At 39.6% G+C, this 57,671-nt stretch carries 31 protein-coding genes and 1 tRNA gene (2 of these 32 only partly in view); 11 read left to right on the top strand and 21 right to left on the bottom strand.

The window, feature by feature from the left end; genetic code table 11:
• Positions 1-1,305, bottom strand: the 5' portion of a protein-coding gene (locus tag L2B55_RS07535; RefSeq protein WP_237849940.1) for a hypothetical protein. The gene continues 84 nt to the left of window position 1, outside the view; 1,305 of the gene's 1,389 nt are visible here — the first part of the coding sequence; its start codon is at positions 1,303-1,305; the stop codon falls past the left edge of the window.
• Between the two features lie 486 nt (positions 1,306-1,791).
• Here L2B55_RS07535 and L2B55_RS07525 point away from each other — a divergent pair, with 486 nt between their 5' ends.
• On the top strand, positions 1,792-2,502 hold the full coding sequence (locus L2B55_RS07525; protein ID WP_237849939.1) for an SOS response-associated peptidase: 711 nt from the start codon (positions 1,792-1,794) through the stop codon (positions 2,500-2,502).
• Between the two features lie 247 nt (positions 2,503-2,749).
• On the opposite strand, the gene L2B55_RS07520 is transcribed toward L2B55_RS07525, so the two are convergent.
• The 5 genes from L2B55_RS07520 to L2B55_RS07500 form a co-directional block, all read right to left on the bottom strand.
• Complete coding sequence (locus L2B55_RS07520; protein WP_237849938.1) at positions 2,750-3,238, bottom strand: hypothetical protein; 489 nt, start codon at positions 3,236-3,238, stop codon at positions 2,750-2,752.
• A 661-nt stretch (positions 3,239-3,899) separates the two neighbouring features.
• A complete protein-coding gene (locus L2B55_RS07515) occupies positions 3,900-4,616 on the bottom strand; it encodes a hypothetical protein (protein WP_237849937.1) in 717 nt (238 codons plus the stop codon).
• Positions 4,617-4,889: 273 nt separating this feature from the next.
• Positions 4,890-5,603, bottom strand: coding sequence for a DUF1266 domain-containing protein (locus tag L2B55_RS07510; RefSeq protein ID WP_237849936.1), 714 nt, complete (start codon positions 5,601-5,603; stop codon positions 4,890-4,892).
• Positions 5,604-5,609: 6 nt separating this feature from the next.
• Positions 5,610-6,473 (bottom strand): Z-ring associated ZapG family protein, encoded by an 864-nt coding sequence (locus L2B55_RS07505; RefSeq protein ID WP_237849935.1) that lies wholly within the window; start codon positions 6,471-6,473, stop codon positions 5,610-5,612.
• 691 nt (positions 6,474-7,164) lie between these two features.
• Positions 7,165-7,238: transfer RNA gene (locus L2B55_RS07500), tRNA-Ile, on the bottom strand.
• Between the two features lie 73 nt (positions 7,239-7,311).
• Here L2B55_RS07500 and L2B55_RS07495 point away from each other — a divergent pair.
• A complete protein-coding gene (locus L2B55_RS07495; RefSeq protein ID WP_237849934.1) occupies positions 7,312-7,932 on the top strand; it encodes an HAD family hydrolase in 621 nt (206 codons plus the stop codon).
• A 114-nt stretch (positions 7,933-8,046) separates the two neighbouring features.
• Here the strand turns inward: L2B55_RS07495 and L2B55_RS07490 are convergent, their stop codons facing one another.
• The 6 genes from L2B55_RS07490 to L2B55_RS07465 form a co-directional block, all read right to left on the bottom strand.
• Positions 8,047-29,241, bottom strand: coding sequence for an Ig-like domain-containing protein (locus L2B55_RS07490; protein WP_237849933.1), 21,195 nt, complete (start codon positions 29,239-29,241; stop codon positions 8,047-8,049).
• A 528-nt stretch (positions 29,242-29,769) separates the two neighbouring features.
• The gene (locus L2B55_RS07485; protein WP_237849932.1) at positions 29,770-30,171 is read right to left on the bottom strand and encodes a response regulator; all 402 of its coding nucleotides are present in this window, start codon (positions 30,169-30,171) and stop codon (positions 29,770-29,772) included.
• Positions 30,162-31,280, bottom strand: coding sequence for a hybrid sensor histidine kinase/response regulator (locus L2B55_RS07480; protein ID WP_237849931.1), 1,119 nt, complete (start codon positions 31,278-31,280; stop codon positions 30,162-30,164). The genes L2B55_RS07485 and L2B55_RS07480 overlap by 10 nt, the downstream gene beginning before the upstream one ends.
• Positions 31,261-33,441, bottom strand: coding sequence for a sensor histidine kinase (locus L2B55_RS07475; RefSeq protein WP_237849930.1), 2,181 nt, complete (start codon positions 33,439-33,441; stop codon positions 31,261-31,263). Before L2B55_RS07475 ends, L2B55_RS07480 begins: the two co-directional genes overlap by 20 nt.
• Positions 33,441-34,157 carry a hypothetical protein gene (locus tag L2B55_RS07470; RefSeq protein WP_237849929.1) on the bottom strand — a complete coding sequence of 239 codons (717 nt, stop codon included), beginning with the start codon at positions 34,155-34,157 and terminating at the stop codon, positions 33,441-33,443. The genes L2B55_RS07475 and L2B55_RS07470 overlap by 1 nt, the downstream gene beginning before the upstream one ends.
• Positions 34,158-34,179: 22 nt before the next feature.
• Positions 34,180-35,319: a ThiF family adenylyltransferase gene (locus L2B55_RS07465; RefSeq protein WP_237849928.1), complete on the bottom strand. Its 1,140-nt coding sequence runs from the start codon at positions 35,317-35,319 to the stop codon at positions 34,180-34,182.
• A 125-nt stretch (positions 35,320-35,444) separates the two neighbouring features.
• On the opposite strand from L2B55_RS07465, the gene L2B55_RS07460 reads away from it, so the two are divergent.
• From L2B55_RS07460 to L2B55_RS07450, 3 genes are all read left to right on the top strand, one after another.
• On the top strand, positions 35,445-35,909 hold the full coding sequence (locus L2B55_RS07460; RefSeq protein WP_237849927.1) for a response regulator: 465 nt from the start codon (positions 35,445-35,447) through the stop codon (positions 35,907-35,909).
• Positions 35,910-36,395: 486 nt separating this feature from the next.
• Positions 36,396-37,367: a ribonucleoside-diphosphate reductase small subunit gene (locus L2B55_RS07455; RefSeq protein WP_237849926.1), complete on the top strand. Its 972-nt coding sequence runs from the start codon at positions 36,396-36,398 to the stop codon at positions 37,365-37,367.
• A gap of 89 nt (positions 37,368-37,456) precedes the next feature.
• Positions 37,457-39,823 (top strand): ribonucleoside-diphosphate reductase subunit alpha, encoded by a 2,367-nt coding sequence (locus L2B55_RS07450; protein ID WP_237849925.1) that lies wholly within the window; start codon positions 37,457-37,459, stop codon positions 39,821-39,823.
• A gap of 159 nt (positions 39,824-39,982) precedes the next feature.
• Here the strand turns inward: L2B55_RS07450 and L2B55_RS07445 are convergent, their stop codons facing one another.
• The 3 genes from L2B55_RS07445 to L2B55_RS07435 form a co-directional block, all read right to left on the bottom strand.
• Entirely contained in the window at positions 39,983-40,207 is a 225-nt protein-coding gene (locus tag L2B55_RS07445) for a hypothetical protein (protein WP_237849924.1), read from the bottom strand.
• 473 nt (positions 40,208-40,680) lie between these two features.
• On the bottom strand, positions 40,681-40,911 hold the full coding sequence (locus tag L2B55_RS07440; protein WP_237849923.1) for an MmcQ/YjbR family DNA-binding protein: 231 nt from the start codon (positions 40,909-40,911) through the stop codon (positions 40,681-40,683).
• A gap of 322 nt (positions 40,912-41,233) precedes the next feature.
• A complete protein-coding gene (locus L2B55_RS07435) occupies positions 41,234-41,503 on the bottom strand; it encodes a hypothetical protein (protein ID WP_237849922.1) in 270 nt (89 codons plus the stop codon).
• A 95-nt stretch (positions 41,504-41,598) separates the two neighbouring features.
• On the opposite strand from L2B55_RS07435, the gene L2B55_RS07430 reads away from it, so the two are divergent.
• From L2B55_RS07430 to L2B55_RS07415, 4 genes are all read left to right on the top strand, one after another.
• A complete protein-coding gene (locus L2B55_RS07430; RefSeq protein WP_237849921.1) occupies positions 41,599-43,164 on the top strand; it encodes a glycerol-3-phosphate dehydrogenase/oxidase in 1,566 nt (521 codons plus the stop codon).
• A 50-nt stretch (positions 43,165-43,214) separates the two neighbouring features.
• Entirely contained in the window at positions 43,215-43,796 is a 582-nt protein-coding gene (locus L2B55_RS07425) for a HupE/UreJ family protein (protein ID WP_237849920.1), read from the top strand.
• Between the two features lie 136 nt (positions 43,797-43,932).
• Positions 43,933-46,272, top strand: a complete 2,340-nt coding sequence (locus L2B55_RS07420; RefSeq protein WP_237849919.1) for a M1 family metallopeptidase — start codon at positions 43,933-43,935, stop codon at positions 46,270-46,272.
• A gap of 152 nt (positions 46,273-46,424) precedes the next feature.
• Complete coding sequence (locus L2B55_RS07415) at positions 46,425-46,910, top strand: DUF6702 family protein (RefSeq protein ID WP_237849918.1); 486 nt, start codon at positions 46,425-46,427, stop codon at positions 46,908-46,910.
• A 94-nt stretch (positions 46,911-47,004) separates the two neighbouring features.
• Here L2B55_RS07415 and L2B55_RS07410 read toward each other — a convergent pair whose 3' ends face one another.
• The 4 genes from L2B55_RS07410 to L2B55_RS07395 are packed head-to-tail and all read right to left on the bottom strand — an operon-like array spanning position 47,005 to position 51,775.
• Positions 47,005-48,261 (bottom strand): NAD(P)/FAD-dependent oxidoreductase, encoded by a 1,257-nt coding sequence (locus tag L2B55_RS07410; RefSeq protein ID WP_237849917.1) that lies wholly within the window; start codon positions 48,259-48,261, stop codon positions 47,005-47,007.
• 15 nt (positions 48,262-48,276) lie between these two features.
• Positions 48,277-49,278, bottom strand: coding sequence for a 4-hydroxyproline epimerase (locus tag L2B55_RS07405; RefSeq protein ID WP_237849916.1), 1,002 nt, complete (start codon positions 49,276-49,278; stop codon positions 48,277-48,279).
• Between the two features lie 28 nt (positions 49,279-49,306).
• The gene (locus L2B55_RS07400) at positions 49,307-50,842 is read right to left on the bottom strand and encodes an aldehyde dehydrogenase (NADP(+)) (RefSeq protein ID WP_237849915.1); all 1,536 of its coding nucleotides are present in this window, start codon (positions 50,840-50,842) and stop codon (positions 49,307-49,309) included.
• Positions 50,843-50,857: 15 nt separating this feature from the next.
• Positions 50,858-51,775: a dihydrodipicolinate synthase family protein gene (locus L2B55_RS07395; protein ID WP_237849914.1), complete on the bottom strand. Its 918-nt coding sequence runs from the start codon at positions 51,773-51,775 to the stop codon at positions 50,858-50,860.
• Between the two features lie 176 nt (positions 51,776-51,951).
• Here L2B55_RS07395 and L2B55_RS07390 point away from each other — a divergent pair, with 176 nt between their 5' ends.
• Together L2B55_RS07390 and lon are read left to right on the top strand one after the other, a co-directional pair.
• Positions 51,952-52,833 (top strand): AraC family transcriptional regulator, encoded by an 882-nt coding sequence (locus L2B55_RS07390; RefSeq protein ID WP_237849913.1) that lies wholly within the window; start codon positions 51,952-51,954, stop codon positions 52,831-52,833.
• 182 nt (positions 52,834-53,015) lie between these two features.
• Positions 53,016-55,499 carry an endopeptidase La gene (gene lon / locus L2B55_RS07385; protein WP_237849912.1) on the top strand — a complete coding sequence of 828 codons (2,484 nt, stop codon included), beginning with the start codon at positions 53,016-53,018 and terminating at the stop codon, positions 55,497-55,499.
• Between the two features lie 508 nt (positions 55,500-56,007).
• On the opposite strand, the gene L2B55_RS07380 is transcribed toward lon, so the two are convergent.
• On the bottom strand, positions 56,008-57,090 hold the full coding sequence (locus L2B55_RS07380; protein ID WP_237849911.1) for a DUF2891 domain-containing protein: 1,083 nt from the start codon (positions 57,088-57,090) through the stop codon (positions 56,008-56,010).
• Between the two features lie 103 nt (positions 57,091-57,193).
• A protein-coding gene (locus L2B55_RS07375; RefSeq protein ID WP_237849910.1) for a YitT family protein crosses the window boundary here: on the bottom strand, positions 57,194-57,671 show its 3' portion. Its footprint extends 365 nt past the window's final position; 478 of the gene's 843 nt are visible here — the last part of the coding sequence; its start codon lies beyond the right edge, outside the window; it ends in the stop codon at positions 57,194-57,196.

Raw genomic sequence — 57,671 nt, 5'->3', positions numbered from 1 at the left:
GGCAAAATTAGGACCATCAAAATTAGCTCCTGTTAAAGCCGCTGAGTTGGCCAATGGTGTAAGATTAGGGCCACTTGCACTGTACATATTGGCTAATTTCAAATCAGCTGATGCTTGGATTAACGTATTTTGATTCGTGCTATTTAAGGCAAAATCTCTCGTCATAGGATCAGAAACAATACCATTAAATCCCGCAGGATCTGATCCTGTGTCGTAGCTAAAAGTCCTGTCTACATTGTCACTATGTACTAGGTTATACTTGAATTCAGAGCCTGTATTTTGCAATAAAACAGGTCGTGTTCTTGGGCAAGTCATTAAACCACCCTGCGGATACTCAGCTATTATAGAATTTTGAAGAACAAATCTGGTTCCTTTACGTATATAAACCCCCTGGTTAAGATTTGTTTTAGTGATTTCCGTCCCCTGCGGCCCAATAATGGTCATATTAGAAATAACCGGGCGTGTCAGCGGGGCATTTAGTGTAGGTACTGCATCATTATAACTCTCCAAGGCATTTGATCTCAAGGCATGATTGGAAGTGAGTTCTGTTTGGTAAGAAATCAGAAATTGCATCTTGCCTGTATATCCATAATCAAAATCAAAATCATCATCGCCGTTATTATAGGCAATCAGGTGAGAAACATTTACCGTACCACCAACAAATTGAAATCCATCATCCTTTGAGTGAGCTACCATTACATTATCGATCGTGGTTCCAGAGCCAACGCTGTGCAAACTAAAGCCACTTACTTTATCTATAGTCCATTCTTCTTCAGCATCTGGATTTATGCCGCCGCAATATTCAAGTCTTAAATATTTTATGGAACCGGAGTTATCATCCGTAATATTGCCTCCGTACCTTGTATCATCTGAAACCACCAATCCTTCAACATTCCCAGTACCAATATTCAAAGGTGCTTTCCCCAATATAATTACAGCACCCCAATCGCCAGGAGCTTTATTCACTTCTGCAGATGTAAATACTACCGGCTTATCTTCTGTGCCATTTACTACTAATTTAGAACCTTGTGTGATCACCAATACACCTTTACTAGCTGCATCATCTTTTTTAACAAAGGATGCAGTGACACCGGCAGGAATAGTTAAAACAGCATTGTTCTTCACATACAACTGACCATCTATCAGGTATTGGGTTCCTTCCTCCAAAGTTCTGTCAGCAGTAATTGAATTGGGAAGAGTTTCTGTTTTAATTACAGTTGGAATCGTATCTGAATTTTTATTACAGGACTCTAAACCTATGGCAATAGTTAGCCAGGTCAAACCGATCAGTGTTGAAGTTTTCATAAAAGTGATTTTAATTTGGAAAAGGAATACTGTAAAATAAATATAACATTAAACATCCTGAAATTCAATGACTTTTAACAAAAATTAAATCACTAAAATCACATTAAAAAGACATTAAAAGTTCGAAGGTGTATTGCAATATTTACAACTTAACGATCAACCCAAGCCCAACGGTTTTATCGTAATAACTTGGTACAATTAATATTTTTGTTGGTTGCCATTTCCGTAGCTAAAATGCAGATACCTGCGCCGACTACAACATCACTGAACCAATGTTTATTATTGTACATGCGTAATGCCCCCCTGTTGCTGTTGCAACCCCATAACCCGCAATGCCATATACCATATAGATTGATCCTTATATTCTTGTCGCAAAAACTCGACGGCGGCAAAAGCCGTAGCAGTTTGTCCGGCATTTTAATAAATCTGGAGAAATTTGGAAGTAGAATTCAGGAATTGTTATGTTTGGGAATTAACCAGTTATGTATGTGTTATAGATATTCTCAAACTAAAGGAAAAGACGAATTAAAAAATAGGTACAAGGCAAAATTCAACGATGAAGGTGAAATGTTTCAACCCGCTCATCATGTCAATGGGTTTGCTCACCCTTTAATGCCTGTAATAACGCAGGAAGTACCGGATGAAATTCAATTGTACCAATGGGGACCTTTCAATGCCTTTGCTGCTGAGAATGAGGCAAAGTACAATACTTTAAATGCTAAATGTGAAGAAATATTCGACAAAAAGTCCTATAAGTACAACATACTAAATAAGCGCTGCATTATCCCTGCCACAGGATTCTTCGAATGGATGCATGTTCAGAAAGAGAAATACCCCTTTTACATCTTCCCTCAGAAGAGTGAGGTGTTTTCAATGGCAGGAATTTATAATAGTTGGAAGAACAGTGAAGGCAAAGTGATCAATAGCTATTCCATCTTAACGATTGCAGCTAACCCAATGATGGAACGCATTCATAATTCCAAGAAGCGGATGCCTTTGATTGTTCCTAAAGAATTGGAACGAGAGTGGTTAAATGAACATCTAACTCCTGATGAGATTAAACACTACTTTTTACCATATGATCAGGAGGAAATGAATGCTCATTCCATTGATAAGAAGATTTTGTTTACTTCAGATAGTAACTCCCATTATGCGACTACTAAAGTAGAATATCCCGAACTGGCACTTTTAATGTAAGTTAAAGATTGCCCATAAAAAAGATATCCATATCCTTAAACAGTTGCTAGGTCATTCCGATCGTAACCTTAAAATATCTTCGTGGACGTGAATATGCATCAATTGAAATATGCTTTGCCTAAATTGTAGCTAAAGAATTAGGGACAAAGAAATTTCATTTTCACCTTTTATAAGATATGAATCTGTTCTTTGTCCCTAATTTACAATAGGTTGTTTTATAAGGAAAATTAAGTCATCTCTTGGAAATTTAATTTATCAGCGAGATTCTATTACATTCAAAACTATAATTATCAACATTTGCACTAAACTCCCCATTGGCATTAACACTAATATGGATTAGGCTTTTTAACATAAAATTCTCCTCTTTTCCCTGACTTATTAAATGATCATGGACCACCATAGTTGTATTCCACTGTCCATTTATGAAGGTACCATTGTTCTCTTCGTTTCCGATTTGTATTACCCGATATATGGTACCCGAGGTTAATCCTACGGCACTTAATCCCTGTGTATTTGCATTTCGTGTAACTTTAATATTATTATTATTTACAGTAACATGAAACAGTACTTTTAACCGTCCAGTTACGTGAATTTCTTCGCCGTTACACTGATTGAAATCTATATAATCTAAATCATATGTTTGATTTTCATAATGATAAACAGAAGCCGCTTCCGTACTCTTTGATACCGGCTTAACAACACTTTGTATTTCCTCAGATGACTTCTCACAGCTCATTATAGGAAATGCAAGAAATGCTAATAATAAAAGCGATAGGAATTTATTTTTCATTGTTCTTTAGAAATTAGGTAAATAGATTTCAAGGATATTAAAATCGCACTATCCTCACTAATGGTTTTATTCCATTGAATCGCAGGGGCGCGAATAAAAAGAGTAGAAAAAAAACGGATTAAATAATGTTTCATGACGAGTAAATGTTAATTATTAAACTAACCTTTTTAGGATCGTAGATTTTCGAACAAAAACTGTAAAGGATTGCTCTTATGGTGTTCTATTAAATTATGCTTAAAGCAAAAAGCGGATTAAGTCGAGATGTATTCTGATTTTTAATTTAAATATTTAATCCAACTTCTCCAAAGAAAAAAATATACAACTATTTTATATTCAATTTTTTATCATGATTTTCTGTGATTAAAAAAACGGTTTAGGTCATTCAGACATGCTCGTAACCTTAAAATATCTTCATGCTGTATTTGTAGGAAACATTGATTTCCATTTAATCATCAATAAGTATTGGAGCATAGAGTTAACTGAGGTAAATAAAGAGCAGATCAAACTTAAACACTGTTCTTACTTCATTGATACACCAAGTAGAAAAGAATTGTACGTAACGGAAAACGATGCGATGTTGTGCGATGTGCTTTTTATATTGTGTTGGTTAGAATTCCGTTCCTTTTTTCCATTGGTAACTTTCTATTGGAGTCCATTCGTTTTGTTTTATAGGTTTTTGTTCAAACCAAACTGTTATCAATGTGCTGTCGCTTGTTTCCCAAGTTGCTTCTTTTATTGGTATAGGTTGTTTAAGTTGCTGTTCAGAATAATAATATGGAAGGAACGCTCGTAATCCTGCATGATGTGATTCATTGAGTAGAAAGGTTTCTTCCTCTAAAGCGGTGTACTTTTCTTTGATTTCATCAAATGTAACTTCTTTGATTTCTTCAGGATTTACAAATATTCTTTCATTTAGAACGATAACAAAGCTGTACACAACCTCATCTATTTCAGAAATATATTTTCCTTCAATGTCGAAGTATATTTGTTTTCTTGTAGCGTAATCTTTTATACCTATTTTGCCGAAAGGCAATAATTCTTTTGATTCACAATTTACGTCGCAAGGAATTAGATTGTAAGTTAATCCTGTGAGTTGGTCTGTGAAAATGTTTTTTCCGTTTGACAGAATTTCAACAGTTCCTATTAATCTCTGCTGTTTTTGGTTTTTCAACGCTTCGCATTCTGCACAACGTTTTTTAGTTTGCCATTCTTCACGGGTAAACCAAGCGCAAGAAACCCAAGCAATTGTTAAGAAAAGAAAAATGGAAAGATTGGTTATCGCCAATTTCATTTCTACTATACTATAGTTTTTTGGCAATTTCATTTTGTGCGTTTGTGCTTTTAGAGTTCGCTAAATCATTTTCATTGGTGATGTCAGAAATCAACTGCTTTTTGTCAATGCCAACTTCCATAAATTTTAGTTGTCAATTTAAGCGATGTTGGTTTAGCATATCGCACAACGTGCGGGTATTTATGAAGGGCGGAAAATCGAAGCACAAAAAGTTCAGTTTTGCACTACCGTTCGATAGAATTCCTGTCGCTGAATTTATGACGTTCAGCCCGTCTTCATAAATACCAGGTTGTGGGATCGGCATTTTTAGATGTATGTTTTATTTCTAAGTGGACTATTATTGTTATTTAATAAGTCGTTTGCAATTTGTATCATACCATTATTATTGCTTCCACCCCAAATAGCTCTTCCAAAAATATAGCTGGTTGTATATTCTTTCCAAGTACTACAATACTTTTTTAGTTCAGTGTGGGATTTTGCTAAATATTCTATTAATTCATTTTGGGAAAGATAGCCCAATTCATAACAACAACGTGCTAAAAACGCGCCTCTACCATAATTCCAGCCGGTATCTTTAATTTTTTTTAATTGAAAAAAATCTGTAATTACATTCAGTTCTTTCAACTCGGGAACAACATTTTTAAGTTTTCTGAATAGGTTTAAATAATATACAAACGCATCTTCTTCATCGGGTAAATTTGATTTTAAAATTTCAACATAATTCTCTTGGTTTTCAAAAGCTCTATATACGATATTTAGATTTTCATCTTGATTTCTATCGTGTAATCTTTGAAGAATTTCAATTGCTTCATCTTGGTTGGATATTTCCCAATATGTTTTAACCAATTTTGAAATATTTGCCTTACTTAAACCTGTTTCATAAGAATTCAAGTATGCCGATTGTTGTTCGGCATACATTGTACCTACAAGTATATGGTCTAATAAATAGCCTGTTAAGGCATTTTTTTCGTTTAATCTTATGCTTTTGAAAGGACTTATAAATTTTGAAAAAAATTCCATTTATGATTATGCTGTTTTTAAATTGGGGAATTTATTCTGCAGAATACTTACAAATTTTTCGCCTACTATTTGATATTTTGCTCTGGTTTCCAACTGCTTTTTCATATTAAGCATGTCCGTTGGGTCAACTGTATAATTTAATCTATCGTGAATTTCGAGAGACAAAGGACTTCCATCTATATTGAACGTAATAATATGTGTTATCGGCAAATATTCTTCGGATGATTTTGAATAAACACCCAATTGCGATTTCAAAATACCGCCATATTGAAGTTTGGCTTCTTCAATTCTAAAATTATCAAACACAATATGTTCATCTAAATTACCAACTGTATCGGTGCTAAAAAAGTGTAAATCGTTTCTACTCAAAACCCAAAAACAATCGGTCTCTATTCTTTTAAGCTTTACACCAATTGTAGATAATGCAACATTTTTTAATCCGTCAGTGACCAATTCTTGAATTTTATTGCTCGTGGTTTGCGGAACAGAAGCAGATGTAATTGCATCAATATTCCCTCCCTTCATCCATTGTTTTACTTTTGAAAAATCTTGGGTTAAGAGTTCTTGCTTGTATTGTTCATACTTGGTTCTTTCTGAGTCTAAATTGATTTCAGCTTTTGCAGTTTTAAGTTTTTTATTCATAATGATCATGAAAACTACACCTGCGATTACTACAACAATTGGAATTAAAAAAAATGGATTCATACGTTTTTGTTTAAGTTTTTTTGTGTTTAAATATTTTTTGGATTTACCTTTTTTGGTTTGTCTTTTGAAAAAATTCCATAAAGAATGAGCCCGATTAGCAACAATAAAATAATCTTCCCACCATATTGGGAGTAAAAACCAAGTTGCAGAAGGCTTTCCTTGCATGTCACAAATACTATAAAAACTGATAAAAAGAGTATTTTCTTGTCATTATTTGTTTTTCAATTAAGATTGAGACTTTTTTGAGGTTCAATCATTACAGCGATCGTTCCCTCATTTGCAACTCTGGCGTCCTTATACATTAGCGGAATTACTATTTCGCCTTTCAGGTTAATCATATAGTGCTCACTCGCAAAAGTTCCTCTTCGGCATCATCAATGTATTCATAGGTAGCTGATACAATTTCTTTTCCTTCAAAATTTACCAGTCCCAATTTATCGGCTTTGATCACCTGTCATCACATTTAGTGGGAAAGAGACTTTTTGCTCCCCGAGTTGATGTGACTGATTTTGACATGGACCTCTTTTTAAAAGTTAGTTTTGTTTATTTTTACAAGCATAGCCTTAGAGTATTAATGCATTCAGAAAAGTACAAATTATGAGGTTGATAGAGGGTGTTCCATAATAAAGTTTGTTTTGTTGGATACAAACCTCAAAAAAAATCCCTTGAGAATTTAAATTGATACAAATTCGCAGGGGATGCACGGGTATTTGCTGAAAACTATTTTAGATTCGCATCTATTAATCAACCGTTATTAAGGATATTATTTTTTTTTTACCATTTGAGAACCATTTTATTCCCACATCTCAGGCCATAAAAAAAGCCTAATCTCTAAAGATTAAGCTTTTTAAGGAAGTGGACCCTCGGGGGCTCGAACCCCGGACCAAAAGATTATGAGTCTCCTACTCTAACCAACTGAGCTAAGGGTCCTGATTTGTTTCTCAAATCGTCCGCAAATATGTAAAATTGCACCCGAAATCACAACATTTTAACTCTTATTTAAGTGAAAAAAATTAAAAATATAATCTTTGATTACGGCAACGTAATCTTTTCCATTGATTTTGAACGCACTAGCCAATCCTTTAAAAAACTAGGATTAAACAATATTGATGAACTTTTTGGCCATACAACCCAATCAACTCTTTTCGACAAGCTGGATAAAGGAGAAATTAACGTCAACGATTTCGTTAAAGAAGTACAAAAATTCGTCCCTGAAGCAACCTATCAAGAAATTATTGATGCATGGAACTCGTTATTAATAGGTATTGATGATGGAAATTTAGAACTTTTGTTAAAGGCCAAAACCAAATACCGCACATTTCTATTAAGTAACAATAATGAAATTCACTACAACTGGATAATAGATTATTTAAAACGAGAATGGAATATTAATGATATGTCGGGCTATTTTGAAAAGGACTACTATTCGCATTTAATGGGCTCTAGAAAACCGCACGCAACTATTTTTGAACAGGTACTATCCAATCATCAACTCACGCCTGAGGAAACTTTATTCATTGATGATAGCCCTCAGCATATTGAAACGGCCCAAAAATTAGGCTTACAGACTCGATTAGTTGCATCGGGAGAATCGCTAGCTGAAGTACTTGAACCCTATTTATAGCAAATTGCTGGCTAATTAGCATTTGCTCCTTAAACATTCCAAACTCATTCAATATTTATAAGAATTAAAAAAGGCGATCCTTTCAGATCGCCTTTGTATTTGATTTTATCCTGGTTAGTAGATTACTGTTACAGCCCCTGCTCTTGGTTTAAGCTGATCTTTATTAGGCTTAATTACGTAGTAGTAAGTTGCCGGAGGAACCGGTTTACCATCACGCATACCATCCCATCTGTCAACATAACCTCTCGAGAAGTAAATTCTATCACCGTAACGGTTATAAACATAAACTTCAATATCAGGGTACTTCTCAATACCTGGTATATCCCAAGTATCGTTCTGACCATCACCATTTGGTGTAATTACATCAGGTATTTTAAGATCTGGCAATACATTTACATGTACATTACAGATACTTTCACATCCTTCAGCATTTGTTACCGTTAATGTATAGGTCATATCGCTAGTCGCAGAAAGCACCGTTGGCGTTAAGATATTCGGATTATCTAGTCCAACTGCTGGCGACCATCTGTAAGTGTAATTAGCACTTTCTTTCGATAGTAACTTAATATCCAGTTTCACACTATTTCCAACAAGTACATCAAAGTCCATACAATCAATTACAGGAGATTCATTCACCACAATTCGTTGTTGTGCTGTATCTGTACAGAAGTTTGCTGCCGTAAAGGTATAGGTTATAATATGCGTACCTGGACCTACTTTTTGCGGATAGAAACTACCGTTTTTCACCCCTAAACCACTATACACTCCAGTTCCTCCTACTCCATCTTGTGGAGTTCCACCATTAAGAACTACGGATGGAACCGTCAAACAAACAGAGTCAATCGGCGCAAAGGCAACTACAGGACTTGGTTTTACGGTAAAGCCATAAGTGATCGAATCAACACATGACGCTCCTGTACTTACAATCAATCGCACCTGATAAGTAACATTCGATTGTATAATTGGCGGATTGAACACCATTGTTGGGCCGTTCATTGGCTTATTATTCACAATTTGATTACCTGATGGACCGAAAATCTTCCATTGCCAGTTCTGAACACTTCCAATTGGAACGGTCGACTTATCTTGGAAGATCAATTCATCTTTCTCACAATATGGCTGAGGAGAAGTAATTACAAACTCAGCTTTAGGCTCACCGCTAATCATTACATCCATTGAGTAAGTTGAATCGCAACCATGAACAGAGAACACTTTCAATGTAATATGTTTCAATCCAGGGGTCTTAAACCTGTAAAGTGGATTCTGAACGGTTGTAATTGATCCTGCTCCATCACCAAAGTTCCACAAATATCCCAAAGTAGTACCATCACTAATCGAACTGGTATTTGTAAATTGAATTGCATCAATCATACAGCTCGAAGGTACATCAAACAGTGCTACCGGACGTGCCCAGATATTCACCTGAACTGAATCAGAAAGATCATCACATCCAGCGTTATTGATAATACGCACCTGATAGTAACCTGCTGTAGTAGCATCATACGTTACTGCAGTAGCTCCAGGAATTACTACATTATTTCTTCTCCATTCGTATTTACTTCCAATGCCTTCCGCTTTTAATCTCACTTTAGTGCCTTCACAAACATTATTCGTACCAACCAGTTTCACAACTGCAAGTGGATTTACAAACACACTAATTGTATCATTAATTGCAGTAAAACATTTTGTTACCGGATCAGTGTAAGTATATGTAATTACATGAACTCCCGCACCTGCAGTATCAGGGTAGAATACATTCTTATAAATACCTTTTCCACCCTTGATTGTGTACACACCGCCAACTGGAGTACCTGTATTGAGTGGCAGTGGTGCATCATTCACACACATGCTGTCAATCGACAAACTAAAGCTTACAGTTGGTTTTTTGTAGACAACAAACGAATTAGTAAACGATGCAGGACAGCCATAAGTTGGAGTGACGGTTAACTCTGCACTCAATGTTTTGCCAGCATAAACATCTGGAATAAATACAGTGATCTGATTACGAGCTTCCTGATTTAAATTGATTTCAGTAGGCCCATCAAAGAATCTCCATTTATAGTCATAGCTTACACCTAAACGCATTACTGAGGTATCCCTTAAAGTCAGGCTATCGCCAGCACAAACAGATGATCGGTTCTTAAGGTACCAGTTTACTCGAGGTGTATCACCTTTAACATTAAACACTTTAGTTAAACTGTCTGTACAGCCATTATCTGTAGTAACTACCAATTTAACCTTCTTAGGTCCTGTAGACATATAGAAGTGTCTTCCATCTTTGTCTGTTGAATAAATATCTGATGTTTTATTAGGATCATCCTCAAATTTCCAGAAGTAGTTCATTGGACTACCATCAGCATTTGTAGAGCGATTGACAAACACTGTAGTATCTGTTAAACAGCCATCAGGTAATTCGAAATCAACAATTGGTTTTGAGTAAATAGTTGCCAAAGTTGCCGTTGAAGAAGCTGAACATCCGAATTGGTTTGTTACCTCTACTGTATAATTATGAGAACCTACGTTATATACTTGAAGTACAGAATCTGTAGCTCCTGCAATCGCTGCTCCGTCCATGTACCACTGATAAGAAGAAGCCTTTTGAGTTTTTAACAGAACAGTATCTCCCTTACATAATGCATTTGTTCCGGTTGTTATACTTGGAGTTGGCAATGCCCATACTGAAATAGTATCAGTTATCGAACTCAAACATCCCGAAGATGGATCTGTATAAACAAACCTAATCGCATGTTTGCCAATTCCTGCAACCATTGGATTAAACTGATTTGTTCCTGCTACAACTCCGTTACCGGTTAATATTCCACCTGTTGAAGGAGTAACATTAATTGAAATCAGACCAGGTGCATAACAAACGTCTTTGTCAACAATGTCTAATACAATCTTAGGCAATGCTTTAATGGTAAACGGTTTTAACGCTGAACTATCCACACATCCACCCTCAGTAGTAACCACTAGTTTAACTGCGTAGTTTCTATCTACAGAATCTTTAGGGAATGTTGCATAAATATCTGGCTGATTTTTAGCCAAAACCCCTATGCGTTTGCCATTTTCAAAGAACTGCCAGTCGTAAGTTTTAATATTACCCACAGCAACGGTTGCAGTACTTTGCAGATGCACTGAATCCTGGTCACAAATAGCACTGTTGGCTATATTGAAGTCAACAACCGGACTAGTACCCACAAAAGTGTAAGCCTGCGATGTAGTGCTTGAACAACCAGGTGTCTGGTTGGTTTCTACCGTTAAGGTAACATTATATTGACCAACCGTATTATAAGGATGTGTAACTGTAGGTGTTGTAACAGTAACTACAGGAGACCCATCACCAAAGTTCCAAATGTATCTTAAAATAGAAGCAGGAGGAGCCACTTTGCTATCTGATGCATCAAATACAGTTCCACTTACAGATGAACATGAACCAGGGATTGCAAAATGAGCCTCTGCAAGTGGATTCACGATCACCGCTGCCGTGTTTGATGTCACCGGACAAGCGTAATCGCTAGTTACTTCCACGTAATAAACCCCTGCATTAGTCACCGCTAAGCTTGAGCCTGTTTGACCCGCCAGCTTGCCCGCAGTCTGTTCATACCATTGATAAAACACGTTACCTGCAGCAATTGTCGCCGTTACCGACAGCGTGGCCACTTCCCCGTCACAGATCGATTGCGGCTGTGGATGAGTCGTGATTTGTGGCAGTGGATTTACCGTTATTTGCTTGGTCACACTGGCCGGACAACCTGGCATGGCTGCTACTCCTGTAGCATAGGTATACGTGTAGGTAATATCTACCACTTTTGGCAATGGACCCGTTACTGCATTCGGATTGAATACATACTTGCCGGCCACCAATGACACGCCCTCGCCACTGTACACTTCTGTCCCTGATGCTGCAGGTAAATTAGATTTTCCAGTGCCGGTTAAATCTAACGTTAAGCCTGGGGTAGCACAAATCTCGGTCTGTGGCAGATCTAAGGTCACTGCCGGACTTGGATAGATCGTGATATCCTCACTGTGCTCATCTGAACAGCTTGCTGAATTGTTCAGCGTTAATTTAACAGTATAGGTTTTTACGGTCGTTGCTTGAGGGAACGTGATCTGTGGAGCCGCTACCGCTGGAATTATCATCCCCGTTACCGGTGTGCTGCCTTCAAATACTTCCCATTTATACGTTACTGTGCCTACCGGGCTCACGGTCGAGGCATTGGTCACCTGAACCGCATCCACCTGACATGACTGGGCCGGAAGGCTAAAGGCTGCCACTGGCGTAAAGCCTTCAAATGTATAAACCGATACGGCTTGTTTTTTACAGCCTTTATCGCTTGTTACCTCTAAGGTGATTGTCTTATCACCTAAAGCCGTGAAGTTAAAGCTAGGGTTCTGAACGTTCGACGTTTGCGTACCTTCTGCTCCTACTACTGTCCAGCTCCAGCTGGTAATCGTTTCGGTTGAACTGCCCGTGAAGCTTGCTGCTCCAATTGGCAGACAAGATGCTGGCAAACCGATCGACGGCATCGGCAACGGATTTACCGTTACTGTAGCCGAAGCTGAGGTTATCCCACATGACAGATCACTTGATACCGTTACGTAATACGTTCCTGCCTTATCGGTCACCAACGAGGCATTGGTCTCTCCCGTTAATTCCCCTCTAGTGGTTTCATACCACTGGTAGCGCAACGGCGCTCCGGTTACTATGTTGGCAATCACACTTAAGGTCGCGGTTGAACCATCCGCACAAATCGCTGCACCTACTGGTTGCGTTGCTATAGCAGGTAATGGATTTACCGTGATTTGCTTGGTCACACTGGCCGGACAACCTGGCATGGCTGCTACTCCTGTAGCATAGGTATACGTGTAGGTAATATCTACCACTTTTGGCAATGGACCCGTTACTGCATTCGGATTGAATACATACTTGCCGGCCACCAATGACACGCCCTCGCCACTGTACACTTCTGTCCCTGATGCTGCAGGTAAATTAGATTTTCCAGTGCCGGTTAAATCTAACGTTAAGCCTGGGGTAGCACAAATCTCGGTCTGTGGCAGATCTAAGGTCACTGCCGGACTTGGATAGATCGTGATATCCTCACTGTGCTCATCTGAACAGCTTGCTGAATTGTTCAGCGTTAATTTAACAGTATAGGTTTTTACGGTCGTTGCTTGAGGGAACGTGATCTGTGGAGCCGCTACCGCTGGAATTATCATCCCCGTTACCGGTGTGCTGCCTTCAAATACTTCCCATTTATACGTTACTGTGCCTACCGGGCTCACGGTCGAGGCATTGGTCACCTGAACCGCATCCACCTGACATGACTGGGCCGGAAGGCTAAAGGCTGCCACTGGCGTAAAGCCTTCAAATGTATAAACCGATACGGCTTGTTTTTTACAGCCTTTATCGCTTGTTACCTCTAAGGTGATTGTCTTATCACCTAAAGCCGTGAAGTTAAAGCTAGGGTTCTGAACGTTCGACGTTTGCGTACCTTCTGCTCCTACTACTGTCCAGCTCCAGCTGGTAATCGTTTCGGTTGAACTGCCCGTGAAGCTTGCTGCTCCAATTGGCAGACAAGATGCTGGCAAACCGATCGACGGCATCGGCAACGGATTTACCGTTACTGTAGCCGAAGCTGAGGTTATCCCACATGACAGATCACTTGATACCGTTACGTAATACGTTCCTGCCTTATCGGTCACCAACGAGGCATTGGTCTCTCCCGTTAATTCCCCTCTAGTGGTTTCATACCACTGGTAGCGCAACGGCGCTCCGGTTACTATGTTGGCAACCACACTTAAGGTCGCGGTTGAACCATCCGCACAAATCGCTGCACCTACTGGTTGCGTTGCTATAGCAGGTAATGGATTTACCGTGATTTGCTTGGTCACACTGGCCGGACAACCTGGCATGGCTGCTACTCCTGTAGTATAGGTATATGTGTAGGTAATATCTACCACTTTTGGCAATGGACCCGTTACTGCATTCGGATTGAATACATACTTGCCGGCCACCAATGACACGCCCTCGCCACTGTACACTTCTGTTCCTGATGCTGCAGGTAAATTAGATTTTCCAGTGCCGGTTAAATCTAACGTTAAGCCTGGGGTAGCACAAATCTCGGTCTGTGGCAGATCTAAGGTCACTGCCGGACTTGGATAGATCGTGATATCCTCACTGTGCTCATCTGAACAGCTTGCTGAATTGTTCAGCGTTAATTTAACAGTATAGGTTTTTACGGTCGTTGCTTGAGGGAACGTGATCTGTGGAGCCGCTACCGCTGGAATTATCATCCCCGTTACCGGTGTGCTGCCTTCAAATACTTCCCATTTATACGTTACTGTGCCTACCGGGCTCACGGTCGAGGCATTGGTCACCTGAACCGCATCCACCTGACATGACTGGGCCGGAAGGCTAAAGGCTGCCACTGGCGTAAAGCCTTCAAATGTATAAACCGATACGGCTTGTTTTTTACAGCCTTTATCGCTTGTTACCTCTAAGGTGATTGTCTTATCACCTAAAGCCGTGAAGTTAAAGCTAGGGTTCTGAACGTTCGACGTTTGCGTACCTTCTGCTCCTACTACTGTCCAGCTCCAGCTGGTAATCGTTTCGGTTGAACTGCCCGTGAAGCTTGCTGCTCCAATTGGCAGACAAGATGCTGGCAAACCGATCGACGGCATCGGCAACGGATTTACCGTTACTGTAGCCGAAGCTGAGGTTATCCCACATGACAGATCACTTGATACCGTTACGTAATACGTTCCTGCCTTATCGGTCACCAACGAGGCATTGGTCTCTCCCGTTAATTCCCCTCTAGTGGTTTCATACCACTGGTAGCGCAACGGCGCTCCGGTTACTATGTTGGCAACCACACTTAAGGTCGCGGTTGAACCATCCGCACAAATCGCTGCACCTACTGGTTGCGTTGCTATAGCAGGTAATGGATTTACCGTGATTTGCTTGGTCACACTGGCCGGACAACCTGGCATGGCTGCTACTCCTGTAGTATAGGTATACGTGTAGGTAATATCTACCACTTTTGGCAATGGACCCGTTACTGCATTCGGATTGAATACATACTTGCCGGCCACCAATGACACGCCCTCGCCACTGTACACTTCTGTCCCTGATGCTGCAGGTAAATTAGATTTTCCAGTGCCGGTTAAATCTAACGTTAAGCCTGGGGTAGCACAAATCTCGGTCTGTGGCAGATCTAAGGTCACTGCCGGACTTGGATAGATCGTGATATCCTCACTGTGCTCATCTGAACAGCTTGCTGAATTGTTCAGCGTTAATTTAACAGTATAGGTTTTTACGGTCGTTGCTTGAGGGAACGTGATCTGTGGAGCCGCTACCGCTGGAATTATCATCCCCGTTACCGGTGTGCTGCCTTCAAATACTTCCCATTTATACGTTACTGTGCCTACCGGGCTCACGGTCGAGGCATTGGTCACCTGAACCGCATCCACCTGACATGACTGGGCCGGAAGGCTAAAGGCTGCCACTGGCGTAAAGCCTTCAAATGTATAAACCGATACGGCTTGTTTTTTACAGCCTTTATCGCTTGTTACCTCTAAGGTGATTGTCTTATCACCTAAAGCCGTGAAGTTAAAGCTAGGGTTCTGAACGTTCGACGTTTGCGTACCTTCTGCTCCTACTACTGTCCAGCTCCAGCTGGTAATCGTTTCGGTTGAACTGCCCGTGAAGCTTGCTGCTCCAATTGGCAGACAAGATGCTGGCAAACCGATCGACGGCATCGGCAACGGATTTACCGTTACTGTAGCCGAAGCTGAGGTTATCCCACATGACAGATCACTTGATACCGTTACGTAATACGTTCCTGCCTTATCGGTCACCAACGAGGCATTGGTCTCTCCCGTTAATTCCCCTCTAGTGGTTTCATACCACTGGTAGCGCAACGGCGCTCCGGTTACTATGTTGGCAATCACACTTAAGGTCGCGGTTGAACCATCCGCACAAATCGCTGCACCTACTGGTTGCGTTGCTATAGCAGGTAATGGATTTACCGTGATTTGCTTGGTCACACTGGCCGGACAACCTGGCATGGCTGCTACTCCTGTAGCATAGGTATACGTGTAGGTAATATCTACCACTTTTGGCAATGGACCCGTTACTGCATTCGGATTGAATACATACTTGCCGGCCACCAATGACACGCCCTCGCCACTGTACACTTCTGTCCCTGATGCTGCAGGTAAATTAGATTTTCCAGTGCCGGTTAAATCTAACGTTAAGCCTGGGGTAGCACAAATCTCGGTCTGTGGCAGATCTAAGGTCACTGCCGGACTTGGATAGATCGTGATATCCTCACTGTGCTCATCTGAACAGCTTGCTGAATTGTTCAGCGTTAATTTAACAGTATAGGTTTTTACGGTCGTTGCTTGAGGGAACGTGATCTGTGGAGCCGCTACCGCTGGAATTATCATCCCCGTTACCGGTGTGCTGCCTTCAAATACTTCCCATTTATACGTTACTGTGCCTACCGGGCTCACGGTCGAGGCATTGGTCACCTGAACCGCATCCACCTGACATGACTGGGCCGGAAGGCTAAAGGCTGCCACTGGCGTAAAGCCTTCAAATGTATAAACCGATACGGCTTGTTTTTTACAGCCTTTATCGCTTGTTACCTCTAAGGTGATTGTCTTATCACCTAAAGCCGTGAAGTTAAAGCTAGGGTTCTGAACGTTCGACGTTTGCGTACCTTCTGCTCCTACTACTGTCCAGCTCCAGCTGGTAATCGTTTCGGTTGAACTGCCCGTGAAGCTTGCTGCTCCAATTGGCAGACAAGATGCTGGCAAACCGATCGACGGCATCGGCAACGGATTTACCGTTACTGTAGCCGAAGCTGAGGTTATCCCACATGACAGATCACTTGATACCGTTACGTAATACGTTCCTGCCTTATCGGTCACCAACGAGGCATTGGTCTCTCCCGTTAATTCCCCTCTAGTGGTTTCATACCACTGGTAGCGCAACGGCGCTCCGGTTACTATGTTGGCAACCACACTTAAGGTCGCGGTTGAACCATCCGCACAAATCGCTGCACCTACTGGTTGCGTTGCTATAGCAGGTAATGGATTTACCGTGATTTGCTTGGTCACACTGGCCGGACAACCTGGCATGGCTGCTACTCCTGTAGTATAGGTATACGTGTAGGTAATATCTACCACTTTTGGCAATGGACCCGTTACTGCATTCGGATTGAATACATACTTGCCGGCCACCAATGACACGCCCTCGCCACTGTACACTTCTGTCCCTGATGCTGCAGGTAAATTAGATTTTCCAGTGCCGGTTAAATCTAACGTTAAGCCTGGGGTAGCACAAATCTCGGTCTGTGGCAGATCTAAGGTCACTGCCGGACTTGGATAGATCGTGATATCCTCACTGTGCTCATCTGAACAGCTTGCTGAATTGTTCAGCGTTAATTTAACAGTATAGGTTTTTACGGTCGTTGCTTGAGGGAACGTGATCTGTGGAGCCGCTACCGCTGGAATTATCATCCCCGTTACCGGTGTGCTGCCTTCAAATACTTCCCATTTATACGTTACTGTGCCTACCGGGCTCACGGTCGAGGCATTGGTCACCTGAACCGCATCCACCTGACATGACTGGGCCGGAAGGCTAAAGGATGCCACTGGCGTAAAGCCTTCAAATGTATAAATAGATACGGCTTGTTTTTTACAGCCTTTATCGCTTGTTACCTCTAAGGTGATTGTCTTATCACCTAAAGCCGTAAAGTTAAAGCTAGGGTTCTGAACGGTCGACGTTTGCGTACCTTCTGCTCCTACTACTGTCCAGCTCCAGCCGGTAATCGTTTCGGTTGAACTGCCCGAGAAGCTTGCTGCTCCAATTGGCAGACAGGAGGCTGGCAAACCGATCGACGGCATCGGCAATGGATTTACTATTACTGTGGCATTTGCAGATTGTGTAGAACAAGTGTATTTGCTTTTCGCAATTACATAGTAATCCCCAGCAGCAGATGTAGAGTATGTATTTTTTGTTACCCCTGGTATAATATTGTCTACTCCTCCAATAACACTGTGCCACTCATAACTAGTTGCATCTGTTGCTGTAGCTGTTAATAAAACTGGACCACCGTCTGCACAAATCTGGGTTAATGCAGGGGTCAGGGTTACACCAGACGGCATTGGACGAACTGTTATCACAGCATCAGTAAATGCAGGACAATTATCAGCCGAAGTATAAGTGTATCTGATCGTTACCGACGTATTCGCTGGAACCCCTGACGGGTTAAAGTAATAATCGGATCCAACCTGTGTTACATTAGCTGCGTACGGAGCTAAAGCTTCATATTTTTCAGAACCACCTACCAAATTAGATGTTCCTTTTCCTGTTAAAAGCAAATCTGAAGCATCAACACAAATATCCGAAGGCAAAGTTAAAGTAACCAAAGGAGTTGGGTTGATGACAATAGTATGAACAACATCATCCCAACAAGAATATTCTGTTGTTACCGTTAATTTAACAGTATAGGTTTTAGGAATCGTTGCAGCCGGGAATTTATATTTAGGATCAGCAACATCAAGTATTGTTGCTATTGTAGCACCGCCTGCATCTATTATTTCCCATTTATATTTTGCAGTTGCAGCTGTTCCCACAGTACCAAAAGTGGTTTGTCCGGTACTGGTAAACTGTACTTCATCTGCCTGACAGAACACACCGTTGACAGGAATAAATTCAACAACAGGAGTGTGACCACTGAAAATATACTGTCTGGTCATCTCCGAAGTACATCCTTTATTGGTTGTAACTTTTAGAGTTACATTATAAGTTCCGGCAAGTGAATATATGTGCAATGGTGGAACTTGACCAGTAAATGAGGTTCCATCACCAAAGTTCCATACATAACCATTAACAGGAATCACAGCTCCGTTAGTATTAGTATTATCAGTAAATTGAACACCTGCAATTGGGGTACAGCCATTGGCTGGCATGATTATATCGGCAACAGGAACAGGGTCAAATGTTACAACATCTGTCACATCTCCCGAACAACCAAATTTGTTTGAAACAACTACCTTATATTGACCTGACTTAGTTACATTATATGTATTCTGGGTTGCGCCACTAATGATATTATCAACACCTCCCACTACACTAAACCATTGATAGTCATATTTCGTTGCATCATTAAATGGTGCATTTACGTCTAATCTGAATGCATTGCCATTTTGCTCACACTTATTTACTGGAGCATTTTGTGTTATTGTAGGATTAATATCTTCAATCGTGATTCTAACTTTATCAGATGTCTTTGAACATGTTCCTGTTGCGTCCTTGGCAACCACCCAATAATCACCTGTAGTAAGAGCAATAACATCCTGCTGATTCGTTGCAAGTTTAACTGGAGGGTTAACTCCATCATCAAACCACCATTCTAATATCACCCCATTAAGAATAATAGATAGTTTTCTACCTGTGCCAGCACAGCCCGTGGTTGGACCATCTACAACTACTACAGGTTGGAAGGTATTAATTTTAAGAACATCAGAATTGCCATAACAACCTTTTGAATCTTTTACTCTAACATAATACGTGTGGTTACCGTCGTTTGTATTTGGAACAGTATAGGTAGGGCTTGTCGATACAGATACCCCATCTCTAAACCACTCATACTCAACATAAGCAATTGTTGTTTTTAAAGTAATCGTACTACCTCCAGAACAGAAATCAATTACACTATTTCCATCGTCTGTAATAATTGGCTTAGGCAATTCATTAACTGTAACTACAGCAACATTAGATACAGCTTCGCATTTGGTTACTTTGTTAATTGCTTTAACTGAGTAGTTACCTGAAAGTGTTGCATTATAAGTATCTCCAGTACCTACTTTAGTTGTTCCATTATACCACTCATAATCCAAAGTAACATTATCTGGACCAACAACCTTCAAATCTGCATTATCCCCTCTACAAAACTCTGCAGTTGGAGGTGTAATGCTAACTGTTGGTAAATCATAAATGGTAACTTTAAATGCATTGCTATATTGCTCGCACCTACCGGCAACAGCTGCTGGAGAAGCTACTGTTGCTTTTACGCGATAATGAGCTGTCGTATTATCGATTGTAGCATCAGTAATATACACATTACTTGTTGCACCTATTATAGGATTCCAGGTAACCTCATTATCGAGGGATTTTTCCCACTGGTAATTAACATTACTTTCCTGAGGAGCGAATTGTAAAGTAACGGTACCGCCTTTACAAACAGCATCAGGCCCCACAGCAGAAACGACAGGTTTTGTTATCTTATGAATTACAACAGTAAATTCTGCTGATTCGGCTCTACACGTTGTTGATGGACGAGTGATCTCAACTTTATATATAGCAGTACCTTTTGTAGGACTGTTATCAACAATTAAACTTGAACTTGTTTCCCCTAGCAGTGTTGTTCCGTTTCTTTTCCACACGTAGGTATCAAGTGCAACAGGGTTTGCAACTTTAAGCGTTACCGATTCGCCGTCACAGATATCTAAAGCACTGCTTGCATTAATTGTAACATCAGGCTCAGGGTTAAACACTACTGTTACTTCATTCGATTCTTTAACACAATTATTAGGCGCTGGGCCTGTTGCCTCAACCTTGTACTTAACCGTAGTAACTGCTGTTAAGCCAATAAATTGATCAACAAAATTTTGTTCCCCTCCCCCTTCATTAGTGTAAGCCCCACCATTTATACTGCGTTTCCACTGATAGGTAACATTACTTAAATAAGGATTGATGCTTAGCGTTACCTTACCATCCCCACATGTTGATCCGACAGAAGAAGTAACCTCAGGAGCATCATAATCCTCAAAAACAGCATTGAATGATAAAAATTGTTTACACTTGGTGATTTTATTTGTTACCTCTAACGTTACAACCGAGGTTGTAGTTACAGACAATGAAATATCAGCAAGTGTGCCCTTAATTACCCCATCCTGTTTCCATAAATATTCTTCATTCGCAACATCAGGATTAGAAATCATAAACGTGAAAGGAGTACCAGAACAAAGTCCGCTTGCAGGAAATGCATTAACATTAATGCTTGGTACAGGATTAATAACCACATCCTGAACATTGGTCGTCTTCGGACATGTAGGATGCGCCAGCTCGGCTACCACTACCTGGTATTTATACGTGCCTACTGCAGTTACATCAAGGGTCTGAGTGCCTGATACATTCGTCCAGGTAGTGCCCCCATCTACACTTTGTTGCCACTGATAGCTATAAACACCGGTATTGTAACTCGATAATCGTAAGGTTACCGTGTTGCCGCTACAGGTGGTTGAAGCACTCGCTGTTAGCGTTGGTGCTGTAAACTTCCATTCATTCACGGTAAAGCTGATCGGTGCGATCGGACAGTTCGTCACTTTATCGCTTACCGTTACCTGGTACACTCCGCCATCGATCACATTGATACTCGCGGTATTATCAGGAATACTGATACCGTCTTTGGTCCAGCTATAGTTATAATTTGCATTATTCGTTACCCCGATAGTCCCATTACCGCCATCACAAAACGATACCGTGGTTGGCGTTACAGTACTCACCGTTGGCAATGGATTGACTGTAATTAAGTTAGACGTCTTTGGACAGTGACCGCCTGCATCTGTCGCCTCTACTGTATAGGTACCCGCTACTGAGGCTACATAGGTCTGACCCCCACTTTGAACCGTGGTGGTGCCCTGTTTCCAGGTATACACTAAGCCCGGCACATACGAACCTCCGGTTATGCTCAGCGTTACCGTTCCGTTAGCACATAAACTTGGCGTGCTCGATACGATCACTGGTGGGGTGATGTCCCATACCGTTACCGTAAAGTCGCCTGAGATCGTGCTACAGGTACTGGTCCTGTTGGTTACTACTACGTGATAGGTTCCTCCCACTCCCGTGGTGTACGTTGGTGAGTTGGTGCCCACCGGATTGCTTGTGCCCGCGCCCATGTACCACTGGTAATCCTGATTTGCTGCCGGTGTTACACTTAAGTCCACAGTTGTGCCTTTACATACTTGAGCAGGGATATTGCTCGTGATCACCGCCGTTGGTACTGCGTTAATAACCACATCCTGTACGTTGGTCGTCTTCGGACATGTTGGATGCGCCAGCTCGGCTACCACTACCTGGTATTTATACGTGCCTACTGCAGTTACATCAAGGGTCTGAGTGCCTGATACATTCGTCCAGGTAGTGCCCCCATCTACACTTTGTTGCCACTGATAGCTATAAACACCGGTATTGTAACTCGATAATCGTAAGGTTACCGTGTTGCCGCTACAGGTGGTTGAAGCACTCGCTGTTAGCGTTGGTGCTGTAAACGTCCATTCATTCACTGTAAAGCTGATCGGTGCGATCGGACAGTTCGTCACTTTATCGCTTACCGTTACCTGGTACACTCCGCCATCGATCACATTGATACTCGCGGTATTATCAGGTATACTGATACCGTCTTTGGTCCAGCTATAGTTATAATTTGCATTATTCGTTACCCCGATAGTGCCATTACCGCCATCACAGAACGATACCGTGGTTGGCGTTACAGGACTCACCGTTGGCAATGGATTGACCGTAATTGAGTTCGACGTTTTTGGACAGTGACCGCCCGCATCTGTTGCCTCTACTGTATAGGTACCCGCTGCTGAGGCTACATAGGTCTGACCGCCACTTTGAACCGTGGTGCTGCCCTGTTTCCAGGTATACACTAAGCCCGGCACATACGAACCTCCGGTTATGCTCAGCGTTACCGTTCCGTTAGCACATAAACTTGGCGTGCTCGATACGATCACTGGTGGGGTGATGTCCCATACCGTTACCGTAAAGTCGCCTGAGATCGTGCTACAGGTACTGGTCCTGTTGGTTACCACTACGTGATAGGTTCCTCCCACTCCCGTGGTGTACGTTGGTGAGTTGGTGCCCACCGGATTGCTTGTGCCCGCGCCCATGTACCATTGGTAATCCTGATTTGCTGCCGGTGTTACACTTAAGTCCACAGTTGTGCCTTTACATACTTGAGCAGGGATATTGCTCGTGATCACCGCCGTTGGTACTGCGTTAATAACCACATCCTGTACGTTGGTCGTCTTCGGACATGTTGGATGCGCCAGCTCGGCTACCACTACCTGGTATTTATACGTGCCTACTGCAGTTACATCAAGGGTCTGAGTGCCTGATACATTCGTCCAGGTAGTGCCCCCATCTACACTTTGTTGCCACTGATAGCTATAAACACCGGTATTGTAACTCGATAATCGTAAGGTTACCGTGTTGCCGCTACAGGTGGTTGAAGCACTCGCTGTTAGCGTTGGTGCTGTAAACGTCCATTCATTCACTGTAAAGCTGATCGGTGCGATCGGACAGTTCGTCACTTTATCGCTTACCGTTACCTGGTACACTCCGCCATCGATCACATTGATACTCGCGGTATTATCAGGTATACTGATACCGTCTTTGGTCCAGCTATAGTTATAATTTGCATTATTCGTTACCCCGATAGTGCCATTACCGCCATCACAGAACGATACCGTGGTTGGCGTTACAGGACTCACCGTTGGCAATGGATTGACCGTAATTGAGTTCGACGTTTTTGGACAGTGACCGCCCGCATCTGTTGCCTCTACTGTATAGGTACCCGCTGCTGAGGCTACATAGGTCTGACCGCCACTTTGAACCGTGGTGCTGCCCTGTTTCCAGGTATACACTAAGCCCGGCACATACGAACCTCCGGTTATGCTCAGCGTTACCGTTCCGTTAGCACATAAACTTGGCGTGCTCGATACGATCACTGGTGGGGTGATGTCCCATACCGTTACCGTAAAGTCGCCTGAGATCGTGCTACAGGTACTGGTCCTGTTGGTTACCACTACGTGATAGGTTCCTCCCACTCCCGTGGTGTACGTTGGTGAGTTGGTGCCCACCGGATTGCTTGTGCCCGCGCCCATGTACCACTGGTAATCCTGATTTGCTGCCGGTGTTACACTTAAGTCCACAGTTGTGCCTTTACATACTTGAGCAGGGATATTGCTCGTGATCACCGCCGTTGGTACTGCGTTAATAACCACATCCTGTACGTTGGTCGTCTTCGGACATGTTGGATGCGCCAGCTCGGCTACCACTACCTGGTATTTATACGTACCTACTGCAGTTACATCAAGGGTCTGAGTGCCTGATACATTCGTCCAGGTAGTGCCCCCATCTACACTTTGTTGCCACTGATAGCTATAAACACCGGTATTGTAACTCGATAATCGTAAGGTTACCGTGTTGCCGCTACAGGTGGTTGAAGCACTCGCTGTTAGCGTTGGTGCTGTAAACGTCCATTCATTCACTGTAAAGCTGATCGGTGCGATCGGACAGTTCGTCACTTTATCGCTTACCGTTACCTGGTACACTCCGCCATCGATCACATTGATACTCGCGGTATTATCAGGTATACTGATACCGTCTTTGGTCCAGCTATAGTTATAATTTGCATTATTCGTTACCCCGATAGTGCCATTACCGCCATCACAGAACGATACCGTGGTTGGCGTTACAGGACTCACCGTTGGCAATGGATTGACCGTAATTGAGTTCGACGTTTTTGGACAGTGACCGCCCGCATCTGTTGCCTCTACTGTATAGGTACCCGCTGCTGAGGCTACATAGGTCTGACCGCCACTTTGAACCGTGGTGCTGCCCTGTTTCCAGGTATACACTAAGCTCGGCACATACGAACCTCCGGTTATGCTCAGCGTTACCGTTCCGTTAGCACATAAACTTGGCGTGCTCGATACGATCACTGGTGGGGTGATGTCCCATACCGTTACCGTAAAGTCGCCTGAGATCGTGCTACAGGTACTGGTCCTGTTGGTTACCACTACGTGATAGGTTCCTCCCACTCCCGTGGTGTACGTTGGTGAGTTGGTGCCCACCGGATTGCTTGTGCCCGCGCCCATGTACCATTGGTAATCCTGATTTGCTGCCGGTGTTACACTTAAGTCCACAGTTGTGCCTTTACATACTTGAGCAGGGATATTGCTCGTGATCACCGCCGTTGGTACTGCGTTAATAACCACATCCTGTACGTTGGTCGTCTTCGGACATGTTGGATGCGCCAGCTCGGCTACCACTACCTGGTATTTATACGTGCCTACTGCAGTTACATCAAGGGTCTGAGTGCCTGATACATTCGTCCAGGTAGTGCCCCCATCTACACTTTGTTGCCACTGATAGCTATAAACACCGGTATTGTAACTCGATAATCGTAAGGTTACCGTGTTGCCGCTACAGGTGGTTGAAGCACTCGCTGTTAGCGTTGGTGCTGTAAACGTCCATTCATTCACTGTAAAGCTGATCGGTGCGATCGGACAGTTCGTCACTTTATCGCTTACCGTTACCTGGTACACTCCGCCATCGATCACATTGATACTCGCGGTATTATCAGGTATACTGATACCGTCTTTGGTCCAGCTATAGTTATAATTTGCATTATTCGTTACCCCGATAGTGCCATTACCGCCATCACAGAACGATACCGTGGTTGGCGTTACAGGACTCACCGTTGGCAATGGATTGACCGTAATTGAGTTCGACGTTTTTGGACAGTGACCGCCCGCATCTGTTGCCTCTACTGTATAGGTACCCGCTGCTGAGGCTACATAGGTCTGACCGCCACTTTGAACCGTGGTGCTGCCCTGTTTCCAGGTATACACTAAGCCCGGCACATACGAACCTCCGGTTATGCTCAGCGTTACCGTTCCGTTAGCACATAAACTTGGCGTGCTCGATACGATCACTGGTGGGGTGATGTCCCATACCGTTACCGTAAAGTCGCCTGAGATCGTGCTACAGGTACTGGTCCTGTTGGTTACCACTACGTGATAGGTTCCTCCCACTCCCGTGGTGTACGTTGGTGAGTTGGTGCCCACCGGATTGCTTGTGCCCGCGCCCATGTACCACTGGTAATCCTGATTTGCTGCCGGTGTTACACTTAAGTCCACAGTTGTGCCTTTACATACTTGAGCAGGGATATTGCTCGTGATCACCGCCGTTGGTACTGCGTTAATAACCACATCCTGTACGTTGGTCGTCTTCGGACATGTTGGATGCGCCAGCTCGGCTACCACTACCTGGTATTTATACGTGCCTACTGCAGTTACATCAAGGGTCTGAGTGCCTGATACATTCGTCCAGGTAGTGCCCCCATCTACACTTTGTTGCCACTGATAGCTATAAACACCGGTATTGTAACTCGATAATCGTAAGGTTACCATGTTGCCACTACAGGTGGTTGAAGTGGTCGTCGATAAAGTCGGCGGCGTGAAATCATATACAGTTACCACAAAATCATCGGAGGTATCAAAACAAGTAGATGATGGATAGGTTACTTTTACAGTATATGTACCCGAAGTGGTTGCTATATATTGATTGCTTGTAGCTGCAGGTACAATAGCAATTCCATCTTTATACCATATGTAAGTGGCACCTGCCTGTACAGGTACGCTTAATGTTACACTACCCGGCGCACAGAAACTTGCTGGACCACTAGCTGTTATAGTTGTATTCGGCAATGCATTTACCGTTATGGTGGCATTATTTGATGTTTCTGAACAACCACCCGAATATGTAGCTACTACATAATAATTATAAGTACCTGCAACTGTTTCATTAACTGGGTAAGTTGCACCAGTACCTAATGGAGTAGAACTTCCTGTTTTATACCATGTATAAATTGCTCCTGCTGCAATAGGACCAACTGATAATGTCAACGGAGTTCCGGCACAAATACTTGAGGTTCCCGGAGAAACTACAGGATTAGGAATATCGTAAACTGTTACTGCAAATGGAGCAGAAGTACCATCACAAGATTGTGCGGAGGTAACTTTTACAGTATAATTACCTGCTTGAGTTGCATGGAAAATATTTGATGGCCCGGTTTGAACCTGGGTTGTACCGTTAAGATACCAGGTATAATTTGAAGCCCCTGCCGGGGTAGCTACCAGGTCAACAGATCCGCCTGAACAGAATGTTGGAGATTGACCTGCAGCTGGGGCAATTGATGGTGTTGGTACGGAGTTTACTGTTACAGTAGTCGTTGCAGATCCTCCTGTACAACCATTATTGGATGTTACCCAAACCGTATAATCACCACTTGTAGTAGCATAATAAGTTGCACCAGTGGCTCCTGAAATAATTACTCCATTTTTATACCATTGATAGGTACTAAAACTACCGCTAACACTTAATGTTACTCCAGCACCAGCGTAACCACAAAATGATACCGGACCAGATTGTACAATTTCAGGTACAGGAGGAGGATATACAACCACATCCAACCATCCCTCAGCAAAGCCAGTACAGCCATTGAAGTTTTCCACCCACAGGCGATAACGTCCTGGTTCTGTAATTACCACCTGAATTTGATTCGTATTTGGAGGCCATTGACCATCTCTGTAAATTACACCATCCTTATACCATGCGAAGTAACCTGGTTCTACACCGTTACCTATTAACTGGAAGTACATAGTGGTACTACTACCTCCACACAGCGGAATTCCACCAACATAACCAAATCTACCTTTGATAGGCTGTCCGCCGGTAACTTTAAACTTAGGAGATTCAGCCGAACAACCATTGGCATCTGTAACACGTACAGAATACTCACTCTGCAATCCACCCCGAACGGTATATGTTGGACCTGTTCCATTTACATCTAATACCCTACGGTTCTGTCCATCCCATTCATACCACTGCCAAGCTACTGCGTTGGTAACTCCAGAAATTCTTAAAGTACCTTCATCTCCATTACAAATACTGGTAGGACCTATAATTTGAGGTGTAGGTGGAGCGTTAACTGTAACATGGAAATTTTGTGATTGTTGTTGACAGTTATAATCGTTATAAGCCACAACATAATAATCACCCGATTGAGTAACACTGGTTGCAGTGAATGTATATGTTGGAAAATTACCTTTTGCTGTTAGTGCAGTCGCTTGTCCAACTTTGAACCATTGATAACTACGAGCATTGCTTGGATCGGCAACCAAGGTTGTTGACTCTCCTAAACATAAACTACTTCTGCCGGTAACACTAACCGATGGAAGCGGCATTACTGTTAAACGCACCGGATCTGAAATAACATAACAGTTGTCATTTGTTACCGAAGTAGCATCACCTCCTACCCTTACGCGATAATACCCGCTATTAGTTATTGTAGCATTCGTAAATGTTAGCCTGTTATTAGTACTTGGACTTGTATAATCAAACCAAGTATTTCCTCCATCTGTACTTTTTTCCCAAACATAGTACGGGTTTGAGTAACCCGATCCTAAAACCGCCCAAAAATCAAAGTTATCACCTATACAAATTTGCTTATCTGTAGATGGCTGCATTGATATGGTTGGGCCACAAGGACGAAAATTGATATCATCAATAGCCAAGTCATTACCGCAGCCTCCAGGGTTATTATTAATCATCTTAATAATTACCGAAGAGTTACCTGCTGGTATAGTAAATAAAAATCCAACCTGCTGCCAAAGATCCTTTTCAGCTACACATTCTGTTGGATTAGAGGTAGGCAGATTATAACTTGCAGATGTTTTACAATTTGTCTGATTTAAATCCCCTGTTTCATAATAACCTAATACTGTACCAGTAGTAGATTCAATTTGAAACCGAACATTTGGCTTAATTGCATTATTTCCACATGAAGAACCATTAATAAGGTTAGTAATATAAGCTGAAAACTCATATGTAGTTCCGGCACATAACTGATCTACGCGTTCTTGATAAAAAATCCCCGGCTCATAAGCGGCATTAACCACATACATATAACCGTCTGTCCGTGGAGTTATACCATTTTGTATATCTAACCAATAAGTATGGTCATGATTATAAATATGCCATGCCCCAGGACTCGTCCACCTTCCGCTTCCATCCTTTGCAGCATTATGGCTTATATTCCAATTCAAGCGCGGAAGAATTGCATATTTATTATCATGCAAATCATCTCCTGCATCAGGAGCAATTGGAATAATACTAGGATACCAATAGTCATAATTGGTCACACTTGAAGCAAGAGGAGGCCCATAGTTACTACTGGCAGTTCCATAACCAAAGTCAATGGTTACAACCGGACTTCCGAGTGTACCACTACATAAGGCGCCATTGGAAGACTGTTGGCCTTTAGCGTCAAAGCCTGAACCAAGTAGACCCAAAAGGGCAAAAAAGAAGATCATTAAAAACCGAAAGGGACTCCCGGAAGATTTTAATAACCGTAATGTTTGTGCGTAGAAGTTTTGTTCCATGCAGTATCAGTTAAGGTTAGTTTGTTGGTTCCCGAAAAACGGGTATGGTTTAATTTGTACTATTTATTCATTTAATTGAACAACAACCAATTAAGAGCAATTGCTTGTAGCATCAATAATCCGAACATGGTTATGAAGAAACATAAAGGCATATTAATAGCCTACACTTTCTCTATAGTTTTATACGATGTTAAGAAATCAAAAGTTTCAGTTAGACATTGATAAATAAGAAGCACAGAAGTTTAAATTCTATACTTATTTAGTTATCTATTGATTATAATAAGTAATTTAAAGTTAATAAAATTATAATCAAAATTATTTTTGGGATTTTATTCTAGAAAGACAATATAATTATAAAAAAGGAAGGTGTCATATTAAGAAAAATTTCCACAGGTGTTAATAATTAGCATTCATAGAATTATTCTGAATAACAAATTTATTTATTCAGAAATAACTATTATTTAAGAATTATTAATGAATGATTACAATTAGCAAGAAAAATTGTAATACTTACTATTGAAAGACGAACTAATTTTGGTTAAAAAAATAATTTTCAATGCATTGCGCTAATACCTCAGTATTTAAGGGTTTCATGATCAGCTTCATAACTAAAGGATTAGCCGCTGAACGCGCCAGATCTTTCCGATCGACAGAGGATGTTAGCAAAAACACCCCAATATCTTGCACAAGTGCAGAAGGCAGTTGCTCGAACTCCTCCAAAAACTCAAAACCATCCATTTCAGGCATATGAATATCGAGTAAAATAAGTTCGGGTAATTTCTCAAGAGTCGTACAATTTTGCTTTAAATATTTAAGCCCGTCTTCTGCAGAACTGCAAAGAATAATATCAGTACTTATATCACTCAGCGTTATTAAGCGTTCTGCAATAAACAGATCTATTTTACTATCATCAATCACCATTATTCGCATAACACACGCTCCTCCACAGCCAAGTTTGGAATAGAAATTTCGAATACAGTTCCTTTATTCAATTTAGACTGAACAGAAATTGTTCCTCCTATTTTAGTTAATGCATCTTTTACTATATAAAGACCAATACCATTTCCTGTTCTTTTAGTATTTTTTGCTCTAAAGAAAAGCTTAAAAATTTGATCTAAATGCTCATTCAAAATACCTATTCCGTTATCGCCTAGAGTGATCAAGGCTCGCGATGAATCAACATTAACTTTTACCCAAATTGCAGGGACCAATTCATCAACTCGTTGATATTTAACAGCATTAGAAATTAGGTTATTGAAAATCACCGAAATCCTGAAGCTATCTCCCCTAAACGGAACCGGCTGTTCAATTGCTGTTTGGTAGTTAATTGTATTATTTTGAAGCTTAAAGTTCTCAACTATCTCAGATAGCAAGGTATCAAACTCAATGGTTTCACTTAAATTTTCACTCCTTGAGTTTTGATAATACTCAATTACTTTCAAAATAAATCCATCGAGCTTATTTACACTTTGCTCAATAATGTCAAGGTAACCATTAGGATCAACTACAGACTGTTCGATTTTAGAGAGTTTGATAATGCCTAAAATCGACATAAGAGGTGAACGCAAATCATGCGAAAGGCTGTACGTAAATCTACTCAATTCGTCATTCGTCTTTTGCAGCTCTTCATAATTAACTTGTAATTGCTTACGGGTTTGGTAGGTATCAAACGCATTGTGAATTGCATTACGAAGTTCCATTTCATCCCAAGGCTTGCTTAAATAACGATAAATATGGCCGTTATTAATCGCATCAATTAACGCCTCCGAATCGGTATAGCCTGTGATTAAAATTCGAATAGGATCGGGATATCTATCTACAATGGATCTAAAAAATTCAACCCCAGAGCATCCGGGCATCCTTTGATCAGAAATAATTATCTGAACAGGAATTTCTTGAAGCAGCTTTAATCCCTCATTAGCAGATTGAGCAGTATAAATTTCAAACTCTCGCCTAAAAGCGGCTTTAAAAGCCAATAGGTTATTTAGTTCGTCGTCTATATATAAGATTTGAATGACTTTACGCTTGGAAGACTTCATCTGCTACATAAATTTGTTCGTTTTTTAATTGTAATGGTAAAAGCAGCGTAAAAGTAGTTCCCACACCTTGGATCGATTGCACTTCAATTTTCCCTTGATGCTTTTCTATAATTTTATAAACAATAGATAATCCAAGTCCGGTACCTTGTCCAACTTCTTTTGTAGTAAAGAATGGTTCAAAAATTCTTTCCCTAATAGACTCAGGCATTCCTATACCGGTATCTGAAATTGACAAACCTATAAAATCACCTTGACAATCTGTTTTAATAGTGATTGAATGGTTTGTTTCATTTTGGGTTTGCACAACTGCCTGAATGGCGTTATTAAACAAATTGAGCAAAGCCTGGTTCAGTTTTCCAGGATAACATTCAATCTGCTTGTCGGCATTATATTCTTTTTTTATTGTTATAAAAGAAGGGATTACATGTTTAAGAATTATTAATGTAGAGTCAATACACTCATGAACATCAATTTTCTTCATTTCACTCTCATCCAAACGACTGAAGCTACGCAATCCCTTAACAATTTCTGCAGTTCTAACGGCTCCGTCTTGAATTCCTTGAAGCAACAATTTTATCTCACTCCCAACGTATTCCAAATCAATCTTTTTCTTAAACTGATCTATTTCCTTCAGCTTCTCCTCGGCATTTGAACTTAAGTCAAGCTCTTCATATTTAGCAATAACAGAAAATAAATCATCAATATCCATCTGAAGAGGCTTTATGTTAGAGCTGACAAAATTTATCGGATTGTTAATTTCATGGGCAATCCCCGCAGTTAATTGCCCCAATGAGGCCATCTTTTCAGCATCCACCAATTGTGACTGGGTATCTTTCAATTGATTTAAAGTAGACTGAAGTTCTGAATTGGTTTGCTGCAGTTCTTCGGTTCGTTCATTTACCTTTTGCTCAAGCATTACATTTTGTTCCCGTACCAGTTTTTCATTTTCCAATGAGGCCACTAGAGCTTGTTCTTGAGAAAGCTCTTTTTCCCTCTTCAAAGTGTTTATCTTATCGGCCAAAGCAAATGAAAGTAACGAAACCTGAAATGCCGAACCCAATTCAAGAATTACCGAAGTAAAAGTGTTGTAAGGAACAACATTGACATTACGTAACACAAACACTACTACTGCCAATAAGAAAATCGAGTTTGCAATCAGGAAAAACCGACCGGAACGAATTCCTTTTTTATGAATGCAATAACCGACATATAAGGCATAAAAGGATCCAATTGCCCCTTGCAAGTGCAATAACTGCAACGCTTCATGGTTAAATCCGGCTAAACAAACCAGCAGAGCCAAGACGTAACCGCCTATAAAAACATCAATACCTTTATCGAGTTTCGGGGCATAGAGTGCTGTTTGCAGGAACTTCTTCATGAAAAGCCCTGTAGTTATACCCGAGAATACCGGTATAATTATCGTACTGTTAACTGAAAACCAACTTTGATTTGGCCATAAAAACCTAAAACCAAAACCTTGTAAAGTTGCTTGAGATAAGCCAACAAAAACAATAAACAGTACGTAGTATATATAACTGCTGTCCTTTACAGAAACATAAACAAACAAGTTATATAATACCATTATGAGAATAATACCAGAGTATATTCCAAACAGCAGATCGCGCAATAACAACTGTTGATAAATAGCCTGCTCGGTACCTATAAAAACCGGCAATTGCAGTTGATCGTTACTTTTTACCTTAATATAAACAGTAATTAAATTATTGGAATCGGTGGATATTGGAAAAACGTAATTAGCGTTTGCTATTTGCCGTTTATTAAATGCGTGAGTATCGCCTAACTCAAATTGATTAACAGTCTTATTATCTTTTACCTGGTAATACTCAATTTCGTCTATGATAGGATTTTCAATCAATAACAAAAGCTGACTTTTTGGTGTAGTATTCTGAATGGAAAACTTTAACCAAAAAGCAGATTTACTGATACCAAAATTTGGAACATCCTCTTTACATAAAGTAAACTTAGATTTTGAGATTACTTGCTGAAGGGACTCATTACCCGATTTATCTTCATAAACCATTAATGATTTACCTAAAGAATAAACCTGAAATTCATCCTTTACTGTCGTTGGGGTATAAGCTTTAGAGACAAAACTCAAAGCAATACATAAAAGTAAAAGAAGATAACGAATAACTTTCATTAACTATTGGCCAGGTTATAGTTTAGGTTCTTAATTAAAACATTATACTCCAAGTCAAATTGTCCCTTAGGACCAATTTCAGTTCTAAGTTGAAAAGGAGTTTTTCTTAAATCGAAAATAAGTTCTCTTTCTTTCGGATCAGCATGATGAAGCGTATCACAGTCACTCAACAACATTGCCGTTGCAATTAAATCATCTTTTGGATAATAAAAAAGCCCATTGTTCCCTAATTGTCTTTCAACTACCGCCCCTACTCTTCTTCCCATACGAACGGTAACCGGAGAACATAACACAAAAATACTTGCTATTGGTAATTGAGTAGATATCGCTGCCCCAATGCGGGATAATATGTAACTTCCAATACCCATTCCTGCAACTTCCATCGAATTCCATAAACCGCATAATTCACAGGTTCCCCCATTTAATTCGGCTTGATGTACCATCTCTAAAATCTTAGGATCGTATTTACTCAAAGCCAATTCAATTGGTAAACTCTGACCACTTCTTCGAAGTTGCAGCCGAGCTCCCCCCATCACTCTTCCGCTTTCCTGCTCCTCCACTAAAATCACCATTGTATGCGGATCATCTACCCAATCATGCTTATATGAAGTGATTTTTACTACGCCATGAATTTCTAAAATTCGACGATGTCCTTCAATATACTTTTGACAGGCGTCGGGGTCATCAATAGCTCGAAAAACTCTGATTCCGATCATTTTACATTAAATTTCTCTGATTTCAGGCAACGATTTCTTCAACATCAACAAAATACCTTCCCGATTTCGTTAAGGTGTTCAATAAAATACGACGACTAATATTTGTAACAGCCCCTCCTCCTACAACTACCGCAGAGGCCAATTGAGGCCAACTATTAATGGTTTTACCCATTTGCTGCAAAGAAAGTTTCATGCGATCAGATATATTTTCCATTCCTATCATTTTTGCCAGAAACTGAATCCGATCTTGCGGGTTTAATGAAGACAACTGCTTTTCAATTTCCTTCAAATCACCTTCAATATGCTCAATTCTTCCATGTAAAAGTTCACGATCAGGCTCTATATCAAATCGCTCGATATCAAGTATACCTTTATCATTTGTTTCCATAACAATCGGCATGCACTTATTTTTTGCTGCCAATCGAGCAATAACCTTCATCTCCAAACTGTCACAAACTTCTATAAGCAAATCAATCTGGCTATCTCCCTCACCTAAAAACTCGTTAATATTATCAGCCGAAACTCCATGTTCAAAACATGAAATTTTAACAAATGGATCTATTTCAGCAATTTGACGGGCGCAATATACTACTTTTGAAACACCCAATTCACTAACTCCTGCCCTAACTCGATTCAGGTTGCTTAATTCAAAAGTGTCAAAGTCAGTCAAACGCAAAGAACCGCACACTCGTTCCATTGCAATAGTAATAGCAATAGCTTGCCCAACAGACAATCCAACAACACCGATGCATTTATCTTTTAAAACATCCTGTTCTTCTTTTGTAATTTTTAATTTATTTCTACTTGTTCTTACTTCGATAAATTCTTCTTCATCCAATAGGTGAACTATTTTATTATTCCAAGGATAATACACCCAAACCCCATATTCTTCTAATGGAACTCCAGCCAAGTATTCGATTATAATTTGTTCAATATTTGATTGTTGTTTTCCGACATGACGTATACGCATTAACTCAACAAGCTGATCAAAAATCTTATCGTAAACTTTTATTACAGGATTAGTGCTGAGCAAGGTTAAAAATTGTGCAGTGTCCTGCTCATGGCCCAATCTAAAAAAAACAGGATGATAGTCTTTATTTTGCGTTTGAGAAGAATGAAGCTTTTGGTTGATTAACTGCGGTAATTCATACGGAAAATTCATGATAGAGATTCTTGGCTTTAACTTTTATTAATGTTTATTGGTTTGGAGTTGAATAAAATCTTTTCTAATATAAATTTTTATCTTAGATATTCGAATCTTTGTACTTGAATTAATTTCTGAGGATTATGCGTGAAGAAAACATCAACGTCTTATATATCGATGATGAACCGAACAACCTGACCGCTTTTAGGGCAGCTTTTAGAAGAGACTATACCATTTTTACAGCAATTTCTGCTGAAGAAGGCCTGAAAGTTTTAGGAGAAAATGAGATTCATGTCCTCATTACCGACCAACGAATGCCCAAAACTACCGGTATTGAATTTCTTGAATCAATACTTGACACCTACCCTGACCCTATAAGAATGTTATTGACAGGCTATGCCGATATTAATGCTGTAATTGACGCTATTAACAAAGGTCAAATTTACCGCTATATCAGCAAACCCTGGGATGAATATGAACTGCGTCAGAATATCGAAAACGGTTTTGACGTGTATATGTTAAGAAAAATGAACAAGCAATTGACAGAAGATTTGGCAAGCGCCAATGACCAACTTGAATTTTTGCTTCGTCAAAAGTTACTTTCCTAATACACATCTATTTACACCTTTAATAGTACTGCCATACTTAAAAAAACGTATTATTAAAAATTTAAAACCCTTTGCCGCTTAAATAGCAGAATAATTTTCTGTATTTCAGCGCCTTACGTTTCTAACATTTTGTTGAAAAGAAAATCAGATATGAATAGGTGTCTGTAATTACTTTTGATTTCGTTCTTTGGATATACAAGCAATTGCTTATCCGTTCACAAAATCAATCGGTTAGCTAAAGCAAATCTTTAAAAGTGCGTTGCGCAGAAGAAATTCCTACCGAATTCTTGCTGCAGAATCCTAAAATTGAAAACAAAAATCATTTTTAGCGGTAGTATTACTACAAACCAATTAAACCACCAATATTTACAATTGATGATTTCAACCTAGTTGTAGTGTTGAACGCAGGTGTTTGCCGAGCGAGTGGTAAAACTGTCGATTGTTGGTTTTAATTGTTATTAATAGAAAAGTATAAAAGATATAGATATGGAAATCGTTCAAGAGCCAATTTTGCAAGAAAATAAGGAGCGTTTTGTATTGCTTCCTATTAAGTATCCCACCATTTGGGAGATGTATAAAAAGGCTGAAGCCAGTTTCTGGACAGCAGAAGAAATTGACCTATCACATGATTTGAAGGATTGGGAGAATTTTAACGACGGAGAAAGGCACTTCATTTCGCATGTGTTGGCATTTTTTGCTGCAAGTGATGGCATTGTGAACGAAAATTTGGCGGTAAACTTCATGAGTGAAGTACAAATTCCTGAAGCACGTTGCTATTATGGTTTTCAGATCATGATGGAAAACATTCACTCTGAAACATATGCATTATTAATTGACACATATGTAAAAGATCCTGTTGAGAAAAACCGCTTGTTCAACGCTATTGAAACCGTTCCTTGCGTAACTAAAAAGGCAGAGTGGGCATTGCGTTGGATTGAGAATGGAACTTTCGCCGAGCGTTTGGTAGCCTTTGCTGCTGTTGAAGGAATTTTCTTCTCAGGTTCATTTTGTTCGATCTTTTGGCTTAAAAAACGCGGATTAATGCCAGGCTTAACTTTCTCTAACGAACTAATTTCGAGAGATGAGGGTTCACATTGCGAATTCGCCTGCTTATTATATAGCATGTTGGTAAACAAACTTTCGCAACAACGGGTACACGAAATTATTACAGATGCTGTAAATATTGAGAAAGAATTTATCTGCGATGCCTTGCCTGTTGCTTTAATTGGGATGAATGCTAAACTGATGCAGCAGTACATTGAGTTTGTTGCCGACCGCTGGTTGGTTGCGCTTGGATACGACAAAATTTACAACGCTACCAATCCGTTCGACTTCATGGAAATGATTTCTTTACAAGGAAAAACCAACTTTTTTGAAAAACGTGTTGGCGATTATCAAAAAAGCGGTGTAATGTCTGATAAAGACTCTAATATTTTCTCTTTAGATGAAGACTTTTAATAAAAGCTAACAGCACTTTGAAGCACACAAAATCAATCTGTTAACTTAATTATACTATTTTTAAAATAACGCTTCTAACCTCTTAAACTATGTTTGTAATAAAACGCGACGGCAGAACTGAATCGGTGAAATTTGATAAAATCACCGCCAGGATAGAAAAACTCAATTATGGTCTTGACCCGGTACACGTTGACCCAATTGATGTGGCAAAAAAAGTTATTGAGGGTTTATATGACGGAGTTACAACTTCTGAACTGGATAACCTTGCTGCCGAAACTGCTGCGTCATTGACTGTAAAGCATCCTGATTATGCTTTATTGGCATCTCGAATTGCCGTTTCCAATCTCCATAAAAACACTGAAAAGTCCTTCTCCAAAACTATGGAGAAACTCTATAATTATGTTGATCCAAAAACAGGCCAAAATGCTCAATTACTTGGAGATGATATAATTGAAATCATTCGTGAAAATGCAGATATTCTGGATTCAAGCATTATTTACGACCGTGACTTCTCATTTGATTACTTCGGCTTTAAAACCATTGAGCGCTCCTATTTACTTAAACTAAACGGTAGAGTTGCTGAGCGTCCTCAACACATGTATATGCGTGTGGCGGTTGGTATTCACAAAGAAGACATCGAATCGGCAATCAAAACTTATAATTTGATGTCGGAAAAATGGTTTACTCACGCAACTCCAACACTTTTCAATGCTGGTACACCAAAAGCTCAAATGTCGTCATGTTTCTTATTAACCATGAAAGACGACAGTATTGAAGGCATTTATGATACGCTTAAACAAACCGCAAAAATTTCACAATCTGCCGGTGGTATTGGCTTAAGCATTCACAATATCCGTGCAACGGGATCTTATATTAGCGGAACCAATGGTACATCTAACGGTATTGTGCCAATGTTGCGTGTTTTCAATGACACTGCTCGCTATGTTGACCAAGGCGGAGGTAAGCGAAAAGGTGCATTCGCAATCTATTTAGAGCCATGGCATGCCGATATTTTTGAATTCCTTGACTTGCGTAAGAACCATGGAAAAGAAGAACTCCGTGCCCGTGATTTGTTCTATGCCCTTTGGATTCCTGATTTATTCATGAAACGCGTAGAAGAAAATGGCAGCTGGAGTTTGTTCTGTCCACATGAGGCACCAGGCTTACATGACACCTATGGTGAAGAGTTTGAGGCACTATACGAAAAGTATGAAAAAGAGGATCGTGCTCGCAAAACCATAAAGGCACAAGAATTATGGTTTGCTATCATGGATGCCCAAATAGAAACAGGCACCCCATACATGCTTTATAAAGATGCAGCTAACAAAAAATCGAACCAGAAAAATTTAGGTACAATTAAATCATCGAATTTATGTACCGAAATTATGGAATACACTTCGGAAGATGAAGTTGCAGTTTGTAACCTTGCATCTCTAGCACTTCCTAAGTTTGTTACCAATGGGGAGTTTGACCATAATAAACTTTACGAAGTAACCTACCAGGCAACATTGAACCTTAACAAGATAATTGACAATAATTATTATCCGGTTGAAGAAGCGCGCAACTCAAACATGCGTCACCGTCCGGTTGGTTTAGGAATTCAAGGTTTGGCGGATGTGTTTATTATGCTGCGTCATCCTTTTGAGTCTCCTGAAGCACAGAAGTTGAACCAAGAAATCGCTGAAACCATCTATTTTGCAGCCTTATCAGCATCAAAAGATCTATCGAAGGTTGATGGCCCATATCCTACTTATGAGGGTTCACCTGCATCAAAAGGCATTCTGCAATTTGATATGTGGGGAGTGACTCCTTCTACTCGTTGGGATTTTGCGGCACTTAAACAAGAAATTAAGAAATACGGTATTCGTAATTCATTATTAATTGCCCCAATGCCTACGGCTTCAACCTCACAAATATTTGGTAATAATGAATGTTTTGAGCCTTATACTTCAAATATTTATGTTCGTCGTGTATTGTCAGGCGAGTTTATTGTTGTAAACAAGCACTTATTGAAAGATCTTGTTGCACTAAACTTGTGGAACAACACCATGAAAAATAAAATTATTGCTGCAGAAGGTTCTATTCAGGACATTCCAGAGATCCCACAAAATATTAAGGATCTTTACAAAACCGTTTGGGAAATTAAGCAACGTACTTTAATTGACATGGCAGCTGACCGTGGTGCGTACACCTGTCAAAGCCAATCGTTAAACTTATTTGTACAAAGCCCTAATACCGCCAAACTTACTTCAATGCATTTTTACGCATGGAAAAAAGGTTTAAAAACCGGCATGTATTATTTACGTACACAGGCGGCAAATGCTGCTGTTAAATTTACAGTTGAACAACAAGCTGAAAAACAAATTGAACCTATAATACAACATACTGGTGTTGAAGAGGAAATCAGCGGACCTGTTTGTACTATGGAAGAGGGATGTGTTACCTGCTCGGCATAGTTTAAAATCTTGAATCGTCCTTAAATAAGTTGACGTTTTTTAATACTAATCCCAGTTTCATAAGAGATTGGGATTTTTCTTTATAGACCTATAAATAGAAAAGGCGGTTTTGAGTAAAACCGCCTTTTCTCTGAGAGCCTAGGGAGAGCCTTGAGCGTACTATTCCATTTTCTTCTGAAATATGGCATGAACCAACATCAGAATTAATAGCCCGGCAGCGCCAGGTAAGAAAAGGTACCAGCCAATTGAATCAACAACCGGTCCAAGTCCCTCTTTAGGATTAATCATAAACGATACTACTTTAATCATAATCCCTAAAATAAATAGGCCTGTAAAGAACACAACCAACCAATAAAGTGGGCTATGGTGCGACTGAGTTTTCATAATTAAACAGCTAAGTTATGTTAAAATGTTAAGTTACGTTAAAAAACTATAATTCAAGAACTTACAAAAACGTTTTCGCAAAAAAAGGAACAATTAACTTTAAAGAAAATACTCCTAAACTCACTTATTCCTTGTCTTAAATAGTACTATTTTCGTACCAAATAACCCATTAGCTGATTAATGTTTTACAATTTTAAAAAAGCTTTAAAATTAGAGTGTTTTAAAGGTTTGGAATGATTAATTTTTATTTAAAATTTATAACAATTAGTTAAAAATAATTATACTGAATACGATTATATACACCTGTTTTAGGAAAGGATTCAGAATCATGCAAATTAGCGTCAAATTGCCATTTTTGAACACAGATTCACTGCCTTAAATTCTACACAACAACAAAACATTTAGCTTCATCTGATAACACCAACAAATTAATATGCCCCGAATTATTGTGAATATCGACACAATAGTCGACTTTAAATCAGGCTATTAAGCACCTTTTTGGGCAATTTTCCTTTTATAAGTGCATATGATTCCTTAATTATTTTTTGCCACTCAGCTTCATTCAATGCATTTGGGTTTGAAATGTAAATCCATTTATAACGAGCAAGGTATGGAGCAGGCACTATCCCATCTCGTTCAATCATTAAACTAAAGTCTTCATCAGTAACTTTAACCGAAACTCCAAAATCTCCGGATAAACCCATAACGCAAAACATTTTATTCCCGATTAGAAAACACAAATCGTCCCATTTTATACCTCAGTAACAAATGGCAGAGCCTTGCAATAAGATTGCAGCAATTCAATATTCATATTTGTATAGTTGAAAAATAAAGCCGGAATCGATTGTAATTAGTAATAAGTAGCCCCTTACTTTTTACGGTAAGGGGCTTCTACGAACTAAACTATAACTAAACCTAACACAATTTCTTTTAAGAAACGGTTCAACTTACTACCTAATTAAACGTTTAAACAAATTTTATATTTTGACAACGTAACTATATAAAGGTTTAATGCTTGTTAATAAATTATTCAATATTGGGCTTGTTTGGATCAGGATAGTAAAATTCTTCGAGCAATAAGGTAATTGTAAGCCCTATACTTCCTAATCCGCAAATGTACAATCCTATAAGTCCCATTGGCCGCAAATAAAGGCCATAAGAGTGAGCTACTTGTTCCACAACCCTCATCAACGGTCCTAGCAAGAATAAAAACAGAAAGATATATTCCAGGCTAATAATTACAATGCGTTTCATAATCAAATAACTATACCCTTTCAACTTTATAACAATTAACATTTTGCCCTGTTTAAACCAAAGTCAATTTAGATTATGGTTCTTTGCTTAGAAACCTAAACTTATTTTTTTTAATTTGAGGATAAGTAATAACTGTTATGAAGCGCCAGCAAATGTTAGATGCTATAAACCTGATGGAGGGGCAAACCTGGGATATCATAATTGTAGGAGGTGGAGCCACAGGTTTGGGTGCGGCTGTTGAATCAGCAACCCGGGGATATAAAACGTTATTACTCGAGCAAGAAGACTTTGCAAAGGGAACATCAAGCCGATCAACGAAACTTATACACGGTGGTGTAAGGTATTTACAGCAAGGTAATCTTTCATTAGTACTTGAGGCATTAAAAGAACGAGGCCTTTTAATTCAAAATGCCCCACACTTGGTTCATAACTTATCATTTATTGTACCTAATTACAATTGGTGGTCTGGCCCTTTTTATGGCATTGGACTAAAGTTTTATGATTTATTGGCAGGAAAACTAGGATTAGGCCCTTCTGAGTTTCTTTCGGTTGCTGAAACCCTGAAACATATACCCACATTAGAATATGAAAGTTTAAAGGGGGGGGTTATTTATCAGGATGGCCAGTTTGATGATGCACGTTTGGCCATAAGTCTGGCACAAACCGCGGCTGATCATGGAGCTACAATTGTCAATTATTTCAAAGTAACTAATTTCATTAAGGTACAAAATTTCATTGCGGGAGTTTTGGCCACAGATGTTCTTTCAGGCAATGAGTTTGAACTAAAAAGCAAAGTTGTAATTAACGCAACTGGCGTTTTTGTAGATTCATTAATGCAAGCCGACGATCCCAATCATAAAAAAATCATTGCACCAAGCCAAGGGATTCATCTGGTTTTAGACAAAGATTTCCTACCTGGAAAGAGCGCTATTATGGTTCCACATACAGATGACGGAAGGGTATTATTCGCTATCCCCTGGCATAATAAAGTGGTCGTTGGAACAACTGATACGCCTGTTACCGAGCCCAGCCTGGAACCCAAAGCCCTGCCTGAAGAAATTGATTTTATATTGAAACATGCAGCTCGCTACTTAGAAAAGGACCCTACGGCCAGTGATGTTAAAAGTGTTTTTGCCGGATTACGTCCCCTCGTAAAAAATGGAAATGGAGGCCACACGGCAACCATATCCAGAGATCACAGCATTTTGATTTCAGAATCAGGCTTAATAACCGTAGCAGGTGGCAAATGGACAACCTATCGAAAAATGGGTGAAGATGTGATTGATAAGGCTTGTTTAGTTGGCTCCCTTACCGAGCGTAAATCTATTACCAGCGATTTAAAAATCCATGGTTGGACGGATAATATTGACTCAAATGATGATCTGCGTCATTATGGATCAGATATTGTTCCCCTCAGAAAATTGCATGCTGACTGTCCAGAATTGGGAGAAAAAATTCATCCTTCCTTACCTTATCTAAAAGCAGAAATAATTTGGGGGATTCGAGAAGAAATGGCAATGACATTGGAGGATGTTTTGGCGCGCCGAACGCGTGCTCTTTTATTAGATGCACAGGTTACTATCAATATTGCCAGAGAGGTTGCATTAATGATGGCTGGTGAGTTGAACAAGGATGAAAGTTGGGTTGATTCTCAGCTGACTAACTTTTCAAAAGTGGCTGAAAACTACCGCATTAAAAGCTAGCAGCTAATCAAAAGTCTCAATATTTAGAGAAAGAATATATTTTTGGCTGCATGGATCAGTTCATTACATTTCTGCAGCAAGGTTTTTTCCATATTCTCGATCTTGAAGGCTACGATCATATCCTCTTCCTTTTTGCAATTTGTGCTATTTATGATATTAAAGATCGGAAAAAGATTTTTTGGATAATCACCTCCTTTACTATCGCCCACTCTATTACACTTGCTCTTTGTGCACTTAACCTCATTATTATAGATGGTGCCATAGTTGAATTTTTGATTGCCTTTACCATTTTTTTTACCTGTATTGAGAATTTATTTATTCCTCTACTAAATAACTATCGGGTGTTATTTTCAGGCTTTTTCGGATTGATCCATGGCATGGGATTTTCTCGGTTATTAAAAGATTTATTTATGGGTATGGAGTTTAATGCATTCACTACTCTCTTGCCATTTAACATCGGACTGGAGCTAGGTCAAATTATTATAATTACAGCTATATTATTGATTATTTACATGCTTGCTCGTTTCCTGAAACTCAAATCTCAACCAATAAACTACCTTATTTCAGTTCCGGTTTTAATTCAGGCTATGATTTGGATGTGGCAACGATTTCCGACAAACTATTTTTTTTGACAGGGAAACATTGCACTAGCTAAAGTCTTTAACACCAAGTTCTTTTTGCAATATAAATGTTACCACAACTGTTTTTCTATATAAATTCATACAACTATTTTAGACCCGATTATGATTATAATCAACCTAAAACTATATGAAAAAAGCTTTACTATTTATTTTTTGTGTTTGTTGTTCACTTAATTTATTTGCACAAGGAGGCATTTACAACGACAACAAATTTCATCAACTACAAGAGCTTTGGCCTACTCCGAATGATTATAGGAATGGCTCAGGGGCTCCTGGTCATGCTTACTGGCAGCAAAAAGTTGATTATAACATTAAGGTGGAGTTGAACGATGACAATCAGAGCGTTACTGGCTCAGAAACCATCACCTACCACAATAACTCACCTGATGCACTGACTTACTTATGGATTCAGCTTGATCAGAACATTTATGCCACTAACTCAGATAGCTACCTAACACAAACGAATGGCAAGGTTGAAAACATGAGTTTTGAAGGCTTTGAACGATTAGTGAATCCTAAAACCAAACTCGGTTACCAGATCAGATCGGTAAAAGATGCTACTGGCAAAACCTTATTGTTTACCATCAACAAAACGATGATGCGTGTTGACTTACCTCAACCGCTAAAGCCAGGTGCAACATTTAGTTTTTCTGTTGATTGGTTTAACTATATCAATGATTCACGTAAAAACGGTGGGCGTGGATCGATGGAATACTTTGCCGAAGATGGCAACTATATTTATGAAATGGCCCAATGGTTCCCTCGTCTTTGTGTTTATGACGATGTAAACGGATGGCAGCATAAACAATTTTTAGGCACTGGTGAATTTGCTCTTGAATTTGGTGATTACAAAGTAAGTATTACTGTTCCTGCTGATCACATTGTAATGGCAACCGGTGTGTTGCAAAATGCAGCGCAAGTACTAAGTAAAAAACAGTTAAACTTACTTGAGGATGCTAAAACCTCAACCAAAAAACCTATAATAATTGTTTCTCAAGACGAAGCAAGCTCAAAAGAAAAAACTCATTCTAAGGAGAAAAAGACCTGGGTATTTTATGGAGATAATGTTCGTGATTTTGCCTGGGCATCCTCTCGAAAATTTATTTGGGATGCTATGGGTGTAAACGTAAACGGAAAAACAGTCTTGGCAATGTCAGCTTATCCTAAAGAGGGTAATCCGCTTTGGGAAAAGTACTCTACTCAAGCCATTGCTCATACTTTAGAAGTTTATTCGCGTTATACATTTGACTACCCTTATCCTGTTGCCATTTCAGTAAATGGACCAGTTGGAGGTATGGAATATCCTATGATCTGCTTCAATGGCCCACGCCCCGAGAAAGATGGCACCTATTCGTCTGATACCAAATACGGTTTAATCTCAGTAGTGATTCACGAAGTTGGACATAACTTCTTTCCTATGATTATAAACTCAGATGAACGTCAATGGAGCTGGATGGATGAAGGATTGAATACCTTTTTACAGTACTTAAGTGAGCAGGAATGGGAACAAAATTATCCCTCAAGAAGAGGTGAGCCTCGCAATATAATTCAATATATGTCGAGTGATAAATCCACGTTAGAGCCAATCATGTCGAACTCTGAGTCAATTATCCAATTTGGTAATAATGCATATGGTAAACCTGCAACAGCTTTAAACATTTTGCGCGAAACCATTATGGGCCGTGAATTATTTGATTATTCCTTTAAAGAATATGCTAAACGCTGGAAGTTTAAACATCCACAACCTGCCGATTTCTTTAGAACCATGGAAGATGCATCTGGGGTTGACCTTGACTGGTTTTGGCGTGGATGGTTTTACGGAACCGATGCAGTGGATATTGCCATTAAAAATGTAAGCTGGTACAAAATCGATTCACAAAACCCTGATATTGAAAAAACGGCTAAGCGTAAACAACAAAAAGAAACACCGCTTTCCATGTCGGACCAACGTAATCAAAGCAGTATTAAGGAATACCGAGTTGACCGCTTTCCGGAGTTACAGGATTTCTATAACAAATACGATGCTTTAGCAATTACAGACCAGGAGCGTAAACGTTATCAAGCTCTTGTCAGTAATTTAAACGAAAGTGAGAAACAAGCAGCGTCGGCTTCAACTAATATTTACTTAATCGACTTTGAAAACATTGGTGGTTTAGTAATGCCTTTAATAATGCAAATGGAGTATGAAGACGGAACTAAAGAAGTTATTCGCATTCCTGCTGAAATTTGGAGAAAAAATAATCAGAAAGTTTCGAAATTGTTTGTTACCGAAAAACCGGTTAAACAGTTCGTTTTAGACCCATTTAAAGAAACTGCCGATATCGATTTAACAAACAATAATTATCCAGCACAAGCCGTAGCATCACAGTTTCAACTTTTCAAGCAAAAGCAGCGCGAAAAACAACCAAACTTAATGCAACTTGAAAGGAACTCTGCATCATCTGGAGCACCTCAACAAAACAAATAAATACGATTTTAACTTCAGTAGGAATTATATGGAAAGGCCTTTTGCTAATGCATGAGGCCTTTTCAATAAGTTTTTCGATATGTACTCTTAATCATTAAGGTAATTACCCACCCTCATTTATGCAACAATTTAAAATTCAATAGCTTTGCACCATGAAAAAGCTTCTGTTCATTCTTTTATTCCTGCTTATTTCAATAAAAGGCCATAGCCATAAATTTTATACTTCGATGACACAAATGGAATACAACAGCCAAAACAAGTCTGTAGAGGTAATCATGAATATATTTTGGGATGATGTAGAAGCTGCACTGAATAAAAAATACAAGAAGAAATTAACTGTTGGGTCCAAAGAGTTTACAGCATGTTTGAGGCAATACTTAACTCAAACATTTCAAATTAAAAACTCTAAATCACAGCTTAAGCCTTTTGAGTTTATTGGAACAGAGATAAACGGAATGACTCTTAGTGTTTATCTGGAAATACCTTTACCCGAGGGCTTACAAAACGCAGAGTTACAGAATTCGGTATTAATTGACGATTTTGAAGGCCAAACCAATATTGTAAACATTACATCAGGAAAAGCAAAGAGAACTTTATTGTTTAAGGAAGGTGAATGCAAAAAGAAAATTGTCTTTTAATGTCTAAAAGAGCCGGGCAACGAAGTGGAGCAATACTCCGTGCCCAATAACTCTCATAGTTACCAATTTTTAATGCCTCTTATATTATTTTAACTTAATTGTACCGATCCGGAGAGAACAAATCAATATTGACAGAAGGTTTGTTTCCATCAATCAATTCTTGAACAATTACTCCTGTTGCTGGTGCCAAACTAAGTCCCATCATTGCATGACCTGTGGCAACAATCAAATTTTTGTATTTGCGACTTTTACCGATATAAGGAAGTCCATCAGGAGAACATGGACGTAAGCCACTCCATATCTGTTCAGTTTTCGGCATTTGCAAACTCATTGTCGGAAAGTACTCCGGCACTGACTTAATTATCCCTGCTACCCTTTTCAAATTAATATCTGAATTAATACCTGAGATTTCCATTGTTCCACCTACGCGTAGTTTACCCGCCATTGGAGTCATAGCAACACGGGCTTCGCATAAAATTGATGGATAGTTCAAATTTACAGAAGGTTGATCCAGAGTAATACTATAACCTTTTCCTGCTTGAATCGGAATAGATAAGCCCAAAGTTTTGACCATCTGTGAAGACCATGAGCCTCCTGCTACAATAATTTCATCAGCCCTAATATGTTCCGAATCTGTGATTACAGCATCAATTTTATCCTTAGTTGTGGTAAATCCTTTTACCTCAGTGTTTCGGATGATTTTAACACCTTGTTTTTGCACTGATACAAGAAGGCTTTGTACAAATGCATTGGGGTAGCAATGGGCATCTCCCGGAAAGAAAACTCCTCCTATCACATCAGGTTTTAGATCAGGCTCTTTCTGCCATACCTCTTCCCTATTAAGCACTATTGCTTTAATGCCTAATTCGTTTGCCTGATGTGCAACATGAGTCTCTTCTTCCAATGTTTGTTCAGATTTACACAACATTACCAAGCCTTTACCTTCAAATGAGAATGCCAGGTCCTGATCATTTGACAAATCATCAAACAACCTTCGACTTAATAAACTGATATCACGTAATGCAGGCATGGCTTGTTCAACCTTAGCAGTATTGGCAGCCTTATAAAATTTCAGCCCCCATGATGCTAAATCAAAATTCAGCCTTGGCTTTACATAAAATGGACTTTCAGAACTAAACATCCATTTAATTCCTTGTGCAATCATTCCAGGAGCAGCCAACGGTATAAAATGGCTAGGCACAATCATACCCGCATTACCAATTGAACAACTGCTCAACATGTCAGATTTATCGATAATGGTAATCTTATGCCCAGCCTTACTTAAATAATAAGCCGAACAAAGTCCAATTACCCCGCCTCCAACAATGACTATTTCTTTTTGAGCTGACATATTTTCTTCTAATTTCTAAATAACCTGAAACCCGTGTGCATACGGATCATCATCATCAATGGTAATGGTATTATAACCGAATACTCTTGCCCAGCCTTCAATGCTTGGAATAATTGCCGGCTTACCGTTCAATTCTGTTACAGCTTCAATCCGACCTATAAATTTTGACCCGATAATACTTTCATGAATAAATTCTTCACCGGGTTGTAATTTACCCTTCGCGTACCATTGGGCTAAACGTGCAGAAGTTCCGGTACCGCAAGGTGAACGGTCGATGGCTTTATCACCATAAAACACTGCATTGCGAGCAGTTGAGGTAGAATCTAAGGGATCACCTGCCCATAAAATATGGCTACATCCGTTAATGGTGGGGTTTTCAGGATGTACAAACGAATACTTTTCATTGATGCGATTACGCAGCACCCTACTCCATGAAATTAGTTGGTCAGCAGTGTATTCCTGAATGCCTTTAAAATTCGGCTGAGGATCTACGATTGCATAAAAATTACCTCCGTAAGAAACATCAATTGTAAGCTCTCCCAAATCAGGACATTCAACGGTTAAGTTCTCTGCCGCCAGATAGGATTTGATATTAGTAATTTTAACCGACTTTACTTTTTTACCTTCTTGCTTATATTCTATTTTCACCAAACCAGCGGGTACTTCTAAATGTAATACCCCTGGCGTTTTAGGACTGATGAGTCCTTGTTCCAAAGCAATGGTTACAGTCCCAATAGTTCCGTGTCCACACATTGGTAAACACCCACTGGTTTCAATGAATAAAACTCCAACATCGTTTGACGGATCTGTAGGTGGATACAATATACTTCCACTCATCATATCATGCCCACGAGGCTCAAACATCAACCCTTTTCTGATCCAATCGTATTCCCTTAGAAAATGTTGCCTTTTCTCACTCATATTGGCCCCATCAAGCATAGGGCCTCCACCCGCAACCACTCTTACAGGGTTACCGCAGGTATGTGCATCGATACAAAAAAATGTTTTACTCGCCATGTATTAAAAACAAAAAACAAAGACAATATTATGATTTTGAAAACACTCCATCTACCAATCTCCAAATTTGCCCTGGGTTACCATCCTGTAATTCTAATGGCAATATGCTTTGAGAAAAGTTCTGGAAGCAAACCGGACGAACAAATCGTTTAACTGAAGATGTTCCAACAGAGGTAAAACGGGCATCGGTTGTTGCCGGAAACGGACCACCATGAACCATTGACGGGCATACCTCTACACCAGTTGGCACATTATTGATCATTACACGACCGGCTATAGAAGTTAATTTGTTTAATAAGTCAGTATATTGGTTAATATCTGACTCAGTACCCATAATGGTTGCAGTTAACTGGCCTTCAAGAGCGTTTACAACTGCTAACATTTCAGCCTTATCTTTACATTTAACCAGCAAAGAATACGGGCCAAAAATCTCCTGATGTAAAGACGGTCTCTCTAAAAATACCAGGGCAGGAACTGTTGCAACAAGTGCATTCCCTGATTCATCGTCGATTTTATCAACAGCTGCTAAAACTGTTAAATCTTCGTCGCTAAACACCGAGCTTATCCCTTCATGGTAGGATTGTGCAATTCCCGGATGTAACATCTTTGCAGGGGCAACCTGATGAATTGCTTCTTTTAAATGTTCTGTAAAAGTAACTAAAGCATCACTCTCAATAGCTATCATCAAGCCTGGGTTGGTACAAAACTGGCCTACCCCTTGCGTAATCGAAGCAGCTAATTCTTTAGCCAATGATACAGCCTCACCCTCAAGTTTTTCAGGTAATAAGCACACTGGATTGACACTACCCATTTCAGCAAAAACAGGAATTGGACGATGGCGCTGGTTAGCAATATCGAAAAGTGCTTTACCTCCGGTAAATGAACCGGTAAAGGCCACAGCCTGGGCTACCGGATGCTTAACCAAAGCCTGACCAATATCATACCTGCCTACTACATGCTGAAACACATTTTCAGGTACATTAACAATTTTTATAGCTTTTGCAATAGCACTTGCTACTAAAACTGAAGTCTTTCTATGAGCAGAGTGCGCTTTTACTATTACCGGACAACCGGCAGCCAATGCAGATGCAGTATCTCCTCCAGCTGTTGAAAAAGCTAATGGAAAGTTGCTAGCCCCAAATACCACAACCGGTCCTAAAGGAATCAACATTTTACGGAGGTCTGGTTTAGGAAGAGGCAAACGCTGAGGCTGGGCTGTATCGATGCTAGCCTCTACCCATGATCCTTCGCGCACCATTGAAGCAAACATTCTCAGCTGGTTACAAGTACGGCCACGCTCTCCAACTAAACGTGCTTCTGGCAAATTGGTTTCTGCCATTGCAGTTTGAATAAGGTCATTGCCTAACAGCTCTATTTGCTTGGCTATCTCTTCTAAAAAATCGGCTTTTTGTTCTTTGCCAATTGATTTATATGAATTTGCAGCGTGTAAGGCATTTTGCATTACTGATTCTACCTGCTGCAAGTCTGTTAATTGAATTTCCTGTAAACCCATCATTTTAACATAAACAAAAAAAGGGCAAGCCGGCGTTAATTGCTTGCCCATATATAGAATTTGAAATTAAAGGCTCATATACTCAGGTAAAGCCGGACGCTTGGCCAAACCGTTATTTATAATGGAAAGAACTTGTTCTCTTTCTTGGCCAACTAAAGTTAAACGAGGCGCACGAACAAACTCAGTACCTATTCCTGTTGCAGTTTCAGCCAATTTGATATACTGAACAAGCTTTGGATGAATGTCTAATTCAAGTAATGGCAAGAACCAACGATAAATTTCAAGGGCCTCATCTATCATTCCAGCCTTAACCAAACGGAAAACAGCAACAGTTTCAGCAGGAAATGCACAAACCAAACCTGCAACCCAACCATGTGCTCCCATTAACAATTCTTCCATTGCTAAAGTATCCACACCACATAAAATTTTAAAGCGATCACCAAAACGGCTAATCATTCTGGTTACGTTTGATACGTCGCGAGTTGATTCTTTAACAGCTTGAATATTTTTGCACTCAACCAATTCTGCAAACATTTCAATAGTTACCTCAGTTTTATAATCTACTGGATTATTGTAGATCATTATTGGTAGAGTTGTTGCTTTTGCTACAGCTTTAAAGTACTCAACGGTTTCTCTGTGATCAGTTTTATAACGCATTGGAGGAAGTAACATCAATCCCGAAGCGCCTAATTGCTCAGCATTTTTCGCTTGTGCAACAGCCTCTCGGGTTGAACCCTCAGCTATGTTAAGAATTACAGGAACTTTACCAGCTACCTTTTTAACGGTGAATTTTACCAATTCAGCCTTTTCTTCATTAGTTAGTACACTTGACTCACCTAATGTACCGCCTAAAATAATTCCATCAACGCCAGCATCAAGCTGTGCATCAATATTCTTTTCAAACGTTACGAAGTCAATTTGATCATCTGAAGTAAATTTTGTAGTTACTGCAGGAAACACTCCGCTCCAATTTAAATTTTCCATTTTTATATTTTGTTGCTTGTTAACATTGCAAAAGTAACCGTCCTACCAACCCCTTCATGATTAGCAATTAATCAATACAAATACAATTTTAACCCAAATCAAATTCATACACTAAATATTGAATCAATTTTCGATATTAGAACCCTAATTTAATTACTGAATCAATCATTGCTGTTATGAAGATTATTCCATTCAAAATTCCAAAAACAGACAAAGACTCTATTTTATTACAGGAGGACTCTGTTCCTCACTTTTATGATAAACTGCACCAACATTCGGAAGTTCAAATAACATTAATATTAAAAAGTCATGGTACGCTGTTAGCTGGTGACTACATTGGCAATTTTGAACCCAATGACGTTTATTTAATTGGCTCCAATATTCCACACGTATTTAAAAACGAGCAAGAATATTATGACGATGAGCAATTAGGAGCACATATGATCACCGTCTTTTTTGACAGTGATTCATTCGGAAAAGATTTTCTTAATCTACCAGAAGCCTCCTCCATTAAATCGTTTATAACAGGCCTAACCAACTGCTATAAACTTACCGGATTATTAGAAGAACAAATAAAACAACAAATTCAAGAAGTATTTCAACTTGAAGGATTTGATCGTCTGTTATTGTTGCTCAACATGTTTAACTCCATGACCAAATCAACCGAAATTGTTAAACTATCAAATTTTAAAGCAGCACGGTCATATGACGCATCGGAAGGAAAAAGAATGAATGACATCTTAACCTTCACCATTAATCATTACCACCGTAAAATAACAATTGAGGAGGTTGCACAGGTTGCCAATATGACACCAGAGGCTTTTTGCAGGTACTTTAAAGTACGAACACGTAAAACATATTTAAATTTCTTAAACGAGATACGCATTACCAATGCTTGCAAGCTTTTAATTAACAAAGATTTAACCATTGCTGAAATTAGCTCATCATCGGGATTCAACAATCTTTCCAATTTTAACAGGATATTCAAAAAGGTCACCAAATTGACACCAACCACCTATTTGCTCAAATCGCAAATGCAAATGGGGAAAAAAAAATAACTTATTTATGGCTCAAAAACATGTCTTTTTTTCAGTCATCGTAGTTAAATAAAGGCTATTTTTGTAATGGCACAAGTCTTGAAATTTAACATTAGCTACTAACTTATTACCTAATTACTGACACATTGGCCATCATCAATTGTTAAGGAATGTAATAAACAGTCTAAAAGAAAAAAGTTTACATGAGCATATTCGATTCATTTGATATAAAAAAAAGCGTAGATTCTATGATAACAGAAGAAACCGAATTTTTTCCGTTAATGACTCCTGAGGACGAGGAAGAAATGAACCGAGAAGAAATGCCGGAAATTCTTCCGATTTTACCTTTACGCAATACGGTTCTGTTTCCAGGCGTCGTTATTCCAATTACGGTTGGCCGTGATAAATCTATTAAACTAATTAAAGAAGCCTATAAGGCGAACAAAATCATTGGGGTCGTTTCGCAAAAGAATGTTGCTATTGAAGACCCTTCAGCCGATGATTTAAATCAAATTGGGACAGTAGCCTATATTATTAAAACCTTGCAGATGCCTGATGGCAATACAACTGTAATTATACAGGGTAAAAGAAGGTTCTCAATAGGCGAAATGATTCAGTCTGAGCCTTATTTTAAGGCAAAAATCAATTTATTTGAAGAAACTAAGACTTCAGAAGATAAAGTTTTTAAAGCTCTGATCAGTTCATTAAAAGAACTGTCAACACAAATTATTCAAAACTCACCTAATATTCCGTCAGAAGCTGCATTCGCTATAAAAAATATCGAAAGCCCATCGTTTCTGGTCAACTTCATTTGTTCAAACATGAACGCTGACGTTGAAGAAAAACAACGGCTGTTAGAAGAAACTAATTTGAAAAAACGTGCCGAATTGGTTTTAGAGCATTTAACCAAAGAGCTGCAAATGCTCGAACTCAAAAATCAAATTCAAAGCAAGGTTAGAGTTGACTTGGATAAACAGCAGCGCGAGTATTTTTTGCATCAACAACTTAAAACCATTCAGGAAGAATTAGGAGGCAATACTCCTGACCTGGAAGTGCAAAATTTACGCGAGCGGGCACACAAGAAAAAATGGAGCAAAGTGGTTCTTGAGCACTTCAATAAAGAATTGGAGAAATTAGCTCGTATGAATCCGGCAGCTGCTGAATACTCTGTAATTACTAATTACCTAGAGCTACTGCTTGATTTGCCATGGAATGAATTCACTAAAGATAACTTTGATCTAAAAAGAGCGAAAAAGATTTTAGACAAAGATCACTTCGGCCTTGAAAAGGTAAAAGATCGCATATTGGAATACATTGCCGTGTTGAAATTAAAACACGACATGAAAGCACCAATCTTGTGTTTAGTTGGCCCTCCAGGTGTGGGTAAAACATCTTTAGGTAAATCAATAGCAAAGGCTGTTGGACGAAAATACGTTCGAATGGCATTGGGAGGTGTTAGAGATGAAGCAGAAATTCGTGGTCACCGCAAAACCTATATTGGTGCCATGCCTGGCCGTGTTATTCAATCTTTAAAGAAAGCCAAATCTGCTAACCCTGTTTTCGTTTTAGATGAAATTGATAAAGTAGGCAATGATTTCCGGGGTGACCCTTCATCAGCATTACTGGAGGTTTTGGACCCGGAACAAAACAATGCATTTTATGATCACTACGTGGAACTGGACTTTGACTTATCTAATGTAATGTTCATTGCTACGGCCAACTCCTTGGGCTCTATTCATCCTGCATTACGCGATAGGATGGAAATTATTGAGGTAAACGGGTATACAGTGGAAGAGAAAGTTCAAATCACCAAAAAATACCTTATTCCTAAACAATTGGAAGCCCATGGTTTGAAATCAAAAGATGTAACTATTAAATCCTCAATAATTGAGCGTGTAATTGAAGATTACACACGTGAATCAGGAGTGCGTACACTTGAGAAGAAAATTGCGACACTCGTAAGGGGTGTTGCAAAAAGTGTGGCATTAGAAGAAGAATACAATACTACCCTTACTGAAAAGGACGTAGAAAGAATACTCGGTCCATCAATATTTGAAAAAGACGAATATGAGAACAATAGCATTGCCGGCGTTGTTACAGGCTTAGCCTGGACACAAGTAGGTGGTGATATTTTATTCATTGAAACGAGCATTAGCCCGGGCAAAGGTAAACTGACATTAACAGGTAGCCTTGGTGATGTAATGAAAGAATCAGCTGTAATTGCTTTAGCCTATTTACGTGCTCATGGCAAAAAATTTGGAATAGATCCACGTTTATTTGACTTATGGGACGTACACGTTCACGTTCCAGCAGGTGCAGTTCCTAAAGACGGACCTTCTGCCGGTATAACGATGTTAACTTCACTTTCATCGGCCTTTACTCAACGTAAAGTTCGCTCACAACTGGCCATGACCGGTGAAATTACCTTGCGTGGCAAAGTGCTTCCGGTTGGAGGCATCAAAGAGAAGATTTTGGCCGCTAAACGTGCAGGCATTAAGGAAGTGATTATGTGCAAGCAAAACCGAAAAGACGTTGAAGAAATCAATCCGGATTACATCAAGGACTTGAAATTCCATTACGTAACGGAAATGAAGGAGGTAATTGAATTCGCTTTACTTAATGACAAGGTTGAATATCCTCTTGATTTAACTATAAAAGAAGAAACGAAGCCGGTAATAGCAAACTAAGAAAATAAGAAAAGCGCCATAAGTTAATTTTATAACCGGGCGCTTTTTCACAATCAACCTAAAATCCTAAATCTTTGTAACCCCAATTCCCGGTTTATCGAGTAGCGTTATTTTCCCGTCTACAATTTTAATCCCATTATAAACGTCGTTTTTAATTAATGGGTGAAAGTTGTGCAGCGGCTTATTGCCGACGCATGGAACCGAACAAGGCCATCGTAAGAATAGCCAGGAAATTACTCAACAGAATCAGGTATTGCGGGGCTTCAAAGCTATATTCACCGTCATAAATCCTATTGTAGGTGAATGCTCTCCAGCAGCGTTCACTTCCTCTTCGGATTTATATCACAAAGATAATCATCAAAAAAAACTTCCAGATCTCTTGGTTTACAACATTGAAGGACTTGCACCTTGTTAGAATAATACCATGCCCGACATACTGAAAAAGCGGCTGTCGCCGCTTTCTATTTAATAAATGCCCTTTAATTTATCTAAAGCAAAATGAATACTTTTAATTAAAAATAGAATAGACTGCAAAGGATGCCAACCAATGATCACCACCATAATTCCCTGATATTACATGTGGCAGAGTGCTTTTTAAAAACTTATTGGCAGAAGTGTCAAATAGTTTTTTATACTGATGATTCACCGGCAAATGCTTGGCGATTCCTTTCATGCACCAAGCGCGACTTAAACTTAGTCCATCCAAATGAACTATCTGATAATCGGTTCGGTCGCTCACTACCGGCAATGTCGCAATATTTGCAATTCCTTCTTTGGTATAAAACTTATTAAACCAGGCAACAAACTTATCATTTGGCAATACCCTATGCATTAAATCAGCTATTTCCAGGCTAGGAGAAAGAAAATCGGTTCCGTCAGGCTCCAAATAAGCCGGGGTATTTTGATTATTCAGATAATAATCTTTACTCCTTTTTTTAATTACCTCTGCAAATTCTGTTTGCTTAAGCGTATTTGCCCAATCTAAAGCAAACACTAACCCAAATGCCGTATTAGGATGTACTCCCGTACGATTTGGATACGTTTGTTTAGGTAAGTAAGCAGTCCAAAGCTCTTTTATTGTTTGCGTTAATGGCTGCAAACTAGCATACCATTTTTTCCCCAATGGGTCGTCCCAAGTATAAAGCTCCTGATCTAATTTGAGCAGCCAGGCCCAACCATAGGTTCGTTCAAATATTTTAGATGTTTTGTATTTTGAAAAATATTGGGCTTCCATTTCAATTTTCTCAGCTTGAAAACTGTTGTTAAGCACCTCTATAATTTTAGCTCTTTCAGGTAAATCTGGATAAATTTTAAGCAGTTTCACCAGCATCCAATGACCGTGAACACTTGAGTGCCAATCTAAACAACCATAAAACGATGGATGAATTTGATGAGGCAAAAGTACGTGATCAGTAATAGTATCTGATGTATGACTGGTTTTATTCGGCCATTCAGTCTTAATGCAGTGCAATGGCATTGCAGCCAATTTGCTAGCCACCTCTTTACTGAACAATTGCGATTGCTGATTTTGAGCATACAAACTCTTAAATCCAAAACAAAAAAGAAAGTAAATTACACTTCGGAACATCATAAAATAATTGACGATTTAGGTTAACTTATTATCGTTTACTCCTACCAATAAGTAAACTGTAAAGGCCGAATATGCTGATTAATCCTGAAAATTAAAACGATTTTTACTTGGTGGTAGTTCCTATACCCCACTTGCCCATTACTTCATGCACATCATGAACAACAACAAATGCGTTGGGATCACAATCATTCACTAAGCGTTTCAGTTCCAATAATTGTTGCTTGGAGATAATGGTATAAACCACCTCTTTTTCTTTACGGGTATAAGCACCGCGAGCATTGTACAAAGTGGCACCTCTTATTAATTGACGGTTGATACGCGCTGCAATTTCAATAGAATTCTCGCTTATAATGGTAATTGCTTTTTTTGTATTGAACCCTTCGATAATATAATCCACTACCCGGGCACCCAAATAAACCGCAATCAGCGTATAAAGCGTCTTCTCTGGACCAATTTTAAAATACGACACTCCAATAACCAAAATATCAACCGCAAGCATAGCTTGTCCTAAACTTACTCCGAAGTATTTGTTGATAATACGGGCAATAATGGCAGAACCACCTGTTGTTCCTCCTGAAAGA

This window comes from Solitalea lacus, from assembly GCF_022014595.1.
In the GTDB taxonomy this organism is placed as follows: Bacteria; Bacteroidota; Bacteroidia; order Sphingobacteriales; family Sphingobacteriaceae; genus Solitalea; species Solitalea lacus.
Note: the sequence above shows the minus strand (reverse complement) of the source record. Positions and strands in the feature narration are given on the sequence as shown.

What these genes read in the sequence shown, in the direction of transcription:
- L2B55_RS07525 (WP_237849939.1), top strand. Translation starts at nt 1,792, where the DNA reads ATGTGTTATAGATATTCTCAAACTAAAGGAAAAGACGAATTAAAAAAT.
- L2B55_RS07520 (WP_237849938.1), bottom strand. Translation starts at nt 3,238, where the DNA reads ATGAGCTGTGAGAAGTCATCTGAGGAAATACAAAGTGTTGTTAAGCCG.
- L2B55_RS07515 (WP_237849937.1), bottom strand. Translation starts at nt 4,616, where the DNA reads ATGAAATTGCCAAAAAACTATAGTATAGTAGAAATGAAATTGGCGATA.
- L2B55_RS07510 (WP_237849936.1), bottom strand. Translation starts at nt 5,603, where the DNA reads ATGGAATTTTTTTCAAAATTTATAAGTCCTTTCAAAAGCATAAGATTA.
- L2B55_RS07505 (WP_237849935.1), bottom strand. Translation starts at nt 6,473, where the DNA reads ATGCAAGGAAAGCCTTCTGCAACTTGGTTTTTACTCCCAATATGGTGG.
- L2B55_RS07490 (WP_237849933.1), bottom strand. Translation starts at nt 29,241, where the DNA reads ATGGAACAAAACTTCTACGCACAAACATTACGGTTATTAAAATCTTCC.
- L2B55_RS07485 (WP_237849932.1), bottom strand. Translation starts at nt 30,171, where the DNA reads ATGCGAATAATGGTGATTGATGATAGTAAAATAGATCTGTTTATTGCA.
- L2B55_RS07480 (WP_237849931.1), bottom strand. Translation starts at nt 31,280, where the DNA reads ATGAAGTCTTCCAAGCGTAAAGTCATTCAAATCTTATATATAGACGAC.
- L2B55_RS07475 (WP_237849930.1), bottom strand. Translation starts at nt 33,441, where the DNA reads ATGAAAGTTATTCGTTATCTTCTTTTACTTTTATGTATTGCTTTGAGT.
- L2B55_RS07470 (WP_237849929.1), bottom strand. Translation starts at nt 34,157, where the DNA reads ATGATCGGAATCAGAGTTTTTCGAGCTATTGATGACCCCGACGCCTGT.
- L2B55_RS07465 (WP_237849928.1), bottom strand. Translation starts at nt 35,319, where the DNA reads ATGAATTTTCCGTATGAATTACCGCAGTTAATCAACCAAAAGCTTCAT.
- L2B55_RS07460 (WP_237849927.1), top strand. Translation starts at nt 35,445, where the DNA reads ATGCGTGAAGAAAACATCAACGTCTTATATATCGATGATGAACCGAAC.
- L2B55_RS07455 (WP_237849926.1), top strand. Translation starts at nt 36,396, where the DNA reads ATGGAAATCGTTCAAGAGCCAATTTTGCAAGAAAATAAGGAGCGTTTT.
- L2B55_RS07450 (WP_237849925.1), top strand. Translation starts at nt 37,457, where the DNA reads ATGTTTGTAATAAAACGCGACGGCAGAACTGAATCGGTGAAATTTGAT.
- L2B55_RS07445 (WP_237849924.1), bottom strand. Translation starts at nt 40,207, where the DNA reads ATGAAAACTCAGTCGCACCATAGCCCACTTTATTGGTTGGTTGTGTTC.
- L2B55_RS07440 (WP_237849923.1), bottom strand. Translation starts at nt 40,911, where the DNA reads ATGGGTTTATCCGGAGATTTTGGAGTTTCGGTTAAAGTTACTGATGAA.
- L2B55_RS07435 (WP_237849922.1), bottom strand. Translation starts at nt 41,503, where the DNA reads ATGTTAATTGTTATAAAGTTGAAAGGGTATAGTTATTTGATTATGAAA.
- L2B55_RS07430 (WP_237849921.1), top strand. Translation starts at nt 41,599, where the DNA reads ATGAAGCGCCAGCAAATGTTAGATGCTATAAACCTGATGGAGGGGCAA.
- L2B55_RS07425 (WP_237849920.1), top strand. Translation starts at nt 43,215, where the DNA reads ATGGATCAGTTCATTACATTTCTGCAGCAAGGTTTTTTCCATATTCTC.
- L2B55_RS07420 (WP_237849919.1), top strand. Translation starts at nt 43,933, where the DNA reads ATGAAAAAAGCTTTACTATTTATTTTTTGTGTTTGTTGTTCACTTAAT.
- L2B55_RS07415 (WP_237849918.1), top strand. Translation starts at nt 46,425, where the DNA reads ATGAAAAAGCTTCTGTTCATTCTTTTATTCCTGCTTATTTCAATAAAA.
- L2B55_RS07410 (WP_237849917.1), bottom strand. Translation starts at nt 48,261, where the DNA reads ATGTCAGCTCAAAAAGAAATAGTCATTGTTGGAGGCGGGGTAATTGGA.
- L2B55_RS07405 (WP_237849916.1), bottom strand. Translation starts at nt 49,278, where the DNA reads ATGGCGAGTAAAACATTTTTTTGTATCGATGCACATACCTGCGGTAAC.
- L2B55_RS07400 (WP_237849915.1), bottom strand. Translation starts at nt 50,842, where the DNA reads ATGGGCAAGCAATTAACGCCGGCTTGCCCTTTTTTTGTTTATGTTAAA.
- L2B55_RS07395 (WP_237849914.1), bottom strand. Translation starts at nt 51,775, where the DNA reads ATGGAAAATTTAAATTGGAGCGGAGTGTTTCCTGCAGTAACTACAAAA.
- L2B55_RS07390 (WP_237849913.1), top strand. Translation starts at nt 51,952, where the DNA reads ATGAAGATTATTCCATTCAAAATTCCAAAAACAGACAAAGACTCTATT.
- lon (WP_237849912.1), top strand. Translation starts at nt 53,016, where the DNA reads ATGAGCATATTCGATTCATTTGATATAAAAAAAAGCGTAGATTCTATG.
- L2B55_RS07380 (WP_237849911.1), bottom strand. Translation starts at nt 57,090, where the DNA reads ATGATGTTCCGAAGTGTAATTTACTTTCTTTTTTGTTTTGGATTTAAG.